General features: G+C 63.7%; 53 protein-coding genes, 1 tRNA gene and 1 pseudogene (2 of these 55 cut by a window edge). 28 read left to right on the forward strand and 27 right to left on the reverse strand.

Annotated elements, in window-relative coordinates:
* On the forward strand, positions 1 to 358 hold the 3' portion of the coding sequence (locus tag IVA93_RS04190; RefSeq protein ID WP_247299312.1) for a DUF1007 family protein. The gene continues 281 nt to the left of window position 1, outside the view; only the last 358 of its 639 coding nucleotides appear in the window; its start codon lies off the left edge, out of view; the stop codon is at positions 356 to 358.
* On the forward strand, positions 355 to 1455 hold the full coding sequence (locus tag IVA93_RS04195) for a nickel/cobalt transporter (RefSeq protein ID WP_018453325.1): 1101 nt from the start codon (positions 355 to 357) through the stop codon (positions 1453 to 1455). Before IVA93_RS04190 ends, IVA93_RS04195 begins: the two co-directional genes overlap by 4 nt.
* A 153-nt stretch (positions 1456 to 1608) precedes the next feature.
* On the opposite strand, the gene IVA93_RS04200 is transcribed toward IVA93_RS04195, so the two are convergent.
* Positions 1609 to 2007, reverse strand: a complete 399-nt coding sequence (locus IVA93_RS04200; protein ID WP_018453326.1) for an MAPEG family protein — start codon at positions 2005 to 2007, stop codon at positions 1609 to 1611.
* Positions 2008 to 2088: 81 nt separating this feature from the next.
* On the opposite strand from IVA93_RS04200, the gene hemH reads away from it, so the two are divergent.
* From hemH to IVA93_RS04220, 4 genes are all read left to right on the forward strand, one after another.
* Positions 2089 to 3126, forward strand: a complete 1038-nt coding sequence (gene hemH, locus IVA93_RS04205; protein WP_018453327.1) for a ferrochelatase — start codon at positions 2089 to 2091, stop codon at positions 3124 to 3126.
* 25 nt (positions 3127 to 3151) lie between these two features.
* Entirely contained in the window at positions 3152 to 4126 is a 975-nt protein-coding gene (locus IVA93_RS04210) for an ABC transporter substrate-binding protein (protein WP_018453328.1), read from the forward strand.
* A 274-nt stretch (positions 4127 to 4400) separates the two neighbouring features.
* Positions 4401 to 5402 carry an SPFH domain-containing protein gene (locus tag IVA93_RS04215; RefSeq protein ID WP_007615156.1) on the forward strand — a complete coding sequence of 334 codons (1002 nt, stop codon included), beginning with the start codon at positions 4401 to 4403 and terminating at the stop codon, positions 5400 to 5402.
* Between the two features lie 70 nt (positions 5403 to 5472).
* Positions 5473 to 5919, forward strand: coding sequence for an NfeD family protein (locus IVA93_RS04220; RefSeq protein WP_007597152.1), 447 nt, complete (start codon positions 5473 to 5475; stop codon positions 5917 to 5919).
* Between the two features lie 112 nt (positions 5920 to 6031).
* Here the strand turns inward: IVA93_RS04220 and IVA93_RS04225 are convergent, their stop codons facing one another.
* Positions 6032 to 6370: a winged helix-turn-helix transcriptional regulator gene (locus tag IVA93_RS04225; RefSeq protein WP_026232511.1), complete on the reverse strand. Its 339-nt coding sequence runs from the start codon at positions 6368 to 6370 to the stop codon at positions 6032 to 6034.
* Positions 6371 to 6442: 72 nt separating this feature from the next.
* Here IVA93_RS04225 and IVA93_RS04230 point away from each other — a divergent pair, with 72 nt between their 5' ends.
* Positions 6443 to 7000, forward strand: coding sequence for a carboxymuconolactone decarboxylase family protein (locus IVA93_RS04230; protein WP_018453330.1), 558 nt, complete (start codon positions 6443 to 6445; stop codon positions 6998 to 7000).
* 95 nt (positions 7001 to 7095) lie between these two features.
* Here the strand turns inward: IVA93_RS04230 and IVA93_RS04235 are convergent, their stop codons facing one another.
* Positions 7096 to 8103, reverse strand: coding sequence for a KpsF/GutQ family sugar-phosphate isomerase (locus IVA93_RS04235; protein ID WP_026232512.1), 1008 nt, complete (start codon positions 8101 to 8103; stop codon positions 7096 to 7098).
* A gap of 190 nt (positions 8104 to 8293) precedes the next feature.
* Here IVA93_RS04235 and IVA93_RS04240 point away from each other — a divergent pair, with 190 nt between their 5' ends.
* On the forward strand, positions 8294 to 10063 hold the full coding sequence (locus IVA93_RS04240) for an outer membrane beta-barrel protein (RefSeq protein WP_247299314.1): 1770 nt from the start codon (positions 8294 to 8296) through the stop codon (positions 10061 to 10063).
* A gap of 12 nt (positions 10064 to 10075) precedes the next feature.
* A complete protein-coding gene (locus IVA93_RS04245) occupies positions 10076 to 10342 on the forward strand; it encodes a hypothetical protein (RefSeq protein WP_018453333.1) in 267 nt (88 codons plus the stop codon).
* 161 nt (positions 10343 to 10503) lie between these two features.
* On the opposite strand, the gene gltD is transcribed toward IVA93_RS04245, so the two are convergent.
* Positions 10504 to 11955 (reverse strand): glutamate synthase subunit beta, encoded by a 1452-nt coding sequence (gene gltD, locus IVA93_RS04250; protein WP_018453334.1) that lies wholly within the window; start codon positions 11953 to 11955, stop codon positions 10504 to 10506.
* A 148-nt stretch (positions 11956 to 12103) separates the two neighbouring features.
* Positions 12104 to 16837 (reverse strand): glutamate synthase large subunit, encoded by a 4734-nt coding sequence (gene gltB, locus IVA93_RS04255; RefSeq protein ID WP_026232514.1) that lies wholly within the window; start codon positions 16835 to 16837, stop codon positions 12104 to 12106.
* Between the two features lie 492 nt (positions 16838 to 17329).
* Here gltB and IVA93_RS04260 point away from each other — a divergent pair, with 492 nt between their 5' ends.
* Entirely contained in the window at positions 17330 to 18079 is a 750-nt protein-coding gene (locus IVA93_RS04260; RefSeq protein WP_018453336.1) for a hypothetical protein, read from the forward strand.
* A gap of 241 nt (positions 18080 to 18320) precedes the next feature.
* On the opposite strand, the gene IVA93_RS04265 is transcribed toward IVA93_RS04260, so the two are convergent.
* Complete coding sequence (locus IVA93_RS04265) at positions 18321 to 19091, reverse strand: alpha/beta fold hydrolase (RefSeq protein ID WP_018453337.1); 771 nt, start codon at positions 19089 to 19091, stop codon at positions 18321 to 18323.
* A gap of 315 nt (positions 19092 to 19406) precedes the next feature.
* Positions 19407 to 19868: an Hsp20 family protein gene (locus IVA93_RS04270; RefSeq protein WP_026232515.1), complete on the reverse strand. Its 462-nt coding sequence runs from the start codon at positions 19866 to 19868 to the stop codon at positions 19407 to 19409.
* A 219-nt stretch (positions 19869 to 20087) separates the two neighbouring features.
* On the opposite strand from IVA93_RS04270, the gene IVA93_RS04275 reads away from it, so the two are divergent.
* Entirely contained in the window at positions 20088 to 21035 is a 948-nt protein-coding gene (locus IVA93_RS04275) for an alpha/beta fold hydrolase (RefSeq protein WP_018453339.1), read from the forward strand.
* A gap of 79 nt (positions 21036 to 21114) precedes the next feature.
* Here the strand turns inward: IVA93_RS04275 and IVA93_RS04280 are convergent, their stop codons facing one another.
* On the reverse strand, positions 21115 to 23880 hold the full coding sequence (locus IVA93_RS04280) for a di-heme-cytochrome C peroxidase (RefSeq protein WP_247371519.1): 2766 nt from the start codon (positions 23878 to 23880) through the stop codon (positions 21115 to 21117).
* 174 nt (positions 23881 to 24054) lie between these two features.
* Entirely contained in the window at positions 24055 to 25851 is a 1797-nt protein-coding gene (locus tag IVA93_RS04285) for an adenylate/guanylate cyclase domain-containing protein (RefSeq protein WP_162496403.1), read from the reverse strand.
* Between the two features lie 245 nt (positions 25852 to 26096).
* Here IVA93_RS04285 and IVA93_RS04290 point away from each other — a divergent pair, with 245 nt between their 5' ends.
* Entirely contained in the window at positions 26097 to 26729 is a 633-nt protein-coding gene (locus tag IVA93_RS04290) for a LysE family translocator (RefSeq protein WP_018453342.1), read from the forward strand.
* A 6-nt stretch (positions 26730 to 26735) separates the two neighbouring features.
* Here the strand turns inward: IVA93_RS04290 and IVA93_RS04295 are convergent, their stop codons facing one another.
* The gene (locus tag IVA93_RS04295; RefSeq protein ID WP_018453343.1) at positions 26736 to 27488 is read right to left on the reverse strand and encodes a sulfite exporter TauE/SafE family protein; all 753 of its coding nucleotides are present in this window, start codon (positions 27486 to 27488) and stop codon (positions 26736 to 26738) included.
* Positions 27489 to 27577: 89 nt separating this feature from the next.
* Between IVA93_RS04295 and IVA93_RS04300 the strand changes: the two genes are divergently transcribed.
* Entirely contained in the window at positions 27578 to 28468 is an 891-nt protein-coding gene (locus IVA93_RS04300; RefSeq protein ID WP_018453344.1) for a LysR substrate-binding domain-containing protein, read from the forward strand.
* Positions 28469 to 28510: 42 nt separating this feature from the next.
* Here the strand turns inward: IVA93_RS04300 and IVA93_RS04305 are convergent, their stop codons facing one another.
* The 3 genes from IVA93_RS04305 to IVA93_RS04315 all read right to left on the reverse strand — a co-directional run bounded on the left by IVA93_RS04305 (position 28511) and on the right by IVA93_RS04315 (position 31704).
* Positions 28511 to 29476: a Bug family tripartite tricarboxylate transporter substrate binding protein gene (locus tag IVA93_RS04305; protein ID WP_018453345.1), complete on the reverse strand. Its 966-nt coding sequence runs from the start codon at positions 29474 to 29476 to the stop codon at positions 28511 to 28513.
* 17 nt (positions 29477 to 29493) lie between these two features.
* Positions 29494 to 30276 (reverse strand): histidinol-phosphatase, encoded by a 783-nt coding sequence (gene hisN / locus IVA93_RS04310; protein ID WP_018453346.1) that lies wholly within the window; start codon positions 30274 to 30276, stop codon positions 29494 to 29496.
* Positions 30277 to 30813: 537 nt separating this feature from the next.
* On the reverse strand, positions 30814 to 31704 hold the full coding sequence (locus IVA93_RS04315) for an N-formylglutamate amidohydrolase (protein ID WP_018453348.1): 891 nt from the start codon (positions 31702 to 31704) through the stop codon (positions 30814 to 30816).
* A gap of 363 nt (positions 31705 to 32067) precedes the next feature.
* Here IVA93_RS04315 and cpdR point away from each other — a divergent pair, with 363 nt between their 5' ends.
* A complete protein-coding gene (gene cpdR, locus IVA93_RS04320) occupies positions 32068 to 32427 on the forward strand; it encodes a cell cycle two-component system response regulator CpdR (protein ID WP_007597092.1) in 360 nt (119 codons plus the stop codon).
* 73 nt (positions 32428 to 32500) lie between these two features.
* Positions 32501 to 32575 (forward strand) — tRNA-Val (locus tag IVA93_RS04325).
* A gap of 189 nt (positions 32576 to 32764) precedes the next feature.
* On the opposite strand, the gene IVA93_RS04330 is transcribed toward IVA93_RS04325, so the two are convergent.
* Positions 32765 to 33289 (reverse strand): Cif family virulence factor, encoded by a 525-nt coding sequence (locus IVA93_RS04330; protein WP_026232516.1) that lies wholly within the window; start codon positions 33287 to 33289, stop codon positions 32765 to 32767.
* A 216-nt stretch (positions 33290 to 33505) separates the two neighbouring features.
* On the opposite strand from IVA93_RS04330, the gene IVA93_RS04335 reads away from it, so the two are divergent.
* Both IVA93_RS04335 and IVA93_RS04340 read left to right on the forward strand, forming a co-directional pair.
* Positions 33506 to 33991, forward strand: a complete 486-nt coding sequence (locus IVA93_RS04335) for an L-2-amino-thiazoline-4-carboxylic acid hydrolase (RefSeq protein WP_018453351.1) — start codon at positions 33506 to 33508, stop codon at positions 33989 to 33991.
* Complete coding sequence (locus tag IVA93_RS04340) at positions 33988 to 34248, forward strand: hypothetical protein (RefSeq protein WP_018453352.1); 261 nt, start codon at positions 33988 to 33990, stop codon at positions 34246 to 34248. The genes IVA93_RS04335 and IVA93_RS04340 overlap by 4 nt, the downstream gene beginning before the upstream one ends.
* A 135-nt stretch (positions 34249 to 34383) precedes the next feature.
* Here IVA93_RS04340 and IVA93_RS04345 read toward each other — a convergent pair whose 3' ends face one another.
* On the reverse strand, positions 34384 to 34521 hold the full coding sequence (locus IVA93_RS04345) for an NUDIX hydrolase (protein WP_018453353.1): 138 nt from the start codon (positions 34519 to 34521) through the stop codon (positions 34384 to 34386).
* Between the two features lie 119 nt (positions 34522 to 34640).
* Here IVA93_RS04345 and IVA93_RS04350 point away from each other — a divergent pair, with 119 nt between their 5' ends.
* Complete coding sequence (locus IVA93_RS04350) at positions 34641 to 35063, forward strand: RidA family protein (RefSeq protein ID WP_018453354.1); 423 nt, start codon at positions 34641 to 34643, stop codon at positions 35061 to 35063.
* 68 nt (positions 35064 to 35131) lie between these two features.
* Here the strand turns inward: IVA93_RS04350 and IVA93_RS04355 are convergent, their stop codons facing one another.
* The gene (locus IVA93_RS04355; protein ID WP_026232518.1) at positions 35132 to 36223 is read right to left on the reverse strand and encodes an enolase C-terminal domain-like protein; all 1092 of its coding nucleotides are present in this window, start codon (positions 36221 to 36223) and stop codon (positions 35132 to 35134) included.
* A gap of 178 nt (positions 36224 to 36401) precedes the next feature.
* On the opposite strand from IVA93_RS04355, the gene IVA93_RS04360 reads away from it, so the two are divergent.
* A complete protein-coding gene (locus IVA93_RS04360) occupies positions 36402 to 37964 on the forward strand; it encodes an adenylate/guanylate cyclase domain-containing protein (RefSeq protein ID WP_018453356.1) in 1563 nt (520 codons plus the stop codon).
* A gap of 234 nt (positions 37965 to 38198) precedes the next feature.
* Here the strand turns inward: IVA93_RS04360 and IVA93_RS04365 are convergent, their stop codons facing one another.
* The 4 genes from IVA93_RS04365 to IVA93_RS04380 form a co-directional block, all read right to left on the reverse strand.
* Complete coding sequence (locus IVA93_RS04365; protein WP_018453357.1) at positions 38199 to 39422, reverse strand: ABC transporter substrate-binding protein; 1224 nt, start codon at positions 39420 to 39422, stop codon at positions 38199 to 38201.
* A gap of 777 nt (positions 39423 to 40199) precedes the next feature.
* Positions 40200 to 42143, reverse strand: coding sequence for a glycosyltransferase (locus tag IVA93_RS04370; protein ID WP_247299319.1), 1944 nt, complete (start codon positions 42141 to 42143; stop codon positions 40200 to 40202).
* A complete protein-coding gene (locus IVA93_RS04375) occupies positions 42140 to 43522 on the reverse strand; it encodes an HlyD family secretion protein (protein WP_143273909.1) in 1383 nt (460 codons plus the stop codon). The genes IVA93_RS04370 and IVA93_RS04375 overlap by 4 nt, the downstream gene beginning before the upstream one ends.
* Before the next feature lie 157 nt (positions 43523 to 43679).
* Complete coding sequence (locus IVA93_RS04380) at positions 43680 to 45176, reverse strand: putative bifunctional diguanylate cyclase/phosphodiesterase (RefSeq protein ID WP_256469929.1); 1497 nt, start codon at positions 45174 to 45176, stop codon at positions 43680 to 43682.
* Between IVA93_RS04380 and IVA93_RS04385 the strand changes: the two genes are divergently transcribed.
* A complete protein-coding gene (locus IVA93_RS04385) occupies positions 45144 to 45305 on the forward strand; it encodes a hypothetical protein (protein ID WP_240543322.1) in 162 nt (53 codons plus the stop codon). The two genes, IVA93_RS04380 and IVA93_RS04385, sit on opposite strands and share 33 nt — an antisense overlap.
* A gap of 99 nt (positions 45306 to 45404) precedes the next feature.
* Positions 45405 to 45665: a hypothetical protein gene (locus tag IVA93_RS04390; protein ID WP_240543323.1), complete on the forward strand. Its 261-nt coding sequence runs from the start codon at positions 45405 to 45407 to the stop codon at positions 45663 to 45665.
* Positions 45666 to 45676: 11 nt separating this feature from the next.
* Here IVA93_RS04390 and dctP read toward each other — a convergent pair whose 3' ends face one another.
* The gene (gene dctP, locus IVA93_RS04395; protein ID WP_247299323.1) at positions 45677 to 46654 is read right to left on the reverse strand and encodes a TRAP transporter substrate-binding protein DctP; all 978 of its coding nucleotides are present in this window, start codon (positions 46652 to 46654) and stop codon (positions 45677 to 45679) included.
* Here dctP and IVA93_RS40745 point away from each other — a divergent pair.
* On the forward strand, positions 46602 to 46736 hold the full coding sequence (locus IVA93_RS40745) for a hypothetical protein (protein WP_256467873.1): 135 nt from the start codon (positions 46602 to 46604) through the stop codon (positions 46734 to 46736). The two genes, dctP and IVA93_RS40745, sit on opposite strands and share 53 nt — an antisense overlap.
* 192 nt (positions 46737 to 46928) lie before the next feature.
* Here IVA93_RS40745 and IVA93_RS04400 read toward each other — a convergent pair whose 3' ends face one another.
* The 3 genes from IVA93_RS04400 to IVA93_RS04410 all read right to left on the reverse strand — a co-directional run bounded on the left by IVA93_RS04400 (position 46929) and on the right by IVA93_RS04410 (position 49287).
* Positions 46929 to 47858 (reverse strand): alpha/beta hydrolase, encoded by a 930-nt coding sequence (locus tag IVA93_RS04400; RefSeq protein WP_018453363.1) that lies wholly within the window; start codon positions 47856 to 47858, stop codon positions 46929 to 46931.
* Positions 47859 to 47992: 134 nt separating this feature from the next.
* A complete protein-coding gene (locus tag IVA93_RS04405; RefSeq protein WP_018453364.1) occupies positions 47993 to 48487 on the reverse strand; it encodes a hypothetical protein in 495 nt (164 codons plus the stop codon).
* 230 nt (positions 48488 to 48717) lie between these two features.
* On the reverse strand, positions 48718 to 49287 hold the full coding sequence (locus tag IVA93_RS04410) for an alpha-ketoglutarate-dependent dioxygenase AlkB (protein WP_018453365.1): 570 nt from the start codon (positions 49285 to 49287) through the stop codon (positions 48718 to 48720).
* Between the two features lie 79 nt (positions 49288 to 49366).
* On the opposite strand from IVA93_RS04410, the gene IVA93_RS04415 reads away from it, so the two are divergent.
* Positions 49367 to 49507, forward strand: coding sequence for a hypothetical protein (locus IVA93_RS04415; protein ID WP_007597071.1), 141 nt, complete (start codon positions 49367 to 49369; stop codon positions 49505 to 49507).
* Here the strand turns inward: IVA93_RS04415 and IVA93_RS04420 are convergent.
* The 3 genes and pseudogenes from IVA93_RS04420 to IVA93_RS04430 all read right to left on the reverse strand — a co-directional run.
* Positions 49464 to 50138 (reverse strand): annotated as a pseudogene (locus IVA93_RS04420) (sensor histidine kinase); the annotation flags it as partial. The gene IVA93_RS04415 and the pseudogene IVA93_RS04420 overlap by 44 nt on opposite strands.
* Before the next feature lie 10 nt (positions 50139 to 50148).
* On the reverse strand, positions 50149 to 51603 hold the full coding sequence (hydA, locus tag IVA93_RS04425) for a dihydropyrimidinase (protein ID WP_018453367.1): 1455 nt from the start codon (positions 51601 to 51603) through the stop codon (positions 50149 to 50151).
* 112 nt (positions 51604 to 51715) lie between these two features.
* Positions 51716 to 52324 carry a TetR/AcrR family transcriptional regulator gene (locus IVA93_RS04430; RefSeq protein WP_026232519.1) on the reverse strand — a complete coding sequence of 203 codons (609 nt, stop codon included), beginning with the start codon at positions 52322 to 52324 and terminating at the stop codon, positions 51716 to 51718.
* Between the two features lie 103 nt (positions 52325 to 52427).
* Here IVA93_RS04430 and IVA93_RS04435 point away from each other — a divergent pair, with 103 nt between their 5' ends.
* The 5 genes from IVA93_RS04435 to IVA93_RS04455 all read left to right on the forward strand — a co-directional run.
* Positions 52428 to 53123: a PspA/IM30 family protein gene (locus tag IVA93_RS04435; RefSeq protein ID WP_018453369.1), complete on the forward strand. Its 696-nt coding sequence runs from the start codon at positions 52428 to 52430 to the stop codon at positions 53121 to 53123.
* Positions 53124 to 53162: 39 nt separating this feature from the next.
* Positions 53163 to 53438: a YiaA/YiaB family inner membrane protein gene (locus IVA93_RS04440; RefSeq protein WP_007615098.1), complete on the forward strand. Its 276-nt coding sequence runs from the start codon at positions 53163 to 53165 to the stop codon at positions 53436 to 53438.
* A gap of 224 nt (positions 53439 to 53662) precedes the next feature.
* On the forward strand, positions 53663 to 54727 hold the full coding sequence (locus IVA93_RS04445) for an amidohydrolase family protein (protein WP_247789705.1): 1065 nt from the start codon (positions 53663 to 53665) through the stop codon (positions 54725 to 54727).
* A 13-nt stretch (positions 54728 to 54740) separates the two neighbouring features.
* Positions 54741 to 55853, forward strand: coding sequence for an amidohydrolase family protein (locus IVA93_RS04450; RefSeq protein WP_018453371.1), 1113 nt, complete (start codon positions 54741 to 54743; stop codon positions 55851 to 55853).
* A gap of 14 nt (positions 55854 to 55867) precedes the next feature.
* A protein-coding gene (locus IVA93_RS04455) for a Rieske (2Fe-2S) protein (protein WP_018453372.1) crosses the window boundary here: on the forward strand, positions 55868 to 56280 show its 5' portion. It continues 1 nt past the right edge of the window; only the first 413 of its 414 coding nucleotides appear in the window; it begins with the start codon at positions 55868 to 55870; only part of the stop codon is in view: it crosses the right edge, with 2 bases visible at positions 56279 to 56280.

The following is a 56280-nucleotide window of genomic DNA, read 5'->3' on the forward strand; positions in this document are numbered from 1 at the left end:
CTTCACCTTCGCGCGAGCCGACGGCAAGAAGGAGCGATTCCAGGAGCCGGTCGACTACTTCCTCGACTACAAGGATACGGTCCTGACCCTGCACTTCACGCTGCCGCTGAAGAATCCGGTCAGGTCCAAGCAATTGATGCTCGAAGTGTTCGACCGCTCCTTCTTCATTGACTTCCAGATGGCCAAGGACAACCCGATCAAGCTGGTCGGCGCGCCCGCCGGCTGCCAGATGAAACTTGAGCGGCCGAGCGACGGCACCGCGAGTGCGCAGAAGCTCAACGAGCAGACCTTCATGAACGGCGAGAACTCCAATTTCGGCATGATGTTCGCCAACAAGATCACGGTGGATTGCCCTTGAAGTCGAAACTCTCCCCGCTCGCACGTGGGCTGCTCACCTGTGCCGCCGTTCTGCTGGTTGCGGGCGTGGCCGACGCGGCCCTCCACGAACTCGTCGCGCAGAACCCGTTTGGCGCACCAAGACCCGCGCGGGCGGCTGAGCCTGAGGCCAGTGGCCTCATCGGCTGGCTCTTGGCAAAACAATCGGAATTTTATCGCCAGATGTCGGCGACCATTCGCGCCGCCAAGTCCGACGGCTCGGCGGTGTGGACGCTGCTCGTCATCTCCTTTGCCTACGGCATCTTCCACGCCGCAGGGCCCGGCCACGGCAAGGCGGTGATCGCCTCCTATCTCGTCGCCAATCGCGAGACTGTCAGGCGCGGCATCGTGCTGTCGTTTGCATCCGCGTTGATGCAGTCGCTGGTGGCGATCCTGATCGTCGGTATCTCGGCCTGGGTGCTGAATGCGACCGCCAGGACCATGTGCAAGGCGGAAGGCGCGATCGAGATCGCAAGCTACGCCCTGATCGCGCTTTTCGGCCTGCGCCTGGTCTGGGTCAAGGGCCGCACCTTCATCCGTGCGCTGCAGGCGGTTCAGCCGGTGTCGGCGATCGCGGGCGTGCCGCATGACCATCATGATCACGGTCACCACCATCATGATGCGCATGATCATCATCGTCACGATCATGCGCACGCCCATCATCACCACGCGCATCACCACGTCCATGACGAGCATTGCGGCCATTCCCACGGCCCCATGCCGAGCGAGCTCGCCGGCCTCGGAGGCTGGGGACGCGGCTTTACCGCGATCCTGACCGTCGGCATCCGTCCCTGTTCGGGCGCGATCCTGGTGCTGGTGTTCGCGTTGGCCCAAGGCCTGTTCTGGGCCGGCATCGCCGCAACTCTGCTGATGGGGCTCGGCACCGCGATCACCGTCGCGGTCATTGCCGTGGTCGCCGTCTCCGCCAAGGACATCGCCGCCCGCCTGAGCGCCGGACGCGACGGCAACGGCGCGCTGTTCATGCGCGGCATCGAATTCGCCGCCGCCGGCCTCGTGCTGCTGTTCGGTGCAGGCCTGTTGTTGGGTTACATCGCGGCCGAACGGACGACGTGTTTCTGAGTTTTTCCCTCTCCCCTTGTGGGCGAGGGTGGCTCGCCGCGTAGCGGCGAGACGGGTGAGGGGTTGTCTCCGCGAGCGATCCTCTTGCAGCTGCGTTCGCCGATAGAACCCCTCATCCGGCGCTTCGCGCCACCTTCTCCCACAAAGGGAGAGTCACACCGGCAAGAACTGCTTCAACGCCGGCATGAAGAAGATCCCGAGATTGATCGCAAAGCCGATGCTCCAGAGGATGGAGCGCAGCGTCGGGCGGTTCCCGAGATAGGTCAGCACATAGGCGATCCGTACGATCAGGAACAGCACCGCGAGCTCGTCGATCATCCGCTGCGGCGAGTCCCGGAATTCGGCCAGCAGCACCGCGAAGGCGAAGAACGGAAAGGTCTCGATACCATTCTGGTGGGCGCCGAGCGCGCGCTGCGCGATGGCCTCTTCGTAGAAGGCGGGATCGCGCGGGCGTGAATTGTCGAACCCGCGAAACCTGATCCATTTGACCGAGACGATCGTCACCAAATAGAGCAGCAACGCTCCGGAGACGCACCATTCCGCGAGTGTCATCTTTCCTCCCCCGCCTCGGTGCGACCCTAGCGAAACCGGCCTGATCTTGACAAGCTCGGGGCAACGCGCGACCCAACGAGCATGACAACCCTAGCCCCTCTCAAGACCACGAAGCCGCTGCCTCAGTCCGGCCAGCCGCGCGTCGGCGTACTCCTGGTCAATCTCGGCACGCCCGATACCGCCGACGCGCGCGGCGTGCGGGTCTATCTGAAGGAGTTCCTCTCGGACGCCCGCGTCATCGAGGATCAGGGCTTGATCTGGAAGCTGGTGCTGAACGGCATCATCCTGCGCACCCGCCCCCGCGCCAAGGCGCGCGATTATCTCAAGATCTGGAACACCGAGAAGAACGAGTCGCCGCTCAAGACCATCACGCGCTCGCAGAGCGACAAGCTCGGAGCCATGCTGTCGGACCGCGACCAGGTCACGGTGGAATGGGCTATGCGCTACGGCAATCCCTCGATCAAGTCGGGCGTCGATGCGCTGATTGCGAAGGGCTGCGATCGCATTCTTGCCGTCCCCCTCTATCCGCAATATTCCGCCGCGACGTCGGCCACCGTCTGCGATGAGGTGTTTCGCGTGCTTGCGCGGCTGCGCGCGCAGCCGACGCTGCGGGTGACGCCGTCTTACTACGAGGACGAAGCCTATATCGAGGCGCTCGCCACCTCGATCGAGACGCATCTGGTGAGCCTGTCGTTCAAGCCAGAGCTGATCGTCGCCTCCTTCCACGGCATGCCGAAGGCCTATGTCGACAAGGGCGACCCCTATCAGGACCAATGTGTGGCGACCACCGAGGCGCTGCGGCGCCGGCTCGGCATGGACGAGACAAAGCTGCTGCTGACCTTCCAGTCGCGCTTCGGATTCGACGAGTGGCTGCAGCCCTACACTGACAAGACCATGGAGCGTCTGGCGAAAGAGGGCGTGCGCCGTATCGCGGTGATCACGCCGGGTTTTTCCGCCGACTGCCTGGAGACGCTGGAGGAGATCGCGCAGGAGAATGCCGAGATCTTCAAGCACAATGGCGGGGAGCAGTTTTCCGCGATCCCCTGCCTCAACGACAGCGACCCCGGCATGGATGTGATCCGAACGCTGGTGCTGCGCGAGCTCCAGGGCTGGATATAGTGAGCCTGGATCCGAGGAGCGCCCCATGAACCGCCGCGAGGTTCTGGCGCTTCTTGGGGTGACCACGATGCTGCCGGCCTCGGTGCTGGCGCAAGCGAATGCGACGCGCCGGCTCGGCGTGCTCTCGGTCACTGCGGCGGACGATGCGATCGGGCAGACGCGTAGCGCGGTCCTGGTCGAGGCGCTTGCCGGCCATGGCTGGAAGGAGGACGGCAGCCTTGAGATCGATTGGCGCAACGGCGGCGGCGACCGCGCGCGGATCGCGCAACTCGCCGACGAACTCGTGGCGCTCAAGCCCGACATCCTGCTTGCGGTCGGCACGCCCTCAGTGGAGGAGCTGCGCCAGCGCACGACGACGATCCCGATCGTTTTCGCCGTCGTCACCGATCCTGTCAGCCAGGGCTTTGTCCAGAATCTCGCCCATCCCGGCGGCAATATCACCGGCTTCACCGATTACGACGGCCCGCTGGCCGGCAAATGGCTGGAGATGCTTACGCAGGTCGTGCCAAAGCCGTCACGCGTTTCCGTCGTCTACAATCCCGCCACCGCGCCGTTCGCGCCGCTGATGCTGCGGACGATCGAAGACGCCGGCCGCGCGCTCGATGTGACGGTGGTGCCCGCGCCGGTCCATGACACGGCCTCGATCGCCGCCCTGGCCTTGCGGAAAGACGGCGGCCTGCTGGTGCTGCCGGATTTCTTCACCATGTCCAACCGTGCGCTTCTCCTGGCAGCCATCAATGAAGCGCGCGTGCCGGCGGTGTTCTGGAGCCGGACCTTCGTCGACGAGGGTGGCTTGATGTCCTACAGCACCGACAGCGCCGAGCAGCTCCGCCGCGCCGCCACCTATATCGATCGCATCCTGAAGGGTGCGCGAGCGGCCGACTTGCCGGTCCAGAATCCGACCACGTTCGAGCTGGCGATCAACTTGAAGACGGCCAAGGCGATCGGCGTCACGCTTCCGCCAAGCCTGCTCGCAACCGCGAACGAGGTCATCGAGTAGGATTTGGCTGCGACCGCCGGATTCGTTAACGTCGTCGCTAGGTGTGCGCCAGCACGCTTTCAAGAGCGCCTCGCAAATACATAATCGCGACCATTCCCTCTCCCGGTGTCTTGTGTAGAATCCTACCGATGCCGAAATCAGGCACGACCGCTGAGCCTTGAATCCTTCTGAACTCTTTACTGAATACTTTACTGAACCCTTGGGGTCGTGATCCCGACCAATGACAGCGCGGAAAAGGCCTTTTCCCGCCAATCTTTTCCGCCTTGGAGGAAATATGAGCGGTTTCGACATTTTCGCGATTGTTCTGGTCTTGCTCGTCATCGTCACGCTGGTGGCCGGCGTGAAGACGGTGCCGCAGGGCTATGACTGGACCATCGAGCGGTTCGGCAAATACACCCAGACGCTGAGCCCCGGGCTCAATCTGATCGTGCCCTATTTCGATCGCGTCGGACGCAAGATCAACATGATGGAGCAGGTGATCGACATTCCCGAGCAGGAGGTGATCACCAAGGACAACGCCACCGTGACGGTCGACGGCGTCGCCTTCTTTCAGGTGTTCGATGCCGCCAAGGCGAGCTACGAGGTCTCTAACCTGACCCAAGCCGTCACCGTGCTGACCATGACCAACATCCGTTCGGTGATGGGCTCGATGGATCTCGACCAGGTGTTGTCGCACCGCGACGAAATCAACGAGCGCCTGCTGCGTGTAGTCGATGCCGCCGTCTCGCCCTGGGGCCTCAAGGTCAATCGTATCGAGATCAAGGACATTGTGCCGCCGGCGGACCTCGTCGAAGCCATGGGCCGACAGATGAAGGCCGAGCGCGTCAAACGCGCCGACATCCTTCAGGCCGAAGGTGCACGCCAGTCCGAGATCCTGCGCGCAGAGGGTGCCAAGCAGGGCCAGATCCTCCAGGCGGAAGGTCGCCGCGAGGCCGCCTTCCGCGACGCCGAAGCACGCGAGCGGTCGGCGGAAGCTGAGGCCAAGGCGACGCAGATGGTCAGTGAAGCCATTGCCAAGGGCGACGTCGCGGCGCTGAACTACTTTATCGCCGACAAATATATCAAGGCGTTCGGGCAGTTTGCGGACTCGCCGAACCAGAAGATCATCATGCTGCCGATCGAGGCCACCAGCATGCTCGGCTCGCTCGCCGGCATCGGCGAGATCGCCAAGGCGACGTTCGGCGAGAGTGCTGCATCCGCCGCTGCCGCCGCTCGTCGCGGTTCGGTGCCGACGACTGGGAGCACGCCCCCGGCGGTGCCGCCGCGGCAGGGGTAAAGCGCATGCCCCGGAAAAGTGGACACCGGTTTTCCGACAAGGGCATGCGCCATTTCAAAGAGGTCGTGTCATGACCGACATGTTCGTATCGCTCGGCACCTGGAACTGGCTGATCTTCGGCTTCATCCTGATGGCGCTGGAGGTGCTGGCGCCGGGAGTCTTCCTGTTCTGGCTCGGGCTCGCCGCGCTGCTGGTCGGGCTGATCTCGTTCGGAGTGGCGATATCCTGGCAGATCCAGCTCGTGATGTTCGCGATCTTCGCCGCCGCCGCCGTGCCGGTTTGGCGTCGGCTCGCCCGGCCGAAGCCGGATGCAATTGCCGCCAGCCCCTTCCTCAACAAGCGCGCGGATGCGCTGCTCGGCCGCGAGTTCACGCTGGAGAAGCCGATCGTCGACGGCAACGGCACCATGCGCATCGGCGACACCGTCTGGCGCGTCGCAGGTCCCGATACGCCGGCGGGCACGCGTGTGAAGGTGGTGCAAGTGGACGGCGCGAATCTGACGGTGGCGGCGGCTTAGTCCACCGTCATTGCGAGCGCAGCGAAGCAATCCAGACTGCTGCCGGTGGAAAGATTCTGGATTGCTTCGCTTCGCTCGCAATGACGAGCTAGTCGGGACGGCATCGCCAGACTTACGCGCCGCTCTTGCTGCGCCACCGCTCCGCAAACCTATGCAGCGGCATGAACGTCTCGCACAAGTCCCGCCCGAGCGCCGTCAGCGCGTAACCGCCGGCTTCGCCGAGCTCCACGAACCCGGCCTCGCGCAAATCGTCCAGCCGCGCCTGCAGCACCGTCGGCGAGGCCTCGTCGCAGGCGGTGCGCAATGCGCGCGAGGTGAGGGGGGCGTCGCGCAGCTCCCACAGGATTCGCAGGCTCCAGCGTCGTCCGAGGAGGTCGAGCAGCACCATGATCGGCCGCCCGCTGCGCGGGCAACGGACGCCGCGCGATCTCGAAGTGGTCTGTTTCGCCATCGTCGCCCCCTTGCGCGGTGCTACAAATAGTGTAGCTTCATGCTACGTTAAATGTAGCAAGAGAGGCGGCCAATGTCCCCGGTCACAGCGCGCATTGCCCCGCTCACCCCGCCTTATCCCCCGGAGATCCAGGCCCAGTTCGACCGCATCATGCGCGGCGCGCCGCCACTGCTGCTGTTCCGGGTCATGGCGGGCCACACCCGCGCCTGGGACAAGTTTCGCGCCGGCGGCTTGCTCGATCCCGGACCGCTGTCGCTGCGCCAGCGCGAGATCGTGATCGACCGCACCTGCGCGCTGAACAAATGCGAATATGAATGGGGCGTGCATGTCGCGGTCTTTGCCGGGCCGGCGAAACTCACCGAGGAGGAAGTGCGCGCCACCGTGCAGGGTGATGCGGCGTCGTCGTGCTGGTCCCCGGCCGAGCAGACGCTGATCGCCGCCGTCGACGCGCTGCATCACAGCGCGACGTTTGACGACGCTGAGTTCGCTGCGCTGTCGGCGCATTACGACGAGGCGCAGATCCTGGAGATCATGCTGCTGTGCGGCTTCTACCGCACGGTCTCGTATCTGGCGAACGGACTGCGGTTGCCGCTGGAGGAGACGGCGGCAAGATTTCCTGCGCCGCTCTAGCCGCCGTCGTTGCGAGCGTAGCGAAGCAATCCAGTGTCTTTCCGCGGTGGCACTCTGGATGTTTCGCTGCGCTCGCAATGACGGTGAGTGGCTCCCTACGCCACGCCTGCCCGCAGCAGATCGTGCAGGTGCACGATGCCCACCACCTTGTCCGCCTCGGTCACGACCAGCGTCGTGATCTTGCGGGTGTTGAGCACCTCGATCATCTCGGTGGCCAGCATCGAGGGCGGTACGGTTTTCGGCCGCCTGGTCATGACGTCGTCGACCGACGCCGTCAGCAGGTCGGGCCGCATGTGGCGGCGCAGATCGCCGTCGGTGATGATGCCGAGAGCCTCGTTCGCCTCGTTGACGATGCAGACGCACCCCAAACCCTTGGCGGACATCTCCATCACCGCGTCCGACATCTTGGTGCCGAGCGGCTTGACCGGGATTTCCGCACCGGTGCGCATGTAGTCGCGGACGAATTTCAGCATCGCCCCTAACTTGCCGCCGGGGTGGAAATGCGCGAACTCCAGCGCGGTGAAGCCGCGGCCTTCGAGCAGCGCGATCGCAAGCGCATCGCCTATCGCGGCCTGCATCAGGGTCGAGGTGGTCGGCGCCAGATTGTGCGGGCAGGCCTCGCGCGCCTTCGGCAGCTCGATCACGACGTCGGCCGCTTGTCCCAGCGAGGATGCCGCGTTCGACGTCACCGCGATCATCGGGATTGCGAATCTTGCGGAATAGTTCACGAGAGTCTTCATCTCCGGCTGCTCGCCGGACCAGGACAGCGCCATGATGACGTCGTCGGTGGTAATCATGCCGAGGTCGCCATGGGCGGCTTCGGCGGTGTGCACGAAGAAGGCGGGCGTGCCGGTCGAGGCCAACGTTGCCGCGATCTTGCGGCCCATATGGCCCGACTTGCCGAGCCCGGTGACGATGACGCGGCCCTTCGCGTTGCGGATCAGATCGACCGCCTGGGCGAAGCTCGCGCCAAGCGGGCCGCGCAGGGCGGCGGCGAGCGCGTTGATACCGCCGCTCTCCGTTTCCAGCGTGCGGAGTGCGGATTCGACGCTGTCGGGAATGGGGCCGGATGATTGGGTCATCAGCGGTTTCGAACTCGGCATGTTCTGGTCCAGGAGGAGGGGCCTTCGCCCGTTGGCGCCTGCTTAACACGCCGCGGCCTTCGAGGCGACGAGCCCGACCCGACCCTCAACCGGTCGTTAACCATAATTGTTTTAACTCCATTAACGATAGTTCCCGCCGATCGGTGGGGACAATCGCGAAAGTGTTTGATTTCGTTGGAGTTCTTCCATCGTGGGGTCGTCTCCAGGCACGAGCCGGAGCAAACGCGCGCATTTCCTGCGCGCGGCTTTGCCGTGCTTTGCGCTGACGGTCCTCGGAAGCGCCCCCGTGGCCGCCCAGAGCCTCACCCCCGACCTGTTCAGTCCCAACCGCGGTGGCTTCGCTTCGCCCGACACGCTGCCGACGCGCCGCACCGCGGGCGTTCCGCAGGCACCGTCGGATGCGCTGCCGGCGCTGCCCGATCCCAACTCCGACTTTCGCAAGCGCCAGCAGACGCCGGCGCGCCCATGGCAGAACCCGACGAACCAAAACGCGACCAGCCAGGTCCCGACCTATGGCCTGCCGGCCGCCAACGGTGCGAGCAGCTCCGGCTACGACTCGCTGAACCGCAAGCGGCAGCAGCCGAAGTTCTATCCGGGTCAGCCCAAGCCGAAGCGCCCTGCTGGTCCCGGCTCGCGGGCGCCGACCACTACGCCGCCGCCATCCACGCTCGGTTCGCCGAAGATCGCGCCGCCCCCGTCCGCCTCCGCCAACAAGGCGCCCGTGCCGGCGGCGATGGCGGGCACCGTGCCCGGCCAGCCGCTACGCCGCCGCCTCAAGGCCGATGACGATGCGTTCGGCGCGGTCGGCGACTATGCCGGCAGTTTCCTGATCAAGGGCGGGCTCGAGCTCTCCACCGGTTACGACACCAATCCGGCGCGTCTGAACAAGCCGGTCGGCTCGCCGGCCTATGTGGTTGCACCCGATCTCCTCGTGGCGTCCGATTGGGAGCGCCACGCGCTGGTCGCGGATCTGCGCGGCTCGTTCTCGGGCTACACCAACAACATGCCGGCGACGATCGACGGCTTTGCCTCGCCTTCGCCGGTCGAGGTCGACCGCCCCGACTTCAACGGCCATGTCGACGGCCGCCTCGACGTCAATCGCGATCTCAAGCTGACCACGCAGCTGCGCCTGCGGCTCGCCACCGACAATCCCGGCAGCCCGAACGTGCAGGCCGGCCTGCAAAAATATCCTGTTTATGCCGCCTATGGCACGACCGTCGGCTTCGACCAGAGCTTCAACCGCTTCCAGATCGCGGCCGGCGCCACTGTCGATCGCACCGCCTACACCAACTCAAAACTGACCGACGGCTCGACCTTCAGCAACGACGATCGCGACTTCAACCAGTATGGCGGCGTCGGACGCTTCTCCTACGATCTCAAGCCGGGGCTGAAGCCATTCGTCGAGATCCAGGGCGACACCCGCGTCCATGACCTGGCCGCCGACCGCAACGGCTATTTCCGCGATTCGAACGGCGGCTACGCCAAGGTCGGCACGTCCTTCGAGTTCTCGCGGATCCTCATCGGCGAGGTCTCGGTCGGCTATTCCGCGCGCAACTATGTCGACCCGCGCCTGAGCCAGCTCGCGGGCTTCCTGACCTCGGGCTCGCTGATCTGGAGTGCAAGCGGCCTCACCACGGTGAAATTCGCCACCGACACCCAGATCGCCGAGACCACCGTCCCCGGCTCCTCCGGCGTGCTGGTGCACACCTACGGGGTCGAAGTCGATCACGATTTCCGCCGCTGGCTTACGGCAGTGGGCAAATTCACCTACGGCACCTACGACTATCAGGGCCAGAATCGTAACGACAAGACCTACTCGTTCGAAAGCAATCTGATCTACAAGCTCAACCGCAACATCTGGATCAAGGGCACGCTCCGCCACGACATCCTGGATTCGAACCAGCCGGGGTCAAGCTCGCAGGCGACGGTGGTGATGGTCGGGGTGAGGTTGCAGAATTAGAGGGGAGGCCCCGTGGCGGCTCGGATTACTTTGGACATCAACTCGGCTGGAGTATTCGAGCTATGGCTCAATCCCGAAGGCCGAGACCTTCTCGTCAAGGAACTGCTCGCCCTGAGCGAGACCAACGACCACTTTCACCTGATGCCCAGTGAAGTAGCCTCGGACGTCGAAGTTTCGGCGCGTCCCTATCGGCCGAACGACAAGCTTCTCGAATACGGTAAGGTGCTGTTCCGGCTTGACGAGTGGGACGCACAGCACTTTCCGCACGTCTTGGGCTAAGGCCCCGTCGCTCTCGCCATCTACTCCGCCGTCATGCCCCGCGAAGGCGGGGCATCCAGTACGCCGCGGCTTCTCGGTAAATCACAACTGTTTCGGAATACTGGATCGCCCGCTTTCGCGGGCGATGACACCGTTTGTAAATCTGACAGCGAGCCAAGCAACTACCGCGGCAGATCCGTCTTCCCCATCAGGAACGTATCGATCGACCGGGCACACAGCCGGCCCTCGCGGATGGCCCAGACCACCAGCGACTGGCCGCGGCGCATGTCGCCGGCGGTGAACACGTTGGGGCGTGAGGTCTGATAGTCCAGCGTGTTGGCCTTGACGTTGCCGCGGGGGTCGAGCTCGACCGAGAGCATCTTGAGCAGGCCCTCGTGCACGGGATGGACGAAGCCCATCGCGAGCAGGACGAGGTCGGCGTCGAGTTCGAACTCGGTGCCGGCGATCGGCTTGAACTTGTCGTCGACGCGCACGCAGTGCAGCTTCTTGACCTTGCCGTTCTCGCCGGTGAACTTCTGCGTCAGCACGGCGAATTCGCGGATCGCGCCTTCGGCCTGGCTGGAGGACGTCCGCATCTTCAGCGGCCAGTTCGGCCAGGTGAGGCCCTTGTTCTCGTGCTCCGGCGGGGCGGGCATGATCTCGAGCTGGGTCACGGAGAGCGCGCCCTGGCGCAGCGAGGTGCCGATGCAATCGGATCCGGTGTCGCCGCCGCCGATGACGACGACATGCTTGCCACCGGCCAAAATCTCCTGGACGCCGTTCAACGGTTCCTCCGACACGCGGCGGTTCTGTTGCGGCAGAAAGTCCATGGCATAGTGGATGCCGGCAAGGTCGCGGCCGGGAATCGGGAGGTCGCGCGGGGCTTCGGCGCCGCCGGTCAGCGCCACGGCATCGTACTCGTTGAGCATCTCGCGTGGGTCGACATTGCCGTCGGCGCCGACATGGCTGTTGTAATGGAAGGTGACGCCTTCGCCTTCCATCTGCGCGACGCGGCGGTCGATGATGCCCTTCTCCATCTTGAAGTCGGGGATGCCGTAGCGCAGCAGGCCGCCGGCCTTGGCGAACTTCTCGAACAGATGCACGTCGTGGCCGGCGCGCGCGAGCTGCTGCGCGCAGGCCATGCCGGCCGGACCGGAGCCGATCACCGCGACCTTCTTGCCGGTCTTATGGGCGGCGATTTCGGGCTTCAGCCAGCCATTGTCCCAGGCGCGATCGACGATCGCGCATTCGATGGTCTTGATGGTGACGGGGTTGTCGTCGATGTTGAGCGTGCAGGACGCCTCACACGGCGCCGGGCAGATGCGCCCCGTGAACTCCGGGAAATTGTTGGTCGAGTGCAGATTGCGCGAGGCTTCTTCCCAGTTGCCCTGATAGACGAGGTCGTTCCAGTCCGGGATCTGGTTGTTGACCGGGCAGCCGGGCGTGCCGGGCGAGACCGAGCCGGTGCCGTGGCAATAGGGAATGCCGCAATTCATGCAGCGCGCGGCCTGGTCGCGCGTTTCCTTCTCGGAGAGGGGAACGACGAACTCGTGGAAATGCTTCACGCGCTCGGCGACCGGGGTGTACTTGCGGTCATGCCGTTCGATTTCGAGAAAACCCGTGATCTTGCCCATTAAACCCGAAGTCCCTGCCGCTTAAATTCGTTGTGTTTCTCTCTCGTCGTCATTGCGAGGAGCGTGAGCTTCGAAGCAATCCAGTCTGCATCCGAGGAGAAAGTCTGGATTGCTTCGCTACGCTCGCAATGACGGGCGCTGATATTTCTTACGCCCCGATCGCGATTTTCGGCTCGGCGTCCGCGTTGGCGGCCATCTCGCGCAGCGCGCGCCGGTATTCGACCGGCATCACCTTGCGGAATTTTGGCAGCCAGTCCTTCCAGTTGGCCAGGATGTCGGCGGCGCGCCTGGAGCCTGTCGCCTTCGCATGGCGCGTGATCAGGACGTGCAGCCGCTCGACGTCGGAGGCGAGCAGGTCCTTGAACACGTCGACCCGGCCGTGCGCTTCGAGGTCACCGGAGTGGTGATAGGTGCCGGCGTTGATCAGCTCTTCCGACAGCACCGGCTCGAGCTCGACCATCGCCATGTTGCACAGCCTGTCGAAGTCGCCGGTCTCGTCCAGCACATAGGCGATGCCGCCGGACATGCCGGCCGCGAAGTTGCGTCCGGTCTTGCCGAGCACGACCACGATGCCGCCGGTCATGTATTCGCAGCAATGGTCGCCGGCGCCCTCGACCACCGCCACGGCGCCGGAATTGCGCACGGCAAAACGCTCGCCGGCGATGCCTCGGAAGTAGCACTCGCCTTGAATGGCGCCGTACATCACGGTGTTGCCGACGATGATGCTCTCTTCCGGCACGATGCCGCTGTTGGCCGGCGGCTTGACGATGATCTTGCCGCCCGAGAGGCCCTTGCCGACATAGTCGTTGGCTTCGCCTTCGAGCTCGAAGGTGACGCCTTGCGCCAGCCAGGCGCCGAAGGCCTGGCCGGCGGTGCCCTTGAGGCTGACATGGATGGTCTCATGCGGCAGGCCGGCATGGCCGTAGATCTTGGCGACCGCACCCGACAGCATCGCGCCCGCGGAGCGGTTGGTGCTGTTGATCTTGGCCTCGATCTTCACCGGCGCACCGCGGTCGAGCGCAGGCGTCGCCTGCTCGATCAGCGTGCGGTCGAGCACCGCTTCCAGATGATGGTTCTGGCGCTCGGAGTGATAGATCTTCTGGCCCTTCTCTTCCTTCTGCTTGACGAAGAGCTTGGAGAAATCGAGCCCCTTGGCCTTCCAGTGCGCGACCAGCTTGGTCTGGTCGAGCAGCTGCACCTGGCCGATCATCTCGTTGAAGCTGCGGAAGCCGAGCGAGGCCATGATCTCGCGGACCTCCTCGGCGACGAAGAAGAAGTAGTTGATCACATGCTCGGGCTGGCCGGTGAAGCGCTTGCGCAGGACGGGGTCCTGGGTCGCGACGCCGACCGGGCAGGTGTTGAGATGGCACTTGCGCATCATGATGCAGCCGGCCGCGATCAGGGGCGCGGTGGCGAAGCCGAACTCGTCGGCGCCGAGCAGCGCGCCGATCACGACGTCGCGGCCGGTGCGGAAACCGCCGTCGACCTGGACCACGATGCGGCTGCGCAGCCGCTCGCGCACCAGCGTCTGGTGGGTTTCGGCGAGGCCGATCTCCCACGGCGAGCCGGCGTGCTTGATCGAGGTCAGCGGCGAAGCGCCGGTGCCGCCCTCGAAGCCCGCGATGGTGACATGGTCGGCGCGCGCCTTGGCGACGCCCGCGGCTACGGTTCCGACGCCGATCTCCGAGACGAGCTTGACCGAGACCGCGCCGTCCGGGTTGACGTTCTTGAGGTCGTAGATGAGCTGCGCCAGATCCTCGATCGAGTAGATGTCGTGGTGCGGTGGCGGCGAGATCAGGCCGACGCCCGGCGTCGAATGCCGGACCTTTGCGATGGTGGCATCGACCTTGTGGCCGGGCAACTGGCCGCCTTCGCCGGGTTTTGCACCCTGCGCCATCTTGATCTGCATCATGTCGGAGTTGACGAGATACTCCGTGGTGACGCCGAAGCGGCCCGAGGCGACCTGCTTGATTGCCGAGCGCATGCTGTCACCGTTCGGCATCGGCTTGAAGCGGTCGGCTTCCTCGCCGCCTTCGCCGGTGTTCGACTTGCCGCCGATCCGGTTCATGGCGATCGCGAGCGTGGTGTGCGCCTCGCGCGAGATCGAGCCGAAGCTCATCGCGCCGGTGGCGAAACGCTTGACGATGTCCTTGGCCGGCTCGACCTGGTCGAGCGGTACCGGCTTGCGCTTCTCTTCGTCCGCATTCTTGATCCGGAACAGGCCGCGCAGCGTCAGGAGACGCTCCGACTGCTCGTTGAGGATCTTCGCGAAGGCGCGGTAGCGTTCCAGCGAATTGCCGCGCGCGGCGTGCTGGAGCAGCCCCACCGACTCGGCGGTCCATGCATGGTCCTCGCCGCGGCTGCGATAGGCATATTCGCCGCCGACATCGAGCGAGGTCTTGTACACGAGCGCGTCGCCGAACGCGTCGGCATGACGGCGCACCGCCTCTTCGGCGATCTCGCCAAGACCGACGCCCTCGACGCGGGTGTGCGTGCCCGCGAAGAATTTTCCGACGAATTCCGCCTTCAGGCCAATGGCGTCAAAGATCTGCGCGCCGCAATAGGACTGGTAGGTCGAGATGCCCATCTTGGACATCACCTTGAGCAGGCCCTTGCCGATCGACTTGATGTAGCGCTTGACGATCTCGTAGTCGTCGAGCGAGCCGGGCAGGCGGTCCTTCATCGCGATGATGGTCTCGAACGCCAGATACGGATTGATCGCTTCCGCGCCGTAGCCGGCGAGACAGGCGAAGTGATGCACTTCGCGCGGCTCGCCGGATTCGACGACGAGGCCGACCGAAGTGCGCAATCCGGTGCGGATCAGATGATGATGCACGGCGGCGCAGGCCAGCAGCGACGGGATCGGAACCCGGTCGGTGCCGACCATGCGGTCGGACAGGATGATGATGTTGACGCCCTCGCGCACCGCGCTCTCGGCGCGCGCGCAGAGCTCGTCCAGCACCTGGTCCATGCCGGCCGCGCCGAGGCCGGCGTGGAAGGTGGTGTCCAGCGTGCGCGACTTGAAGTGCGACTCGGCGACCTCGGAGATTGAGCGGATCTTTTCGAGGTCCGCGTCGGTCAGGATCGGCTGGCGCGCTTCGAGGCGCTTGGTAGTGGCTAGGCCTTGCAGGTCGAACAGGTTCGGCCGCGGTCCGATGATGGAGACGAGGCTCATCACCAGCTCCTCGCGGATCGGATCGATCGGCGGATTGGTGACCTGCGCAAAGTTCTGCTTGAAGTAGGTGAACAGCGGCTTGGCCTTGGCCGACAGCGCCGAGATCGGCGTGTCGTTGCCCATCGAGCCTGCGGCTTCCTCGCCGGTGGAGGCCATCGGCGTCATCAGGATGGTGATGTCTTCCTGGCTGTAGCCGAACGCCTGCTGGCGATCGAGCAGCGACAGGTTGGAGCGCACGCCGGTGGTCGGCACCTTCGGCAGCTCTTCCAGCACGATCTGGGTCCGCTCCAGCCACTCCGTGTAGGGATGGCTCCTTGCGAGCTCGGCCTTGATCTCGTCGTCGGGGATGAGGCGGCCCTGCTCGAGGTCGACCAGCAGCATCTTGCCGGGCTGCAAGCGCCACTTGGTGATGATCTGGTCCTCGGGAATCGTCAGCACGCCCATCTCGGACGCCATCACGATGCGGTCGTCCTTGGTGACGAGATAGCGCGCCGGCCGAAGGCCGTTGCGGTCCAGCGTGGCACCGATCTGGCGGCCGTCGGTGAAGGCGATCGCGGCGGGGCCGTCCCACGGCTCCATCAGGGCTGCATGATATTCGTAGAAGGCGCGGCGCTTCTCATCCATCAAGGGATTGCCGGCCCACGCCTCCGGAATCATCATCATGACGGCGTGCGGCAGCGAGTAGCCGCCCTGCACCAGGAATTCGAGTGCGTTGTCGAAGCAGGCGGTGTCCGACTGGCCTTCGTAGGAGATCGGCCAGAGCCGGTTGATGTCCTTGCCGTACAGCTCGGAGCTCACCGAGGCCTGGCGCGCCGCCATCCAGTTGACGTTGCCGCGCAGCGTGTTGATCTCGCCATTATGCGCGATCATGCGGTAGGGATGCGCCAGCGACCACGCCGGGAAGGTGTTGGTCGAGAAACGCTGGTGCACGAGCGCCAGCGCGCTCTCGAAATCCTTCTCGTGCAAATCGGGATAGTACTTGCCGAGCTGGTCGGCGAGGAACATGCCCTTGTAGATCACGGTGCGGCAGGACATCGAGCACGGATAGTAGCCGGCGAGGCCGCGGTCGCGGCGCTGATAGATCGCTTGCGAGATCGACTTGCGCAGGATGTAAAGCCGGCGCTCGAAATCGTCCTCGGTCTTGGCGGTGCCGTTGCGGCCAATGAACACCTGCATGCAGGCGGGCTCGGTCGGCTTTACGGTGACGCCGAGCGAGGAATTGTCGGTTGGCACGTCGCGCCAGCCGAGCAGCGTCAGGCCCTCTTCCTTGATCTGGTCGGCGATGATGCTCTTGATGACGTTGCGCCAGGCAGTGTCGCGCGGCATGAACAACGCGCCGATGGCGTATTCGCCCGGATTGGGCAGCACGAAGCCGAGCTCCTTCGCCTTGCGGCTGAAGAAAGCATGCGGGATCTGCACCAGAATGCCGGCGCCGTCACCGGCGCGCGGGTCGGCGCCGACGGCGCCGCGGTGCTCGAGGTTACAGAGGATGCTGAGCGCGTCCGCGACGATCTCGTGCGACTTCTGGCCCTTGATGTTGGCGATGAAGCCGACGCCGCAGGAATCTTTTTCCAGGCTCGGATCGTACAGGCCTACGGCCGGCGGCCGTGAATTGTGTTCCTGAATCGGATCGGTCGTTTTCGAGGCGACCGTCGCCGACAGTTGTTCTGCCACGATGTTTCCGCGCTCGACTTGCGACCCGTTCATGTTCTCGTCCTCTCCATGCGGCAAGCTGCCTCACCGCCATCTTCGGCGCACCTTGGGCGTCCCGCGGCACCCGCTTCTGGGTCACCGCTCGTCCGCTCGCGAGCCGCATTTTCTTAAATTCAGGCCAAGGCGTTCTTCGTCCCCGAGAACGGCTTTGCCTGTTGCCTTCTTGGCGCTCGAAAGCACCGACTTTCGTTGCAATCCCTATGCCGGAACCGCAAGCAAAATTGAGACAGTCTTCCTGTCCTAACCATCACCTTGCCAAATTTTTGTCTATCACACAAGCGCGCGCAAGTCCCGATTCCCCATATGTCAATCAATCGCTTTCCAAAAGTTGCGCGGCCCCGGTTTTGAAGCAAACGCGCCCTGATCCGGCCCTGCCGACGCCGGAATCCCCAATGAAGCTTCGGATCAACCCTTTGGAAGACCCGCCACGCCGCAAGAAGCAAAAGAGCGCGATCCATCCGGGGGCCTGACAGGAGCGTCTCGACCATGAAGTTTTTCACAGGATGTGTGGCCGCCGCCACGCTGGCGCTGGCCGCGACCGCGGCTCAAGCGCAGGTTCCAGCGCGAGGGGCGATGATCGCGGTCTCGGATTTCGACGCCCCCTATGCGCCGTCGGAGGCCGCGCCGCCGCCGCGCTACGGCTATGGCTACGAAGAACGCGGGCCGGCCCCGGTGCTGCTGCCATCGACCGAGGTCTACGCGGTGCTGCGCGAGAACGGCTTCTCTCCACTGGGCATCCCGCGCCTGCGCGGCGGCGTCTACACCATCGCGGTGATTGACCGCCGGGGGGAGGACGGCCGGCTCGTGATCGATGCCCGCGACGGAAGGATTTTGCGCTTCATGCCGGCTGCCGACGCCTACGGCATGGCACCCGGCTACGAGCAGCCTGCGGTTGCACCTTACCGCCCGCAAAGCGCGCTGCCGCCGCCGACCATGGTCCGCAGTGGTCCGCCCCGCCCTCCGGCCCCGATCCCGCATGTCGCCAGCCGTTCCGTGCCGCTGCCCAAGGCGGCTCCGCCGCGCGAGGCCCCGGGCGTCCCCGCCAAGCCGGCCGAGCCTGCGACGCCGCAGGCCCAGGTGCCGCAGGCACAACCTGTGACGCAGACCGCGGCCGCCGTGCCGTCCAAGCCCGCTGAGGTCGCACCGCAAGCCGCCGCGCCAACCGTAGGTCAGGTCAAGCCTGCCGCGACTATCCTGCCTACGCAGGAGATGCCGGCGGCACAGGGGCTGGACTAAGCGCGGGCGTTTGAGGCGATGGCCCGCATCACCCCAACGGTGTCGTCCTGGCGAAGGCCAGGACCCATACCGCGAGGTGCATCATATGAGTGACGCGGGAGTACCGAACTCCGAATCTTCGCCAAACTCCTCCCTGTGGTGATGGGTCCTGGCCTTCGCCAGGACGAGGTTGGGGAGAGAGTTAGCGCAAACAGAAGGCGTCTCAGCACTCAGGCGCCTTCTGAACCATGACGAGCGCGGCTCAGCTCCGGCCATACCCCGCCGCTTCCAGGATCAAATTCGCCACCTCCTTCGGATGCGACACCAGCGACAGATGGCCGGCGTCGAGCTCGATCGTGGTTGCGTTCATGCGCTTGGCGAGGAAGCGTTCGAGATCGGGATTGATGGTGTAGTCGTTCTTCGACACCGCGTACCAGCTCGGCTTGGAATGCCATGCCGCCTCCGTGGTGCGACCGGCGAAGATCGAGGCGGCCGTCGGCCATTGCACGGCGTAGAGCTCCTTGGCCTGCTCCGGCTTAACGCCATTGGCGAAGTACTTCAGGAAGGCGTCTTCTGACAGCTTGGTGTAGCCGTCGCGCTCGACGACGCCGGCGCGTGCCGGTCCCGCCGGAAACTGCTTCGACAGCGCGACAAAATCCTCGTTGGCATCGGGCGCACGGGCGGCGACATAGACGAGGCCGGTGACCTTCGGGTCGGTGCCGACCTGGCTGATCACGGTGCCGCCCCAGGAATGCGCGACCAGCACGGTCGGACCATCCTGTTCGGCCAGCACGCGCTTGGTCGCCTCGACGGAATCCGCAAGCGACGACAACGGATTTTGCACGGCAGTTACGTTGAGCCCTGCGGCCTGGAGGATCGGGATCACTTCCGACCAGCTTGAGCCGTCGGCCCAGGCGCCGTGCACCAGCACAACGTTCTTGGCCTTTACGGTCTGCGGCGTCTGCGCGTGAGCGAGGCTGAGAGGGGCCGCCAGCAGGCTCGCGGCGACGAAAAGGCTGCGCCAGAAAGTCATGATTGTTCTCCGTCTTGTTTTTGGGTTCGATATCCAAAAGACGATGCGCGGGGCGGCGGTGTTACGCCATTTCACCGCTCTGTGATGCGGCGCAACAGTCCAGCACGGCCGTTCAGCAATCGGTGACGTCCCGGCGACGACCGAGACCATCCTCTCTGGTAAGGTATGGCAGATCCGTCGTTCGGTATTTCTTCCGTGCACGATTGATCGATCTCGCGGCAGGATTCCCCGGCTCTCGCCGGGACGAGGAGAGCCCAACAAAAAACGCCCCGGGGCACCGGGGCGTTTTCGCAACCTGGAAGCGGCCGACGTGATTTACGCGGCTACCGAGTTCTCGATCACCTGTGCGCCTTGCGCACCGGTGTTGATCGCGATGTGGCGGGGCTTCTTCGCTTCGGGAATCTCACGGACGAGGTCGACGTGAAGCAGCCCGTTCTCGAGCGAGGCGTTCTTCACCTGCACGAAGTCGGCAAGCTGGAAGGCGCGCTCGAAGGCACGCGCGGCGATGCCACGGTACAGCACTTCGGCCTTCGAGTTCTCGTTGGCGACTTTCTCGCCCTTAATCGTCAACGTGTTTTCCTTCGCGACGATGGAGAGCTCATCCTTGGCAAAGCCCGAAACCGCAACGGTGATGCGGTAGTCGTTCTCACCGGTACGCTCGATATTGTAGGGGGGATAACCGGGGCTGCCGTCCGAACCGGCCTGGTCGAGCAGGTTGAAGAGACGGTCGAAGCCGACGGTGGAACGGTAGAAGGGGGTCAGGTCGTAGGTACGCATGGTCAAGTCCTCCATTGAGCGACTGTTGAGTAACCCGCCCGCCAATCGGGCCGGGCTTTCGTCTGTGTGCAGCCTGATGTTCCGGTTCCGAAACACTGGTAGCGGCCTGCACCAAGGTGATATGGGTTCAGGGGAACGGCGTTCAAGAGGGCGGATACTCAGCCTTTTCGGCGCTCCCGCCCCTGATTTGCAGCTCTTCGTGCCCAAGCCCTCCCCATCATGACGCTGGTCTCGATACCGTCCAATCCCGTTCCCGAAGACGTCGTCAGCGGCACCATCAAGACCCCTGATGGCGTCGAGCTGCGCTTTGCGCGCTGGGCACCGCCGGCGAACCGCAAGGGCACGGTCTGCGTCTTCACCGGACGCAGCGAGCAGATCGAGAAGTATTTCGAGACCGTGCGCGACCTGCGCGACCGCGGTTTTGCGGTGGCGATGATCGACTGGCGCGGGCAGGGCCACTCCTCGCGCCGCCTGCGCGATCCGCGCAAGGGCTATGTCCGCGACTTCGCTGATTTCGAGATCGACGTCGAGACCTTCGTGCAGCAGGTGGTGCTGCCGGATTGCCCGCCGCCCTTCTTCGCGCTCGCCCACTCCATGGGCGGCACCGTGATGCTGCGGGTGGCGCATGCGGGCAAGCGCTGGTTCGACCGCATGGTGCTGTCTGCGCCGATGATCGACCTCCCCGGCCGCGCCACCTCGTTTCCGGCGCGGGCTCTGCTGAAGACGATGCGCGTGCTGGGGATGGGCGGCCGTTATGTCCCCGGCGGCAGCGACCAGATCACCGGGCTCAATCCCTTCATCAACAATCCGCTGACCAGCGACCCCGTGCGCTATGCGCGCAATGCCGCAATCCTGGAGGAGGATCCGACCCTCGGGCTCGCGTCACCGACGGTCGCCTGGGCCGATACCGCCTTCCGCGCGATGAACACCTTCAAGGGCAAAAACTACCCGTCCGAGATCCGTCAGCCGATCCTGATGCTGGCGGCCTCCAGCGACACCGTGGTCTCGATCGCGGCGATCGAGGAGTTCGCCTATCATTTGCGCGCAGGCTCCCATCTCGTGATCGCCGGTGCCAAGCACGAGATTCTCCAGGAGCAGGACCGCTACCGTTCCCAATTCTGGGCAGCCTTCGACGCCTTCGTGCCAGGCACGCCGCTGTTCAAGTGAGGGGAGGCGATGCTGCCCTGCGACCACACGCCGGCATGCCGGGACAAGCCCGGCCATGACGAGGAAGTAGCATCACCCACTACAGCGTCTTCAGATACTCGATCAGATCGTAGCGCTCGTTGTCGTCCTTGAACACGCGGCCGATGACACCGGGACGTTTTTCCTCGCCCGGCTTGCGCTCGAAGGAATGGCCGAGCACGCTGTTGCCCTGGATCGGATCCTTGTCCGACCCGGCCGAGAACTCGGTTTCACCCGTCTTGCACTTCTCGTTGGCGGTGACCGCAAAGCCGACGGTCACGGGATCATAGTCGCGGCGGCCCATGCAGAATTTTTGCGGGCGCTCGCTTGCAGGCTTCAGCAACCAGTAGAGAGAGGGCACCGAACCGTTGTGCAGATAGGGTGCCGTGGCCCAGACGCCGTTCAGCGGCCGTGCCCGATAGCGTGCTCCCCCCACCGGATTGAGGCAGTTCTTGCGCGCGAGATTCCACAATTTCGACCGCTCGGCGTCCGGAGTCTTCTCGTCGTCCATCCATTTGCGGGCGACGAGATCCACCACCGTCATCAACCCGAGCGCATAAACCATCTCGGTCGGCGAGCTTGCGGTCGAGACGTCGCATTGCCACCGTTTCTGGAGGTCGGCCGTATTCACCTTCAGGAAGCCGGGCAGATCGACGATCCTGTTGCTGAGCACGAGCGACTGTTCGGGATCCGTCTTGATCTCGTCGAGGGGGATCGTCACCGCGTTCAGCACCTTGCTGTCGCCGCTCGGCTCCCAATGTCCCGACGACCAGAAAGCCGGGGTGTCGATCGCCGGCAGATGGCATCCGGAGCACATCTCGGCGTAGATCTTGCGGCCATTGTCGACCTTCTTTTGATCGAGCCTCCAATTGTCGCCAAGGATCTGCGAGGGCCATTTCGGCGCCAGCAGGCCGCCGAACTTCGGGCCGGTGGAGGGATCTGCCGTCTTGAACGGGTCTGGCCCCCTGAGCATGTCCTCGATCCAGCCGAGCGTGTTGATATGAACCGAGGAGCGCCACAGCCTGTCCTCCGGGTAGGCGTCGGACAGGTTGAGCAGCGCCGTCACGCCGAGGGCTTCGCCGGCGTTGCGGATCAGCGGCTGCTCGATCGAGGCGTCGTACTGGGCGAACTTGAACCAGGGCACGGTCCAGATCGGGGGATAGCTGACCGGCGCGTCCTGGGCGTGCAGGTTCTTCTCGAATCCCTTGATCCCGCTCAGCGCGAGATCCTGCGAAAAAACTTGATTGCCGATGCGATTGAGAGCGTCGAGGCGACCGAACCCTTCCTCGGTGTCCTGCTGCTGCCTGCCGTTCCAGGTCTTCTTGCCTTCAATCGTCTTTTGCTGGGTTTGCGCCCAGTCGATCAGGAAGTTGCCGATCGCGCTGAGCTTCTGCTTGAGCGCGGCGCGGTCAGCCTTGCTGGCATCGGGGCCGAGCACGCGATCGGCGAAGCGCTGGAAGCGGAACGGCACGTAAAGCGTGTAGGCGATCGACAGGCCGGTGGAGACCTCGAGCTTCTTCAGGTCGGTCATGGCCGGGCCGCCGTCGAAACGCACGTCCACGCCCTGGTAGTGGATCTGGCCGGTATGGCAGGCCGCGCAGGTCAGCCCGATCTTGTCCTCTTCGCGACGGCCGGTCGCGGGATCGACGACACCGGTCATCCGTGCGAAGCCGACCGGCAGGCCGTCGACGTTCTCCGCCGGCGTCCACCTGGTCGACCAGTCCGGCACCTGTGTCGTCTCGTAGACATTGGCATAGCCGAAGCGGCGCAGTGACGTCGCGTCAGTCTGGATCGACTGCGGGCTCGGGATGAACCCGAAGCGCTCGAGATAGGTGCCGTCCGTCATCATGCCCGGCGCCGAGAACAGATGCAGGCGCGGCTGCTCCAGGGCCATGAACCATTCATAGGGCACCGGGAAGGTCGCTGTGCCCTGGCTGGCATGGTGAAACCAGTGCCTGTCCTTCAGCGACCAATTCTGTTCGAGCCAAAAGGCCGCCTTCGTCTCCGGGACCGTGGGCAAGGGTGGCGGCAGGAGATTCACGAGAATTCCCTTTTGCGGCAGCATGGCGCGCACCTGGTCGGGAAATTCGGCGACCGCAACGAGCAAGGCGAGACCGAGGGCGAGCAGCAGGGCCGCAACCTTGAGGGCGCCCCGCACCACACGCTGGCAGGTGGACAGCACCGGCTGCGATACCAGCCGCTGGTTGATGCGAGCAGGGAATTGCCGCTCGTTGAACAGAGTGCGCACGTCGGCCACGCTGAGATAGCGGTCCTCACCCGCGCCCTTGCCCATGATCTTCAGGAGGATCGGCCACTCGAACTTCATCAGCAGGGGGTAGTACCAGCGCGCGGCGCTGCCGGCGCGCTTGAGGTTGTCGCGCATGAAGACGCCGATTTCCGAGGCGTTGAGACCGGGCTCAGAGCCGCCGCCGTTCGGATCCCGGTAGTCCCGGCCGAAGCTCGCAAACCGCGCAAGCTCGTCCTCATCGACCTTGCCGTCGACGCCGAGGACGCGCGAGCCGGCACCGCGCTTGTCGAGAGGGCCGCCACGCAACGCGTCGAGCTGTGCGCCCGAAAATATGCTCTTCAGGATGTGACCGAGCCCGTTGGCGATAAGCGCAACGCCGCGGACCTGGATGCGGGCCGAGACCTTCTTCAGCCCGGTCTCGCCGCTCGCATTCGCGATCGTTTGCGACAGCGTGCCGAGCGGAACGGTTCTGCCGTCAACAAACCCCTCGCCGACGAGGCCGCGGAGGAATGGACAGGGATTGTTCGGGGAGACCTGGATCGAAGGGTCTAAGGAGGGCTTCGGAGCGGAGTCATGCATGGCCCAAATCCTGAAAACGGCGAATCGTGAAATACAGACGCGGCGATAGAGCGCGGAAAGTCCTGACAAACCGACAACACGTTATACTACTTCAGCGTGTAGCCGAGTGTGGCTGAATTCACTGTCGTGTCAATAAAGGCGGAGGGGACATTGCCGCGTGGCCGCGGCTGGCTCTCAGGATTCGGCGACGCGTTTGACGTCGCTCGAAACCAGGGTCAGTTTGCCGAGCGGCACGCCCGCATTCAAGAGTCCGGCGCGGTAATGGGCGAGGTCCTCGGGCCGCTTCCAGTGGAAATTGCGCAAATGGCGGTCGACATTGAGAGTCGGGTAGTTAGCCATGAGCACGCGGGTCGCCTCGACCGCCTCGTCGCCGCGTCCCAATTGCGCCAGCGCCGCGGCGCGGATTGCCAGCGCCTGCAAATGGTTCGGGTTGATGTAGAGCTGTTCTCGAGCCCATGACAGAGTCGCGTCATATTGGCCCAGCAGATAATGGCTGAAGGCGTTCAGTGCGGCCCATTGGTAGCGCGGATCGCTGTTGTCGCGCTGTGCGGCCATCGAGAACAGCTCGATCGCCTCGCGGTGCTCGCCGATGACGAAATGGCAGATGCCGAGCACGCCGCGCGCGCCGTTGTCGTAGGGGTTGAGCGCGACGGCGCGCTTGGCGGCGTCCATCGCGGCCTCGTAATGCCCCTCCAGCGCGTGGGTCCAGGACAGGATCGAGAACGCAAATGACGAGCGCGGATCGAGCCGAACGCTGGTTTCGGCAAGCTTCATCGCCTCGGCCCACATCTCGCGCGTGCCCTTGACCCAGCCGAACTGGATGCTCTGGATCTGAATCGTGGCGAGATAGGCGTGCGCAATCGACAGCTTGGGCTCGAGCCTGATGGCCTCCCGGAACAGGTCGACGGCGATGGCCAGGTCTTCCTTGGTTTGCCGATAATAGTGCGACAGTCCTTTGAGGAAGCGGTCCCAGGCGGTGACGTCGGTCGAGAGCCGCGCCGGCGCCGAGGCTTCGGCCCGGACGATCTCGGTGGCGATGGCGGCGGACAGGTTGGTGGTGATCTCGTCCTGCATCGCGAAGAGATCGCCGATGTCGCGGTCGTAGCGGCCAGTCCAGAGCTGCTCGCCGGTCTCCGGCGCGATCAGCTCTGCGGTCACGCGGATCTTGGCTCCGGCACGCCGCACCGAACCCTGGATCAGATAGGTGGCGTCGATCTCCCGCGCGATCAGGCGGGTGCTGGCGTTGTTGCCCTTGAACACGAACGTCGAGTTGCGGCTCAGCACGCGATAGAAGGATTGCAGCGACAGCGCGTGGATCAGATCCTCGGTCAGGCCGTCGGAGAAATACTCGTCCTGTGCGTCGCTGAGATTGGCGAAAGGGAGCACGCCGACGATCGCGGTGCGATACTGCTGCGAGAGGGCGGATGCCTCCCTCAGCGCGGGCGCAAGCGCCGGTGCACCTTCAGGCGTCCAGGTCCAGACCCCGATCGGATCCTTGATGTTCTTGAAGCGGTGGTTGCCGGCATCGACCAGCGGCACGGTGAGATGCTTGCTGGCCTCCTTGTAGGCCTTGGCCGAGATGGCGAAGCCGCCGGGGCTCGCCACGGCTTCGAGGCGGACGGCAATGTTGACATCGTCACCGAAGACCTCGTCCTCGTCGGCGATGACGTCACCCATATGGATCCCGAGGCGGAACTGCATGGCGCGATCGGCGGGCAGATGGTGATTGCGCTCCGCCATCAGGGTCTGCATCGCGATCGCGGCCTCGGTGGCGCCGACGATCGAGGGGAATTCCAGCAGGAAGCCGTCGCCGGTGTTTTTGACGACGCGGCCGCCGTGATTGAGGATGATGGGATGGATCGCGCTGCGATGGGCCTTGAAGGCGGCATGGGTGCCGGCCTCATCGGTGCCCATCATGCGCGAATAGCCGGCGACATCGGCGCAGACAATGGCAGCCAGACGTCTTTCCATATTCCGGAGCTCCAAGAGACTTGCAAGAGACTTGGAAGAGATCGAGGACCGGCCACGGCGTGGCAGTCGCCTCGAATCCCGCATTCAAAGAACCCGTTCCTTATAGAGCAGATGAGGCCGAGCGAAAGTATGATCCGCATTGCAAATTCGAGGTAAATCCTCGGCAATCCGGCAGTGGACGGGGACGAGCGAACGCACTAAGCCGACCTCTTGGGCTACGGTTGGGCGGCGGAGGCACGTCACACATGCTGGGCATTCACGAAATCTGGCTCTTCGTCCTGTCGGGCGTGCTGCTCAACATCACGCCGGGGCCTGATACGGTCTATGTGATCGGCCGCAGCATGCAGCTGGGCTGGCGAGGTGGCGCCGCGGCCGCGCTGGGCATCAGTTGCGGCTGCTTTTTCCATGTCGCGGGCGCGGCAATCGGCCTTTCGGCCCTGCTGATGGCCTCATCGACCGCGTTCTCGATCCTGAAGCTGGTCGGAGCGGCCTATCTCGTCGTGACCGGGCTTCAGATGCTGTGGTCGCGCCCGGTGCTGGCCTCGGCCATCGACGAGCCTGTGCAGAGCTCGCTGCGGCGGGTTTTCCTCCAGGGCGTCTTCACCAACGCGCTCAATCCCAAGGTCGCGCTGTTCTTCCTTGCCTTCCTGCCGCAATTCGTCGCAGCGGACTCGGCGCACAAGCCGCTCGCCTTCCTGATGCTGGGCCTGATCTTCATCTGCACGGGAACGCTGTGGTGCCTGGTGCTGGCGGCGTTCGCGGCAAGGGCCGCCCACCGCTTGCGGAGCTCCGAAGGCGCGGTCGCCTGGGTCAACCGTACCCTCGGCGGCCTCTTCATCTATCTCGGCATCCGCGTCGCCATGCTGGAGACGCGGTAACGTCCTTTACGCGAATTCCTTCAGCAGCGCGCTGCCGGCGAGATAGAGGCCGAGCAGGATCATCGCGATCAGGAACCAGCGGCGAAACGCTTCCGCCGGCATCCGCGCCCGCACCGTTTGGCCGATATACATGCCGGCAAACGCGCAGGCCATGCCCACGGCGCCCGGCACCGCGTTGGCCGGCGTCAGCAATCCCCCCGCGGTGAGATTGAAGGCGAGCGCCAGTGTCGCTGTCGTGAAAAACACGCCGAGCGCCTGCACCAGCTCGTCCTTCTCCATGCCGATCGCCTGCATGAACGGCATCGAGGGGATCACCTGCACGCCGGTCGAGGCCGAGATCACGCCGGTGACCACGCCGACCACGCCGCCGACCCATTTCTCGTTCTTTGGCGCAACATGAAACTGGAATTTGTTCAGCCCGATGATCGCGTAGATGACCAGGAGCACGCCGAGCACGATCGTGCCGTAGCGCGCATGCGGGCCGGTGAGCGCGCCGGCATTGAGCCAGCACCCGATCACGGTGCCGATCATCAGCGGCCACAGCCGCCTCAGGATATCGCGCAAATGGGGGCCGACGAAGGTCTGCCAGATGTTGGTGACGATGGCGGGGACGATCACGATGGCGATCGCGCGGCTCGGCGCCATGCTCACCGCGAGCAGGCCCATGGAGACAGTCGGCAGGCCGAGCCCGACCACGCCCTTGACGAATCCGGCGATCAGGAAAACGGCGGCGATGAGAATGAGGAGCGGGTCGATCATATCTGCACATTGACCGATGCAGCGCGCCGGCACAATCTGTAGCTTACGGAGAAAGCCTTCGTTTGGAACGAAGGCTGAAGGGACCCCCGATGCGCTTCGACCTCGTCGACCTCCAGCTGTTCATCGCGGTCGCCGACCAGCGCAGCATCACCCGCGGCGCGGAGCGGTCGCATCTGGCGCTGGCCTCAGCCAGCGCGCGCATCAAGGGGCTGGAGGATGCGCTCGGCGTCGCGCTGCTCAAGCGCGGGCGCCGCGGCGTTGAGTTGACCTCGGCCGGCGAGAGCCTGCTCGATCACGCCCGTCTCGTCATTCACCAGATCGACGCCATGCGCGGCGATCTCGCCGGCTTTGCCAGCGGCGTGCGCGCCAGCGTGCACTTCCTCGCCAATACCTCGGGGCTTTCGGAGCATCTGCCGAAGGCGCTCGCCGGCTTCCTGCGCGAGCATCGCGACGTTGCCATCGACATCGAGGAGCGCGAGAGCACCGACATCGCGGCCGCGATCACTGCGGGCGCGGCCGATCTCGGCTTCGCCGCCGAGCACGCGCTGCCCGATCATATCGAGCGATTCGCCTTCAGCGAGGATCGCCTGACGCTGGTGACGTCTAGGCGCGGCCCGTTCGCCGGCCGCCGCGCGATCGATTTCCAGGAGGCGGGCGCTTGCGACTTCGTCGGGCTGACCAGCGCCACCGCGCTTCAGGTGCATATTTCGAAGCACGCCGCCCGGCTCGGCATGCGGCCGCATTACCGCGCACGCTTGCGCGACTTCGATGCGATCTGCCAGATGGTCGCCGCCGATGTCGGCGTCGCGCTGGTGCCCGAAGCCGCGGCCCGCCGCTGCGCAAAACTGATGCCGCTCGCCATGGTCCGCCTGCGCGATAGCTGGGCCAACCGCAAACTCGTGATCTGCGCGCGAAGCTTCAAGACACTACCGCGCCCGGCGAAGATGCTGGTGGAGCATTTGCGGTCTGCGGCGGTGTGAGTTCTGGGATTTCCCCTCCCTTTAGAAGAGGTTAAGACGCAGCTACTTCGCCGTCTCCACGCCAGCGTCCTTGATCACCTTCGCCCATTTCTTCGTCTCGTCCGCGATGAATGTGCGAAAATGCTCCGGCTCATCGCCGACCAGCGTCGCGCCCTGGGCAGCGAGCTTTTCCTTCACCGCCGGATCCGCCATCGCCTTCGTGGCCAGATCATGTAGCGCGGTGACGATCTCCTTCGGCGTGCCCTTCGGCGCGACCATGCCGTACCAGTTCTCGATGCGCAGATCCGCAAAGCCCGCTTCCGCGGTGGTCGGCACGTCAGGCGCCGTCGGCGAACGCTCGGCGGAGCCGACCGCGATCGGTCGCAGGGCGCCCGCCTTGACCTGCGGCAGCAGCACGGGGAGGTCCAGGAACGTCATCTGCACCTGCTGGCCCAGCAGATCGTTCACGGCGGGCGCCGCGCCGCGATAGGGCACGTGCACGATGTCGATCTTGGCCGTCAGCTTGAACAATTCACCGGCGAGATGCGGCAGGCTGCCGGGTCCGGAGGAGGCGAAGTTGAGTTTTCCCGGCTGCGCCTTGGCGAGCGCGATCAATTCCGCGATGTCCTTTGCGGGGACGTTGGTGGCGACCACCAACATTTCCGGCACGGTTGCGACCAACGTCACGGGCGTGAGGTCGTTGAGCGTATCGTAGGCGACCCTTTCCATGCTCGGGCTGATCGCCAGCGCGCCGGCGCTGGAGATCGCGATGGTGTAGCCGTCAGGTGCAGCCTTGGAGACGGCATCGGTGCCGAGCACGCCACCCTGGCCGCCGCGATTGTCGATCAGCACCGGCTGCCCTGACAGTTCCGACATGCGCTGGCCGATCACCCGCGCGATGATATCGTTGGGGCCGCCGGCCGGAAACGGCACGATCAGCTTGATCGGCTTGGCCGGGAAATTCTGGGCGGAGGCGAGCGTCGGAAAAAGAAGCAAGGCCGCGAGAAGGAGCGTACGCCGGTTGGTCATGCAGGCTCCTAGATCGCCTAGCCGTTGAGCAGTTTCAGTGCTTCTTCGTGAACCCTGGCGTCGCCGGCCGCGACGATGCGGCCGCCGCCCTGGGCCGGCTTGCCTTCCCAGGTGGTGACGACGCCGCCGGCACCGGTCACGATCGGGATCAGGGCTGCGATGTCGTAAGGCTTCAGCTCGGTCTCGACCACGAGATCGACGTGACCTGCCGCCAGCATGCAATAGGAGTAGCAGTCGCCGCCATAGCGCGACAGCCGCGCGCCCGTTTCGATGCGGCCGAAGATGGCGCGGTCGCGCTCGCTCATCAGCAGCGGGCTGGTGGTGTAGGTCGTCGCCTCCGACAGCAAGGCGCAGCGCCGGACCTGGAGCCGGCGCTCGCCGGACGGGCCTTTATAATGAGCCGAGCCGCTGTCGCCGGAAAAGCGTTCGCCGATGAAGGGCTGGTGCATCATGCCGTAGACCGGCGTGCCCTTGTGCAGGAGCGCGATCAGCGTGCCCCAGATCGGAAAGCCGCCGATGAAGGATTTGGTGCCGTCGATGGGGTCGAGCACCCAGACATAATCCGAATCCTCGCGCTCGTTGCCGAATTCCTCGCCGACGATGCCGTGCTGGGGAAAGTTGGCCTTGATCAGACGCCGCATCACCGCCTCCGCGGCGCGATCGGCCTCGGTCACGGGGTCGAAATCCTTGGTCTTGCTCTTGTCCTCGATCGACAGCGAGGTGCGGAAGAACGGTAGGATGGTTTCGCCGGAGGCGGTGGCGAGCCGTCCGATGAAGGCGGAGAAATCGATCACCGTCACGGCGTATCCTCAAAAAAGCGAAAGTCGGGTGAAGCTCACTCCTGCCTAGCTCAAATCGGAAGAATCGTGCAGCGCTGTCTTGCTTTTGCACCCTGGTATTTTGGATGCCGGATGCGTCCCTCCTTCAAAGAACTTGGCTGGCCAAAAATCGATCATTGAGTTGAAACCTTAGTTCCGGATCTGCCTCGTTCGTATGCAAATGACTATCAACCCATTGAATTTCCTTATCAAAGGAACTGAATCTGGGTTTCTCTAGAAGCAACCGAGCTATGTCCTCATTGCATGGGAAACCGGTCGAAAGCCCTTGCACTTTGTGCGTCGCGGCCGCATATTGTTGCGGTGCGGTAGCGCTTCTCGCGTTACTGCTGCCCTCCTTGGGCGTTTCCTCCCTAGACTTGGGCCGCTTCTTCATTAGAAGCGGCCCTTTTTTCTTTCAGCCTCTGCTTTCTCTCGGCATCGGCTTTCATTTCGATGCTCGCCGCGAAACGCATTCGCGCTGATCGCACCCAACACAATTGTTCGAAGAAAACGTCGCGCCTATTCAGCCGCGGCCTGGAACGGGCCGAGATCGCCGAACGGGACCGTGGTCGCCAGCACGTCTGCGAGCACGCCGAAGTCCGACGCCACTTGTGCAAAGCGCGGACTGCGCTCGCGCCGCCGCTCGTCCATGTAGATTGCGCGGTTGAGCTCGAGCTGCACGGCATGCAGGCCACTGGCCGGGTTACCGTAATGCTCGGTGATGAAGCCGCCGGCGTAGGGCTTGTTGCGGCCGATCGAATAGCCGAGGCCGGCCATGGTCTCCTCGACCCGGTCGGGCAATAGCGGCGTGCAGCTCGTGCCGTAGCGGTCGCCGATGACGATGTCGGGCCGGCGCGGCTCGTCGCGGGAGACGCCGACCGAGGGCATCGAATGGCAGTCGACCAGCACGACGGTGCCGAACATCTGGTGCACCTTGTTGATCAGCCGGCGCAGCGCGCGATGATACGGCTTGTACAGCGTCTCGATCCGCCCCAGCGCGTCGTCGACCAGGATGCGCTCGCGATAGATCTCCTGGCCGTCGCCGACCACGCGCGGAATGGTGCCAAGTCCGCCGGCAACCCGCATCGAGCGGGTGTTGGCAAAGCTCGGCAGGCGCCCGGTGAACATCCGGGGATCGAGCTCATAGGGCTCGCGGTTGACGTCGACATAGGAGCGCGGAAAGTTGACCCGCACGGTCGGAAAGCCGCGCTCGCTGAGATGGCCGATCAGCTCGTCCATGAAGGAATCTTCGGAACGCCGCAGCGTCGGCAGGTCGATCCTGGAGGCGCTGAGGAATTCGTCCGGATAGGTCGAGCCGGAATGGGGCGAGTTGAAGATAACCGGCGCGCGCCATTGCGCGGGCTCAACGATCTCGAAGGCTGGCGACTTGTCGCCGTCAAACCGGGTCATCTTCTCAGGCTTCGTCCCTTGGTGTCAGGCTTCGCCCTTGGCAATCAGGCTCCGCCTCTCGGTATCAGGCTTCGCCCTTGGCGCATTGATTCGGCCGATCGGGCGGCTCTTATGTGTCGTCATTGTCCGGAATCGCAACCATCCTGCCAAGCGAAAAGATGAGATCTGCGCTGGAACATGTCTTAACCCTGCGGGCAGCGAGGTGGGGACCGGCAGGTACGGCTCGATTGCTTCGTGCCGTATTCCGGTTCACAAGAGTCCGGCAGCGCGAGCTGCGGAGGGTAAAGATTTTCACCCCAAATTTACCCTCCGTCGGGCTTAGTGACCTCCGCTGATATCCTCTGGGGATTCGACATTTCCGCCATGCCAAAGATCCTGCTCGCCGAAGACGACAACGACATGCGCCGTTTCCTGGTCAAGGCGCTGGAAAACGCCGGTTTTCAGGTCTCGTCCCACGATAACGGCATGGCCGCCTATCAGCGGCTACGGGAAGAGCCGTTCGAGATGCTGCTCACCGACATCGTGATGCCGGAGATGGACGGCATCGAGCTCGCCCGCCGGGCCTCGGAACTCGACCCCGACATCAAGATCATGTTCATCACGGGCTTCGCCGCGGTCGCCCTGAACTCCGATTCGGATGCCCCCAAGAACGCCAAGGTGCTGTCCAAGCCCGTGCATTTGCGCGAATTGGTCAGCGAAGTGAACAAGATGCTGGCGGCCTAAATCGGCCCCCTTCCGTCCTTGCACCGGCTCCCGTGAGCCGTTATAGGGACCCGACCCGATCTAGAGACATCTAGGGCGCGTAGCTCAGCGGGAGAGCACTACCTTGACATGGTAGGGGTCACAGGTTCGATCCCTGTCGCGCCCACCATCCTTCGCTCGCGATAGCCGAGTGAAGGATGCCACGCCGAAGCCCAACGGGCGCAGGCGGGCTGCCGCCGCGAGGTTCGGCTCGGCAAGCCACCAATCTCATTTCGGCGAAGCGTGTCCGGTGTAGCTCGAAGAGCGTAGACGGACTGGAGCGGCAGCCTCCTTCGCCGACACACCGCCGCTAAATCCCCTATTTCAGTTCCGTGTTTGCGACCGGAAGGATGGAGGCGACGTGCCAGCCGTCCGCATCCTGAACGTAGGTCTGGCTGATCAGAAACGTATTTTGTTGTGGCGGCTTGCCCGGAAGGCCGCGCGTAAAGACGATCGGCACGAGGATCTGCATGATCTCGTTCGAGATCACGGCGACGCGGAATTTCGACATGTCGGGTTCGAGGTGCCAGGTGCCCTCGTAATAGGTCTTGAACCGCGCGGCGACCTCATCGCGACCGCGCGTCTCGATGTTTCTGGCAAACAACAGCGTTCCGGCTGAATTCAGGAGCATGGCCTTCATGGCGTCCGCATCATGCGCATTCTGCGCCGCGATGAATTTCTCGAAGATGGTTCGTGCTTCGGCATCATTTGCGGCAGCCTGCGCGCCTCCGGCCGGCCAGAACGTTGCGGCGAGAAACAGCGCTGCGGCAAACGCCGCAACTTGAGGGCGCCGTGAAAACACTCGTGGCGTGAAATTGCCTGAAGGCATTTTAGGTCGGATCATGGTCACCTCTGGTCATTTGCCGGCGGAATTTGAATGGTGAGCGTCATACCATTGTGGCCAGGTCGATGTTTTCAGGATTGCACGATCGGCGATGACCCCGACATCACGGAAACGTAGGCTTCCGGATGCCACGGGACCAGGCAAGCAAACCCTCGCCGCGAGCAGCGAGTTGAGTTATCGTCTTGTGGTGTGAAGTAACCCGGATGAAGGTTGCCCATGAGCGTGTCCGTCATCGAGCAGGCAAAGATCCAGGCGCAGGTGCTGGTGCCCCTGGTTAAGGCGTTGCAGGCCGAACTCGGCGAGGCGCGCGCCAATGCATTGGTGCGCAAGGCGCTTGGCGACCTCTATCGCGGCTTCGGCGAGGAATTCTGGAAGGCAAAGAACAGCACGAACAACGAAGCCGATCTCGGCAAGGCCGTCGCGTCGGCGTTCAAGACCTATGCCCGAGACGACGCGCTCGCCTATGACATCATCGAGCAGACCCAGGACGCCTTTGCGTTCGACGTGACGCGATGCGCCTATGCCGAGTTCTACAAGGCGCTGGGCGAGCCGGAGCTCGGTTTCCTGCTGGTCTGCACCGCCGACTTCGCGACCGCTGATGGATTTGGCGCCGACGTCAGGCTCACGCGCACGCAAACCATCATGCAAGGCGCGTCCCATTGCGATTTCCGCTACTGGCGCGACGAGCGCGGATCAAAATGAAGGGAATGCGGGTGATGCGGGCGAGCTATGTTGCCCTGATGGTGCTGGCGCTGATGTCGTCGCGCGCCGCTGCTGCGGTCATCGACTGGCAGGCCGAACTGCAGCGCTGCCGCGCATTGCGCGAAAGCGTGGCGCCGCTGCTTCAGGCCGGCGAGGGCATCTCGGCCGTCGGCCGCTCCAACAGATCCATCCGCCGCTGCATCTGGATCCAGCGCATCGCGGTGCGCAGGAAGATTCCCGGCGCGGAGGTTTGGTAGCGTAGCTGGTCATGCAGCGCTGCTGTCTCACACTCCGTCATCGCGAGCGCAACGAAGCAATCCAGACTGTTTCCGCGGAGGGGTTCTGGATTGCTTGGCCGCGCTCGCAATGACGATGTGGAAGCAGCAACGTGTTCAGCTCATCGCCTTCACGATGGAGATTCCGATACCGAGCTCCTCGTGGAACTTACGCACCAGCGCGGCCTGCCAGCTCTCGCCGAACTCGATCTCGCCGCCGATCGCGACGACGCGATGTGCGAATGAAGGCGCCATGTGGTCATGGGGGATCGTTATCGTGCACCACCTCGGTGCAATGCGCAGCTTGATCCGCGACTCCCCGCCTGCCATTGTCCGCCCACCACGCCAGCGAGAAATGAAGGCAGGTTATCGATATGAGCAGCGTGAACAAACCAGGTGGCAACTACTTGCCGGTGATCATCCATGGTGGAATTGCGTATGTCAGTGGTCAGCTGCCGCGTCGCGGCGAAGCCCTGCTGTGCTCCGGTAAAGTCGGCGCAGGTGTCGATGTCGCCGCCGCACAGGGGGCGGCGGCCCTCTGCGCAGATCTCTGCATTTCGGCCATCAATCACGCAACAGGTGGAGAGGACAAGATCGTCCAGGTCTTGCAGCTCGTTGGATACATCGCCTCGGCCCCTGGATTCACTCAGCAATCGCAAGTCATGAACGGCGCTTCCGACCGGTTGATCGAGCGCCTAGGCGATCGCGGTCGTCACACGCGTACATCTGTCGGCGTCGCCGAGTTGCCGCGGGGTGCACCGGTCGAGCTGAGTATGATTGCCGCTGTTCAGTCGTAGGAAGGCATGCCGTTCGCTGATCGTCAGCTTCGACGTTCGCACTTCGATACGTCGCGACGACACGCGGTCTATTCGACCAGATACTTCTTCACCGCAGCCTCGTCCCACGCGATCCCGTTGCCGGGCTCCTCGTTCGGCAGGGCAAAGCCGTCCTTGATGATCAGCCGCGTTGAAAGCACTGCGTCGGCCCAGTCGACATATTCGAGCCAATGCGCGGTCGGCGTCACGCACAAAAGATGCGCGCTGACTTCCGAGAACAGATGCGTCGACATCTCGATCCCGGCGGCATGCGCCAGCGCGGCGGCGCGCAGCCAGCCGGTGACGCCGCCGATGCGCTGCACGTCGGGCATCACGTAGTCGCAGGCTTCGGCTGAGAGCGCGGTCTGCATCGCGAAGGCGCTGTCGAAATTCTCGCCGATCTGGACCGGCGTGCGCAGCGCATCCGCGATGCGGGCGTTACCCTCATAATCGTCGTGACGGATCGGCTCCTCGATCCAGGTCAGGCCCTCATCGTCGAGCATCTCGCCACGGCGGATCGCCTCGGTGGCCGTCAGCGCCTGGTTATAGTCGCACATCAAGGTCACGTCGTCGCCGACGGCCTTGCGCACCGCGCGCACCACCTTCAGGTCTTCCCGTGCATCGGGACGGCCGACGCGGATCTTTGCGGCCTGAAAGCCCTCGGCCAGCAGCTTGTGGGCTTCCTCCACCGCGGCACCCGCCGGCATGATGCCGAGCCCCTTCGAATTGTAGGCCCTGACCGGTCTTGGCGCGCCGCCGAGCAGCCGCGCTAGCGGCAGGCCGCGTGCGCGCGCCAGTGCGTCCCATGCCGCCATGTCGATGCCGGATTGTGCCAGCCGCTGCAGGCCGGCGAGCCCCAGCAGGGTGAAGCGCTGGGTCAGCTTGCGCTCGATCTCGAACGGTAGCAGCTCGTCGCCCGCAAGCAGCTCCGACATTTCCGCGACCATCGCCGTCAGCGGCTTCAAGGCCGATGGCGTGATCGAGAACAGATAGGCGTGCCCCTGGACGCCCTGGTCGGTCTCGCAGTCGATCAGCACCAGCGGTGCCTTTGCGACAGCCCCGGTCGAGGTCTGGAGCGGGAGGTTCATCGGCACGATGACGGAGCGCGCATTGAAGCGCTTGATGCGGATGGTCTCGGCCATTTGGTGGATCTCCTGGCGGAGTGAATGCAGATAAATGCCGATCTTAAACATTCGCCATGAAACGAAAAGCCGCTTGGCGCGACCACCATAAAATGGGGTTGCGCGGGAGCGCGTTTATTGGCTCTGTTCCGCAAATCGCCCCGAGTTCGAGACAGGAACGCAATCACGGAGCCAAAGAGTGAAGCAAGAGATCTCCGAAGAACAGCGCAAGAGCGGCATCCTGACCGGTGCCGCGATCGCCTTCCTGCTGCTCGCCTTGCCGCTCGCGGTGTGGCTGGACCTGACCGAACTCAGCAAGACCGCGCTGCGCCGGCAGGCGATCGACCTGAATTCGGTGATCACGAGCGTGCGCAGCTACTACGCGACCAACGTGGTCGGGCGCATCATCGCCAATCCGAACGGTACGACCAGGGTGATTCACAACTACGAATCCATCCCCGGCGCGATCCCGATCCCGGCGACATTGTCGCTGGAGCTAGGGCGGGTGATCGGGGCGCAGCAGGAAAACATCACCTACCGTTTCGTCTCGGACTTCCCGTTCCAGAACCGCGCCCCGCACCAGCTCGACAAGTTCGAGAAGGACGCGCTCGAATCGCTTCGCAACGATCCCGAGCAGAAGATCGTCGACACCGAGACCTCGCTGTTCAACGACAAGGTCCGGCTGATTGCTCCGGTGACGATGGGCCCGGCCTGCGTCAGCTGCCACAACAGCCACCCCGAGAGCCCGAAGAAGGACTGGAAGGTTGGTGACGTCAGAGGCATCCAGGAGGTGATCATCGCCCAGCCGATCGCCGCCAACATCTTCTCGTTCAAGTTCCTGCTGGCCTATTTCCTGATCGCCGCCGGCAGCGGCCTGTCGTTTCTCTCGCTGCAGCGCCGCCAGGCGAGCCGTATCAAGGGCATGAACAAGGAGCTCGAATCCGCCAACGACTTCCTGGCTTCGCTGTCGATGAAGATCTCGCGCTACATCCCGCCGCAGGTCTACAAGAGCATCTTCTCCGGCCAGAAGGACGTCACCATCCACACCGAGCGCAAGAAGCTCACCATCTTCTTCTCCGACATCCAGAATTTCACCGCGACGGCGGAGCGGCTCCAGCCGGAGTTGCTGACCCAGCTCCTCAACGAATATTTCACCGAGATGTCGGCGGTCGCCCACGAATTTGGCGGCACCATCGACAAGTTCATCGGCGATGCCATGCTGATCTTCTTCGGCGACCCCGAGACCAAAGGCGACCGCGCCGACGCGCAGGCCTGCCTTCAGATGGCCTGGCGCATGCAGCACCGGCTCACCGAGCTCAATGCGAAATGGCGCGCCTCCGGCATCGAGCTGCCGTTCAAGGCCCGCATGGGCGTCAATTCCGGCTATTGCAATGTCGGCAATTTCGGCAGCAGCGATCGCATGGACTACACCATCATCGGTGCGGAGGCGAACCTCGCCGCGCGCCTGCAATCGATCGCCGAGCCCGGCGGCATCGTGCTGAGCTACGAGACGTTCGCGCTGGTCAGCGACATCGTCCGCGCCCACGCGCTGCCCGCGATCACGATGAAGGGCATCAGCCGCGAAATCATTCCCTATTCGGTCGACGCGCTGAACGACGCGGCCGCCGAAAGGAGCGGGATCATCACCGAGCGAGCGCCGGGGCTGGAGCTCTATCTCGACCCCGCCGTGGTCAAATCCGGCGACGCGGCGCGGGTGCGCTCGCTGCTGGAGAATGCGCTGGCCTCGCTGAACCCGGCGTGAGGAGCACGCGCGTTGCCGTCTCCCATCGAGAGAGTGTGCCGTGTGGCACCCCCTCCCTAGCCCTCCCCCACAAGGAGGGAGGGAAACACATCTTTAACGTGGCGACGTTGTCCAACTTCGCGGAAAGTCGATCATGGTGCGACGCTGCTCCGTTCTCCGCTCGGCTCCCTCCCCCCCCTTGTGGGAGAGGGCGGGGGAGAGGGGTAGCCCAGCAATAGGTGGGCCCGAGTCAACTCACCGCGCCGCGCCTTCCGTGAAGGCGGTGTCGATCACGTCGCCGAAGGGTTGCCAGGAGCGGCCGTCGAACTGGACCAGCCGCATCTGCCGGATCGGCAGGTAGCTGTTCGGCGAGGTGTTCATCCTGATGTTGGGCAGGGCGACCGAAGGCTGATAATTCCTCAGCGAAGCCGCCTGACGCATGATGTTCTCGCGCGAGAGGTCGTCGCCGCATTGCTTCAGCACCTGCGTCAGCGCCTCTGCCGCGGCGTAGCCATAGAGCGCGGCGCTGCTGTTGGTGCTTTCGTCGTGATGGTATTTGTCCATGAAAGTGAACCAGTCCTTCATGGCGGGATCGTCCTTCCATGCGGGATCGCTCGGGTCCTTCAGAAAGGCCGCCGAGATCACGCCGGAGGAATTCTCCAGGCCTGCGGGCGCCATCGCATTGGCGATTGAGGCGGAGGCGTCGTTGACGATGAAGACCGGGCGCCACTTGAGCGACGCCGCCAGCTTGATCACCTTGGACGCCGTCGACGGTACACCGAGAAAGACGAAGATATCGGCGCCGGCGCGCTTGAGGATCGAGACGTGTCCGTCGAGATGCTCATCGGCAATGTCGAAGGCGATGTCGACGAGGACGAGACGGTTCAGATCGCCAAGACCTTCCTCCAGGCCCTTGAGAAGCGCACGCCCGAACTGGTCGTTCTGCCAGAGCACCACGATCTTCTTCCTGGGATAATAGGCCTGGAGATAGTTGGCGTAGATGCGCCCCTCCGACCGGAACGACGGCTGCCAGCCCATGGTCCAGGGAAACGCCTTGGCCTGGCTCAGCTCCTCGTCGCCGGAGGCGACGAACAGTTGTGGGATCTTCTTCGCGTTCAGATACCAGCGCGTGGCGAGATTACCGGGCGTGCCGAACGATCCGAACATCAAATGCACGTCGTCCGTCTCGACCAGATTGCGCGTCAGCTCCAGCGCGGTCGTCGGATCGGAATTGTCATCGCGCGTGATGAAGCGGATCTTGCGGCCGTTGATGCCGCCGCGCGCGTTGACCATGTCGAAATAGGCCGCTTCCGCCTGGCCGATGGCGCCGAATTCGGACAGCGGTCCCGAATACGGCATGACATTGCCGATACGGATTTCGTTGTCGGCGGTGGGTTGATCGGCGCGCTCCTGCGACATCGCCCCGAGCGATGCCAGGGCAACCATCAACACGAACAGCATCCTGCCGGAGACGCGCATGCCCGATACCTTGACGTTGGCCCCTCATCGAGGTCGGCTCAATCCGCACCAAGGCTGCTTGATCTAGGTCAAGCGTTTGTCAAAGCTGTGGCGCGGTGCGCAGCTGGAGGGCCGGACGAAACGGCAGGCGTGCTGACGCGCCGACTGGGGCGCGCCGCTAGGGCAGCCCGCGGACTTTGAACTCCATCTCGACCCGGCGGTCGTGAAATCGGGCGATATAGCCCGGGTGCGCTCGCTGTTCCGCACTCGTCCGATGAAAAATGAATCGATCTGTGAAAGATCATGTTTGGGATAGCGGGCCGTAATTTGGATGGTGGTCTATATTGACCGGTGGCGGCAGAGCTCTCGGTTCCATGATGGTCCATCACCGCCCGCATCGGCGCCCATCGGTGACTGAGAGTATCGCGCTCCCGCCGGATTCAGGCGAGCCTCATGGCCATTCAGCGACCACCTTGTCCTACATGCCGGATAACAACGACGCTGGCGCGCATCACGCCAAGCTCCGCCGGGTCTGAGATTTGGACCTTCGAATGTCCCGCTTGCGATTTCGTCGACCAGATCGCGGTCGTGCTGGTCGACCCAATGAGATCGTCTGATACCTTGGCTTGGTTTCAGGGCGAATTGCGGGCGCCTACATAGGGCGCGCGCTACCTGGAACGATCGAGCGCCGAAGGCCTGGACGTAGGCATTGGTCGAGAAGAACCGGTTGCAGCGCTCGGCTTGGCAACGACGGTGACGTTCAGCGAGCTTGGTGCTGCGCTTCATCAGCAGAGGTAGTCACCCGAAAATCCGCATCATTAATGCTTTGCCGATCGGGGCGGCGTGGATGCCGCTGAATGCGCTGACGTAGTCACCGGAATAGAAAGCGCGAATGAGAGCGATGCGGGTGTTGAGGGTTTCATCAAACCGGATTGCAAAGCCATTCCCCGTGCGTCGCACGACCAGGGCCGCGACGTTTCTCTCCTGGAGGGTGCAGCGAACCGCGGTCCCGACAGGTGGTGGATTGTCGCTCACGAAGCGAGCGCCCGTGATCGACATGTCTGCCAAACGGTAGATGCACTGCCGGGAACCGATATTGAAAAGGACAGGCTCATCTCGCTCGAACCGCTCGGCCTTCCGTCGCCGCGGCTGCTCGATGGACACCAGGCAGACGATCAACAGAATGATGGCGTTGTACAAACTCCAGGCGAGCGCCAGACCGCCATAGGCGATCATGTCACCTTGCACATGAAGCACGAAGGCATAGACGATACCCGCGAGCGTAATCGCCAATGCGGTGCCGTATATCCTGAGCAGTGGCCATTCGACGAAGCGTTGGTCGCGATCCCCGCCCTTCGCCGTGACCTTGAATGTGTGTCCCTGCGTCTGGAGCAGTCCCGCCGCCACGGCCTTGAGAACCGCCGGCAGTGCAATGTATTGAGCGACATCCGACATCACCGCCATGGAGCGTCCGCGGGAAATCCAGGCCATGGTGAGCGAATACCAGACATAAAAAGGCAGGAAATATCCGAGGAGTTCGAAAAGATCGGCCTGGACCGCTTTGATGCCGAAGAGAAGATAAAGGCTTGGAACGACGAGACCGAAGACCTTGACGACATAGGTCGAGGTCCAACTCATGAATGCTTCGATGAGAGAAAGCCTGTCGACAACGTCCAGCTGCGATCTTCGGGAAAAGGGACCACTGCGCCCCCGAAAGATTTGCATGAAGCCAAGACACCATCGGCTGCGCTGAGTGATGTACTCCTTGAGTCCCTCCGGGGCCAGCCCCAAGGTCAGACGCTCGTTCAGGTACACCGTGCGTGATCCAATTTCCGTCAGCCGCAGCGTCAGCAAGTAGTCCTCCGTCACGGAATCGGTCGGAAAGCCGCCGATCTTCACGAGGGACGAGAATCGGATGACCGACGACGTGCCGCAACAAAACGCCACGCCCCAAGCGTCCTTCGATGGCATCAGGATATCGAAGAAAAAGCGCTGCTCGTCCGGCCAGACCTTGGTCGCGGCCAAATTGGTTTGGATCGGATCCGCATTGATGAAATGCTGAGGTGTCTGTACCACGCCTACGCCCTGGTCGCGGAACAGGCACGTCGCGCGGCTGAGAAATTCGGGCATAGGCACGAAATCGGCGTCGAGAATCGAAATGAAATCTGGGGGATCGGCGAGCTCCGCCACATGCCACAGGGCGTGATTGATGTTGCCGGCCTTGGCGTCCTTGTTGTCCGGGCGCGCCAGATACCGGCAGCCGAGCTGGCCGGCAAGCTTTTCGAGCCAGTCACGCCGTCCGTCGTCCAGAACCCAGACGCGGTAGTTGGGATAGTTCATTCCCGTGGCGCCGATGATTGTGCGCTCCAGAATCGACGTTTCCTCGTTGTAGGTGCAAATGAATACGTCGATCAGCGGAGCTTGCCGTCCGGCAAGCCACCGCCTGTTGACTTCGACTTGCGGCGTTCGATTGGTCGAGCGGCTGAGAAACACCAGTGTCAGTGCACCCGCCGCAAGCGATACAGCCTCGACGAAGAGGAACACGGATCCCACGGCGAAGTCGGCGGTCCAGCCGACGGGCGGCACCGTGGCTGTCATGCGCCATCCAAAATAGCGGATCATGAGCAGCAATGCGATTGAGATCATCAGCGAGCGCGCCGTGGAGTTCTCGTGCCGCAACCAGGGAAGGACGGCAACGCAGAACCCGAGCGCAATAAGGCCCGGTGTCAGCGCGGCGATCATGGCTTTCTCGCAGTGTCTGGCGAGAAGATGACGCGTCCGGTTCGCCCGACTGGACAATCGTTGGAGCCATCGTTGAGGTCGGGGACCGAAATCGTCGCACGATACGGTTCCTTGCTCAGCGCATCGGGATTAATGGCGAGGTTCGCTGCGACCCCTGCGGAGCCGGTGAGATTGACGACGGTGCCAGTCAATTCGGGGCCGCCGGCGCTCGGCCGGAAATGTGCGAGAGATCCCAGTTGCAGCCCGTTATACACGCTCTCAGTGACGTTCGCCGTCACTACGGCGCCGGAACAATCGAGTAGACGAATGAGCGGTTGTCCGGCCCGGACGTCCTCTCCAGGTGCCGTCATGACCTCCCATATTCGGCCGGCGACGGGGAACTTGATGTCCGCCTCGGAGCGGCCGATGTAACGAGATCGCTCTGATTCTATCTCGCCGACGAGCCACGAGATTTGCGCATCGGCGTGCGCTACGTCCGCGGTGAGGCCTTCAGCCCGCTGCCGCATTTCCTCCTCACGCTGCACCGAGCTCGGACGATCGTTGTAGCTGTCGCCGAGGAAAGTGCCCTCGCGCGCGGCGGTGAGCTCGACCTGGGTTGCATCCAGACGGCGTCGCGCGCCGATTTCGGTCTGCTGAGCAATGGTTTGATCCCGCGTCAGGCGCCCAAGCTCGACAGACGAAACGCTGCCCGATTTGATGAGCGATGATGCTCGTTCCACCGCGGCTGCCGCCTCTTCACGACGCGCTGCGGCCGCTTCGATTGATGTTTGGATTTCTGCGATGCGCGCCTCGAGCTGACGAATGCGCCCCGCTGTGAACAGGGCCGCCTGACGCGCCAGATCCTTCTGCCCCGCCTGGGCTGAAGCTATCTTCGAAACGAGGCTCGGCCTTTCGTTTTCGAGGCGAGACATCTGACTGCGCAGGTCATCGAGCCGCACGCGGTCGCCGCGCGGATTGACGACACGGAGGATGAAAGTGCCCTCACCGACGGTGCCTAAATCGCCTGACAGACTGGCCCCGGCTGAAATCTTCCCGTCAATCGGCGACCTCAACGTCACGAGCCTCGAATTGACGACGGCTTCGACGCTTGACGTCTGGAAAAGCGCTCTGAGCGGCAGCCAGCCGAATACTGCGACGATGGCGATGCCCGCCGCGGCCTTCACAAATCGGAGAAGCGTCCGGCTCGGCTTGGATTGCGCTACATCCGCGGCGGCATCGCCGCCGGTTGCGGGGGCATCGGCATTGCCGGGACTGAGACGCGCATCCAACGCGCGTTGCAAACCGTGCGCGTCATGGTTTCCGTCCACCGCGAGAGGTTTTGCGATATCTGGACCGCCGCCGCCTTCGAATGTCGAATCGAAACGCGTTTTGTTTTGCATCATACACCTGAGAGTCAACGCGCAACCTCCGCGCGAGATACGGCCGGCCGAATCCAAATGCGATGTTGGTGTTGCAAAGGCTAACTGAAACATGAGAATTGTCTGCGATAGCGGATCGCCAAGAGTCGCATTGGGCCGATAGAGGCACGGGTCCGTGCTACCGTTCAGCCGATGTGTTGACGAGGTGCAGCTTGGTCGCGGGCGAAGCCCGCGGCATTGCTTTCTCAAACTCCGCGAGAATGCTGGCGCCGAGCTCTGAGGCGGGGATCGGCCGGCCGAAGAAGAAGCCCTGGACCTGATCACCGTTGGCCGCGTCGAGGAAAGCTGCCTGGTTGGCGGTCTCGACGCCTTCGACCGTCACCCGCATGCGCAGTTCCCGTCCGAGCGCGATGATCGCTTTTACTACTGTCCCGACCTGACAATGAGGGCCGTCGAGGCTCTGCATGAAGGCTCGATCGATCTTGATCTTGTCGAACGGAAAGCGCCACAGATAGCTGAGGCTCGAATAGCCAGCCCCGAAATCGTCCATCACGATGGCAACGCCCATCGTCTTGAGCGTCCGGAGCTGAGCCATGATCGTTTCGGTGTTGCCGAGCAGCAGGCTTTCGGTGATCTCCAGTTCGAGTCGGTGCGCCGCGAGTCCGGCGTCTTTTAGTGCGGCGGCGACGATGTCACCGATGTTGCCCGCCACGAACTGCACGGGTGACAGGTTCACTGCAACGGTCAGGTGCGCCGGCCAGGTCGCGGCCGTGCGGCATGCCTCCCGCAACACCCACGCCCCGATCTTGTCGATAAGCCGCAAGTCCTCGGCGACCGGAATGAAGGTCAATGGCGGAATGAGGGTTCCGTCCGCCGCGGGCATCCGGATCAGCGCTTCGAAGCCGGCAAGGCGGCGCTGGGATATTTCGAAGAGCGGCTGATAATGCAATTCGAAGCGATCATTCAGTACCGCGTCGCGAATCGCCCTCTCGAGCTCGATGCGCGCTTGTAGCTCAGTGTCCATTTCAGGCAGGAAAAACCGGATGCAGTTGCGGCCGGCTGCCTTGGCCGCGTAGAGCGCGAGGTCGGCACTCTTGAGCAACCGCTCGGCGGTGGTGTCTTCCCCCGTCGCCAGCGCCACGCCGATGCTAGCGGTGGTGAGGATCTCGTGCTGCTTGAATTTCACGGTCGCATTTACCGCGGCGGCGAGATGGCTCGCAAACGACTCGGCCTGAGCTTTGCCGGCGATCCCGCTCTGCACGACCACGAATTCGTCGCCGCCGAGCCGCGCCACCACGTCGTCGATCCTGGCCGCGGCGCGAAGACGCTTGGCGATGGACTTGAGCAGAAAATCGCCACTGTCGTGACCAAGCGAATCGTTGACCTCCTTGAAACGGTCGATGTCGATGAAGTGTACGGCAAGGCTGCCGCCCCGCATCGGCAGGCGAGCGATGGCGCTCTCCAGTTTTTCGATCAGCTGCGGGCGATTGGTCAGCCCGGTCAACGCGTCATGATGGGCGAGAAACCGGATGCGCCGGTCAGCGTGCTTCACCTTTGTTTCCCGATACCAGGCAATTGCGGGAATGGAGAAGGCGAGACCTGACAGCAGGCAAAGGAACACGGCCGCGGTCAGGAACGTATTGTGGACATTCTTGCGTTGCTCGGTTTCATCCACGTAGGCCGCAACGACAGCGGTGAGGCGACCGTCGGTCTGGACCGGGACATAGGCGCGGGCGAAGAATGCCGGTCGGTCGGGCGAATTTCCCTCCCTGACGTCGACGATCGGGAGACCGTCAACCGCTGATCGCGCCGCATCGGGGCTATATTCAGACAAGTCGACGAGCGCGATCTTTTCGCGGGTCGAAACGAACTGGGAGTAGCCATTACGGTTGAATATTTCGTAGTGAAAGACCTCGCCGGAATTTCGCGCCGACAGGAAGAACGCCATGCTCGCGGCGGAAGGCTGCTCGCCGCCGGCGATCTGCTCGAGATCGGTGACACTGGCCGCCAGGAACCTCGCCCAGCTACGAGCGGTCGACGTCGCATCTTGACGGAGAAGATGATCGGTCGTGATCTTCAGGGTCGTCCCGGCGCCCAGCAACAGAATGGCAAGCGCGGCGACGATGGTGACGATGTTTCGCTGAGGCCAGATACTGGCGAGTGACGGCATCAGTGCTACCGGGTCGATCGCATTTTCGTGAGCTCGGCCCGAACCGTTTTTAGCAGTTCGGCATTGCGCTCACTTTTCGAAGCCCAATCGTCGGCAACGGCCGCGAACACGGCATTGGCCGCATCGAGGTCCGACGGCGTGGGTATGGTCACCTGGCGTTTGGGATCGGACTTCAGCTCCCCCATAATGCTGTTTTCAACGGCTTCGTAGGTATCCATGAAACGTCCGGCAGACCACGCACCGCTGTATTTGAGGATGGTCGCCTGTGCAGGTTTCGGCAGCCGGTTGAATATTTTCCGGTTCATCAAAACCATCAGCGGTGCGCCGCTGATGCCAAGAAGGTAATGATAGGTCGCAACGCGTTTGATGCCGTAATCGACCAATGGAGATGGTGGTACCAGGGCGCCATCGATGCTGCCGCTGCCAATGGCTTCGGAGATCTTGGTGACCGGCAGAAATACGGGCCGCGCTCCGAGCTTTTCGAGCGCTGCGGCTTCGCCCGGATTGTTGACGCGAATTCTCTTGTCCTTCAGATCATTCAGCGACGTGATCGGAATGTTGCTGTGGATCGTCTCGGGCTCGGTGACATAGGCGCCGATCACCACGTAGTCGTCGTATCCTTGCAGCGCGCCGGCGGCCATAAGCCGGTTGAACACCGCAACGGACTCCCGCATGTTCGTAAACAGGCCGGGCATCTCGATGATTGCATTGTCTGCGAACCGGTTGCGAGTCAGTCCCGTCACGACGTAGGCGATGTCGGCCGTACCATCGAGCACGAGCTGGGGTTGCTCAGCCGGATCCTTTCCAAGCACGCCGCTGAAATAGGTCTCGATTTCGATCTGGCCTCTTGCCTCGGCGTTGACCGCGTCGACGAATGGCTTGACCGCAGCGAGATAACTCGTCGAGCGGTCGGAACTGGGGAAGGCCAATTTGAGCTTGACCGGTTCGGCGGCGGAGGCCGAAATCAACGCAAAAGAGATCACCGCGCATCGTGCAAGCAAACTAAGCATCGGTTTTCCGATCGTGGCGGCGGCGCGTCGAAACGCCGATTTGCTCGGTCCCTAACGAACCCCCATAGATAGAAATGCTTCAGAGAACTCTCCTAGATAGCACGCGGCGATCCGGGCGGCGACCAGATCGCGAATCGTAGTTTGAAGCGTGCTAACGCCGGCGAGACAATTGTCTGAGAGCGCGCGGCCGCGAGAGGGCAACCCAGCTAAAGGTGGACGTTATCAGCGCGCTGCCGGCAACACGCCGCTACGGCAGACCGCGCGCCTCGAGCTGATGCACCAGCAGCAGTGTCGGCTCGGCGAGGCTGTCGCCGGAGCCGTCGAGGCCGAAGGCGCTCGCGATGCCGTCGCGGCTGCGCAGCAGCGCGCTACGCGGACAATGGCCGGCGCCGCAGAGCGTCTTCTTCAGGGTTTCGCCCTGCGCCGTGATGCCGGCGGAATCATCCGCGGCCCAGGCCAGCACGATCGGGACGTCCACATTGAGGATGCCGGGGAAGACCGAGCGCTTGTTGTACTGGCTGGCGTCCCTGCCGAGATAGGCCTTCTCGCTGTCGCTGGCGTCCTTGCCGGCGCGGTAGATCCCGGACACCAGCACGACCGCCGCGACATCGGCGCGGTCGGTCTGGAGTTCGGGATGGGCCAGCAGGGTGGCGACGTGGAAGGCGCCGGCGCCGTAGCCGACTGCGACGATCTCGCGGGCATCGCCGTTGAATAGGTCGATATTGCCGTAGACCCAGGACAGCGCCGCCGCCACGTCGCTCGCACCCGCCGGCCACGTCGCCGAGGGCGCCAGCCGGTAGTTGACGCGCACGCCGATCATGTCGTTGCGCGCGGCAAAGCACATGGCCTGGTCCTGGATCTGGCGCGACAGCTCCGGCGCGGCGCGGTCGCCAGTGAAGGTGTCGCCGGTCACGAACAGCAGCACCGGCCGCGGCGTATCCGCCTTGGTCGTGGCGGTGGCGACATCGAGCACATTGGCTTCGCTCTCGCCGTAGCGCAGGCCGCGCGAGAAGGTGACCTGCTCGCATAGCCGCGCGGTGCCGCCTGCGGTGGTGTCGCTATCTGTGAGGCCGACCTGGACAAGATCGGACGGCGCAGCCGGCCGCGGCGGCAAGGGGCCGTGCGCGGAGGCTGCCGTCAGGCCCAGAATCAGAAAAAATGCGAGAAAATTCTTCATGTCGGTGGTGGCCCTGCGTGCCCGATATGGGCTCGCGCGTTTGGCCCGTCTTTTCAATTCGCCTTATTAGTTAGTTGGTCATGAGGCGATTTCGCGGCACCCATGGTTCTCTCGGCTCGTCCTCCACGCGTGGTTCAATTCCCCGGCTGGAACGTGCAATCCGCCCCGCTGCCGTCCTTCCGGCGGATGGCATTGGGGTCGATCGTGCAGCTCAGCTTGGTCAGGCTCTCGAAATTCGATCCTGCGGCGCCGTCGGCCGGAATGCCGGCCAGAGCTTCGGTGGCGAAGATCTCGTTGGCCGTGGAGCCATTCACCGTCCGGGTCTTCTTGCCGAAGGTGACCTCGCAGTTCCGGACGGTGATGTCGACATTGCCGGCGCGACAGACGATTCGATCGGCGGTCACCATGATCGGCTTCTTGTAGGGAATGTCGCTGTTGGCGGCGAACAGCATCGCCATTGCCTTCTTCTCGGCGCCAGACAGGACCGACGACAGCGGCGCGATCACCCCCGCGAGCGCCAGCGCCGTCGCGCCCGAGACTTTTGCGGGCGTCGCGTCGGAGGCTCCCGCGACGCCGGAGGCGGCTGCGAGGACGAGGGTGCAGGCGAAGATCAATCGACCGGCTTTCATCTTCCCTCCCTGGACCTGCAATCGCGGCTTCCCTCCGAGAAGCGCGCGGAACCAGATTAGCATGTAAATCCGAATTGGAAGGCAAGTTCGCCTCGCCTCGCGCCTTCGCGCGCTACGGCTGTTTTGCTCCGAGGTGTCAAACGGTTACGCCGCGGGGCCGAGCCCCGCGCCGAGACGGCCGTTCTACTGTGCATGGGGTTGTTTTCGCGTTTTTTTGTTTGGCCGACCTGTCAGGCCTGCTTCATCGTCCGGAAGGTGATGGAATAGCGGCGCGCCTCGACCGGCGGGATGCTGTGCTCCCATTGCGACCGCGCCTCGCCGTCCATCATGTAAAGCGAGCGCGGCCGGGCTTCGAGCGTGTGGCGCTCCCATTTGTCGCCGCTACGGCGGCGGAAACGGAATTTGCAGGACGAGCCCAGCGACATGCCGAGGATTTTGTCGAAATGCGGCTTGTCGCGATGCCAGCCGATGCCGACGCCGGCCTCGTATTCGGTGCAGAGCACCTGCCGCACGCTGCCGCCGGCAAGCCCAGCCCATGCCTCGACCTGCCGCGCGACGGGCAGGACCCAGTCCGGGATCGGCTCGGCCTCGGCCAGCCGCTGCAGCGAATAGTCATAGCGATAGCCGAAGGACGCCACCCGGCGGTTGCCCTCGAAGGCGCCGAACTGGAAGCGCTGGAGCGGCAATGCTGCGATGCGGCCGATGAGCGCCTGCTCGACGGCGGTCTCGACGAAGTCATCGGCATAGCGAAGGCCGGCGGGCCCTGCGTGCGGATCGTCGAACAAGCCAAGCTGCGTCATTCCTCGCATTTCCGTGATGGAACCTAATGGTGGCTGATGCGACTTACATATGACGCGGAAAGCAACATGCGAGGCTGTCATGGCAGAGAAGCATACCGCCGATCCGGCAGAGATCATGCGGGCGACCGGTCATCCTGAGCTGGAATACGCAGCCGGCTGGACCATCGCCGGTCTGGTCACCATCGGCACCATCGTCGCCGCCTGGGTGTTCGCGATCTAGCCATTGGAAACTGCAGCTCGAACGCCGCGCCCTGATCGGTCGGCGTGAGCCTGATCGAGCCGCCATGGCTCGCCATCACCGCGCGCGCGATCGCCAGCCCCATCCCGGTGCCGCCCTGGTCGCGGCGCGTGGTGAAGAACGCGTCGAAGATCCTGTCGCGGTTCGGCGTCGAGATCGGCTCGCCGTCATTGCTTACCGTCACACGCAGGGTCGTACGCTCGTCGATCGCTTTCAGCCTGATTGTCCCAGCCTTGTGTCGCATCGCATTATCGGCGAGATGCGACAGCACGATGAGCGCCTTCTCGGCCGACATGCCGATCATCAGGTCGAGGCTGCCGCTGGCCTCTATCGAGCTCGCCGGAAATCGGCTCCTGAGGTCGGCAATCACCGGCGCCAATTCCGTGCGCTCGTTTTGCGGCAGGCTTTCGGCACGCGCGAGTTCGCGCAGCCGCTGCGCCATCGCTTCCAGCCGCTTTGTGTCGGACAGGATGTTGGCGATGAACGTCTCCTGCTCGGCCGGCGTCAGGCTGCCCGCTTTGCCCTGAAGCGTCCGCGTCGTGTAGATCACCCCCGCGACGTGGTTGTTGACGATGACAGGCATTGCCGAAAACACGTGGACGCCGAGGCCGCGGCCATCAATTCTACGGCGTCACCGCTCCGCGGGGCACGGCGCGTGGGGCGGTCAGCTCCTTCCACGTCGAATTGGCGACATGCACGGGCGAGAACGCCGGGCGCTCGACATAACGGCCGTCGCCGGCCTCGGCGCGCAGATCGCCGTCTTTCCAGACGATTCGGCCGCGCGACAGCGTCGCCGCCGGTCCGCCGGTGCAGGAAAACCCCTCGAACACGTTGTAATCGATCCGGCTCATCTGCCGCTTCGCGCTGATGGTCTTGCTCGCCTTGGGATCCCAAACCACGATATCTGCATCCGAGCCGACGGCGACCGCGCCCTTGCGCGGATAGATGTTGAGGATGCGGGCGATATTCGCCGAGGTGACTGCGACGAATTCTTCCTTCGTCAACCGTCCCGTGGCGACGCCCGCGGTCCACAGCAGGGCGAGGCGATCTTCGAGGCCGCCGGTGCCGTTCGGGATCTTTCTGAAATCGCCGAACCCGAACCGCTTCTGCTCGGTGGTGAAGGCGCAGTGGTCGGTCGCGACCACCTGCAGCGAGCCGGCTTGCAGACCGGCCCAAAGACTATCCTGATGCGACCTGTCGCGGAACGGCGGCGACATCACGCGCTGCGCGGCATGATCCCAGTCCTTGTTCTGATATTCACCGGCGTCCAGCAACAAGTGCTGGATCAACGGCTCGCCATAGACGCGCTTGCCCGCCGCACGTGCGCGCGCGATCGCCTCATGCGCTTCGCGGCAGCTCGTGTGCACGATATAGACCGGCGTCCCCGTCATGTCGGCGATCATGATGGCGCGGTTGGTGGCTTCGCCCTCGACCTCCGGCGGCCGTGAATAAGCGTGTCCCTCGGGCCCGGTGACGCCGCCCGCGATCAGCGCCTCCTGCATCAGGGCGACGACGTCGCCGTTCTCCGCATGCACGACAGGCATGGCGCCGAGATGGGCGCAGCGGGCGAACGAGTTGTAGAGCTCGTCGTCGTTCACCATGAGCGCGCCCTTGTAGGCCATGAAGTGCTTGAAGGTGTTGATGCCGTAGGTTTTGACCACGGTCTCCATCTCGTCATGGATCTGCTTCGACCACGACGTTACCGCCATGTGGAAGCCGTAGTCGGAGGCCGCCTTCTCGGATTTGTGTCGCCACTCCTGATAGGCCGCGAGCATCGGCTGGCCTGGATCGGGCAGGCAGAAATCCACCACCATGGTGGTGCCGCCGGCCAGCGCCGCCTTGGTCCCCGATTCGAAATCGTCGGCGGTGACAGTGCCCATGAACGGCATTTCGAGATGAGTGTGCGGATCGATGCCGCCCGGGATGACGTAGGCGCCGCCGGCATCGATGACCTCGCACCCCGTCGGCGCATCGAGCGATTGCCCGACCGCGACGATGGTCTCGCCGTCGATCAGCACGTCCGCGCGGCGCGAATGATCATGATTGACGACGGTGCCGCCGCGGATGAGGAGGGGCATTGGATGCTCCGGAGAGGAAAGTGGACCTCGCGAAGCTAAGCGCGCGGCACACGACGCGACAGGTGAAATTTTAGTCAGGCACGCCGACAGTTGAGCCGTGCTCTCTCGGCCCCTACGCCGCCCGCGCGATCAGCCCGTCAATCATCGCGCGCACCAGGCCCGCGATTTCCTTCCGGAGCGCCGGCAGCGGCACCGCGACCAGTTTCTGCTCCAGTCCCAGCGCCACCATGCCATGCACCGCCGAGAACAGGCTGCGCGCGGTGATGCCGAGCTCCTCCCGACTGCGTTTTGGAAATAGCGCGGCCAGCGGCTGGTAGACGTGGCGAAACAGCTGCAGCTGGTCGTCGATGGACCAGTCGGGGAGGGGCTTGTCGGCTGCCATGCGGTGCTCGAACAGAGCGCGCCACAGTTCGAGATTCTCCGCGGCGAAATCGCAATAGGCGAGAGCAATGCGGACCAGGGTCTCCTGCGGCGACGGCTCGCGCGCGCTTTCCGCCGCGCTCAGGGCCCGGTCGAGCCGAAGCAAAGTGCGCGAGCCCACGCGCAGGATCAGTTCATCGACATCGGCGACGAGATTGTAGACCGCGCCGTTGGCGCAGCCGATCTCGCGGGCGAGATCGCGGGTCTTTAAACCCGCCAATCCCCTGTCGGCGATCATTCGTTCCGCCGCCAGGATCAAATCGGATCGAAGTTTCTCTCGGCGTTCCAATGGCTTAGTCATCTGCAAACCAAATTCTTGAGCGTCGCTCAAATATTCCTTGAACGATGTTCAAGTTTCTTGCTACAAACCATCCGTGAGCAACGCTCATAACAGGGAGCTTCAGATGTTCAAGACCGTAGTGACACTTTTCCGCGGCAGCGTGGCCGCCGCCAGCGAGGAGCTGGAAGACCGGACGGCCCTTCTGATCCTCGATCAACAGATGCGCGACGCGGCCGCGGCCGTCGAGCGCGGCAAACGGACCCTTGCGCTGGCGATTGCGCAGGACCAGCAGGAAGCTCGCAAGCTCGAGGCGACCGTCGCCCGCATCGCTGATCTCGAGATGCGCGCGGTCGCGGCGCTCGACGGGGACCGCGAGGATCTCGCCAACGATGCTGCCGAAGCCATCGCGGGCCTGGAGGCCGATCGCGATGCGGCGCTGACGGCCCGCGCACTGTTCGCAACCGAAATCGCGCGGCTGAAGCGGCACGTCGCAAGCGCGCAGGCCCGCATCACCGAGCTCGACCGCGGCCGCCGCGTCGCCCGTGCCTCGGAAGCGGTGCGCTCGCTTCGCCGCAGCGGCATCGAGGCGGCACGCCCCTACGAATCCACGCTGCCGGAGGCGGAGAGCACTTTGAGGCGTCTTCGTGAGCGGCAGATGGAAGCCCAGGCCGCCGACGACGCGCTGGTCGAGCTCGATGCGGCCACCGGTCCGCTCGCCACCGCCGAAAAACTCGCCGAGCAGGGTTTTGGCCCCAGGCTCAAGACGACCGCGGACGACGTGCTGGCACGGTTGAAGTCCAAGCGCACGCCGACGGTCTGATCCCAAACCCATCATCATTCGAACCAACAGGAGACCATCATGAACCAGAATGGCCAGCCCCACAGCGGCGCCTGGGTGACTTTCACTTACGTGTCCTTCGCAGCCTCCGCCTTCCTCATCGCCATCGGCATCTTCTTCCTGCCGATCGACCTCTGGATGAAGGGTTATCTCACCATGGGCATCGTCATGTTGATCCAGACTTGCATCACCCTGACCAAGACGGTCCGGGACAACCATGAAAGTAGCCGGATGGTGAACCGCATCGAGGATGCCAAGGCGGAACGTCTGCTGATGGAAGTCTCCAAGGCGGCCTGAGAGGCATGACAATACGCAAGGAAGCAGCGGAGCAATTTGTTCCGCTGCTTCGCGCCGGATGCATTCCGTCAAACCTTATCGCGCCAGCGAAATGCAACCGAGCCATGACGGATCGCGCGGGCGTGCGCTCTTGCGCACCGGCAGCGGCCGGAGCACTCTGCACGAGCGGCACACAAAGAATGCCGCCAAAAAGATGTGCTTACAAGATCTCGGCGAGGAACTTCATGGCGGTGACGCGGATCGACTGCGACATCCACCCGGCGGTTGGTGGCACGCGCACGACGCTGCTGCCGTATCTCAGCGATCACTGGAAAGAGCAGGTCGTGAGCCGCGCCATCGACGGGCTCGATCTCACCTCCTATCCGCCCAGCATGCCGCTGGCGGGCCGCGCCGACTGGCGTCCGGCGAACGGCGCAAAGCCTGGTTCCGATCTTGCGATGGTACAGAAGGGCGCATTCGAGCAGTTGGGTGCCAGCCACGCGATTCTCAACGTGCTCTACGGCGCTCAGGCCGTGTTCGATCCCTACATGGCGGCCGACTTCTGCAGGGCGATCAACGACTGGATCGCGACTGAGTGGCTGTCGCGCGATGCGCGCTTGCGTGCCTCGATCGTGGTGCCGATGCAGGATCCGGATCTGGCGGTCGAGGAGATCGAGCGCCGCGCCGGCGATCACCGCTTCGTGTCGATCCTCGTGCTGGCGCAGGGCGAGACGCTGCTGGGACGCCGGCATTTCTGGCCGGTCTATCGGCTCGCGGAAAAGTACAAGCTGCCGCTCGCGATCCACGCCGGCACGCAATATCGGCAGGCGCCGAGCTCGGCCGGATGGCCGTCGCACCGCTACGAATATTACTTCGTCGAGGCGCAGGCATTTCAGGCGCAGATCCTGAGCCTGATCTATGAGGACGTGTTCGGCAAGTTTCCGGACCTCAAGGTCGTGCTGATGGAATCCGGCGTGAGCTGGCTCCCGGCTTTCATGTGGCGCGCCAACAAGACCTGGCGCGGCGTGCGCGTCGAGGTGCCCTGGGTCGAGCGCGAGCCGGCAGCGATCATCCGCGACAGTTTTCGTGTCACAATGCAGCCGTTCGACGCGCCGGGCGACGCCAAAAGCGTCGAGGAGATCATCGACCAGATCGGCTCGGACAAGATGTTCCTGTTCGCGTCCGACTATCCGCACTGGCAGTTCGACGGCGACGATCCGATCCCGCCGGACCTGCCGAACAGCATCATCTCGAAGATGTGCGTCGACAACCCGCTGGAGACGTTTCCGCGGCTGTCGCTCGCCAACTAGACCGGAGTTTCGCATGAGTGACGTCATCGACCGCCCACTACGAGAAGACGAAAAGCCTGCCGCTTCGCGGCTGCGCATCGTCGATTGCGACGTTCATCCGAGCCTGCATTCGTTCGACGATCTCAACGAGTTTCTGCCAAAGCGCTGGCAGCAGCATCTGAAGGAATATGGCAGCCATTTGCGCACGCCCTATCTGTTCACCACGCCCTATCCGCGCTCTTCGCCGCTGATCGCGCGGCGCGATGCCTGGCCGCCGACCGGCGGGCCGCCCGGTTCGGATCTCGCCTTCATGCAGAAGCAGCATCTCGATCCGCTCGATGTCGAGTTCGGGATTTTGCAGGTGCTCGATCTCTTCATCTTCTCGCAGCAGAACCTCGAATTCGGCGCCGCGATCCAGCGTGCCATCAACGACTGGCAACTGGCGTTCTGGTCGCATCGCGACCCGCGCCTGAAGGCTTCGATCCTGGTCGGGCAGGACGGCGTCGATCTCGCCATTGCCGAGATCGAACGCTGCGCGAAAATCGGCGAATACGTCCAGATCAACGTCTCGCCGCGCGCCAACGAGCCGTTGGGCCGCCGCCGCTACTCGCCGATCTACGAGCGTGCCCAAGAACTGGACCTGCCGCTCGGCATCCATGTCGGCGGCTATGGCGGGCATGCGCCGACCGGTGGCGGCTGGCCGTCCTATTATGTCGAGGAGCACCAGTCCAACGCGCACACCATTGCGGCGCAGCTTGCCAGCCTCGTGATCGAGGGTGTGCCGGAGCGTTTTCCGAAATTGAAGTTTGTCTTTATCGAGGGCGGCTTCGGCTGGATCCCGTCCGCGGTGTGGCGAATGGACCAGCATTTTGAGCGGTTTCGCAGCGAGGTGCCGCATCTCAAGCGCAAGCCGTCGGAATATGTCCGCGAGCATTTCTGGTTCACGACGCAACCGATCGACGAACCTGACGAAGCCCGGCACCTGCGCTCGTTGATCGAATGGGTCGGCATCGACCGTCTCCTGTTCTCGTCGGACTATCCGCACTGGGATTTCGACGATCCGCGCTTTGCGTTCAAGACGCCACTGACGGAGGCCGAGCGAAGGAAGATCTTCAGCACCAATGCCCGCGCGGTCTACAAGTTCTGAGAAGGTCTGCACGGATGGCCCGTCACATCGTCGCGTCCACCTCGGAGATCCCACCCGGTGGCAACAAGGTCGTCGATGTCGCCGGCCGCGACATTGTCGTGTTCCACGTCAATGGCGAGTTCTTCGCTTTGCTGAACCGCTGCCCGCACGAAGGCGCGCCGCTGGAGAAAGCGGCCTGTGTCGCGCGACTGACCTCGCCCGAGCCCGGCATCTATCAGCGCTCGCGCGTCGGCGAGATGCTGCGCTGTCCCTGGCATGGCTGGGAGTTCGACATGCGCAACGGCCAATCCTGGTTCGACCCGAAGCGCGTCAAGATTAAGTCATATCCGGTCGCGGTGGAGCGAGGCGAGGAACTCCAGAAAGGCCCGTATGTTGCCGAGACCTTTCCGGTGCATGTCGAGGACAGCTACGTGATTGTCGAGGTCTG

Source organism: Bradyrhizobium sp. 155 (assembly GCF_023101105.1).
In the GTDB taxonomy this organism is placed as follows: domain Bacteria; phylum Pseudomonadota; class Alphaproteobacteria; order Rhizobiales; family Xanthobacteraceae; genus Bradyrhizobium; species Bradyrhizobium canariense_D.

Coding starts and splice junctions, on each gene's coding strand:
- hydA (WP_018453367.1), bottom strand. CDS start 51,603: ATGCCCCTCCTCATCCGCGGCGGCACCGTCGTCAATCATGATCATTCG.
- IVA93_RS04275 (WP_018453339.1), top strand. CDS start 20,088: ATGACGCTGGTCTCGATACCGTCCAATCCCGTTCCCGAAGACGTCGTC.
- cpdR (WP_007597092.1), top strand. CDS start 32,068: ATGCCAAAGATCCTGCTCGCCGAAGACGACAACGACATGCGCCGTTTC.
- hemH (WP_018453327.1), top strand. CDS start 2,089: ATGACAACCCTAGCCCCTCTCAAGACCACGAAGCCGCTGCCTCAGTCC.
- IVA93_RS04290 (WP_018453342.1), top strand. CDS start 26,097: ATGCTGGGCATTCACGAAATCTGGCTCTTCGTCCTGTCGGGCGTGCTG.
- IVA93_RS04415 (WP_007597071.1), top strand. CDS start 49,367: ATGGCAGAGAAGCATACCGCCGATCCGGCAGAGATCATGCGGGCGACC.
- IVA93_RS04260 (WP_018453336.1), top strand. CDS start 17,330: ATGAAGTTTTTCACAGGATGTGTGGCCGCCGCCACGCTGGCGCTGGCC.
- IVA93_RS04430 (WP_026232519.1), bottom strand. CDS start 52,324: ATGACTAAGCCATTGGAACGCCGAGAGAAACTTCGATCCGATTTGATC.
- IVA93_RS04340 (WP_018453352.1), top strand. CDS start 33,988: ATGAAGGGAATGCGGGTGATGCGGGCGAGCTATGTTGCCCTGATGGTG.
- IVA93_RS04450 (WP_018453371.1), top strand. CDS start 54,741: ATGAGTGACGTCATCGACCGCCCACTACGAGAAGACGAAAAGCCTGCC.
- IVA93_RS04355 (WP_026232518.1), bottom strand. CDS start 36,223: ATGGCCGAGACCATCCGCATCAAGCGCTTCAATGCGCGCTCCGTCATC.
- IVA93_RS04345 (WP_018453353.1), bottom strand. CDS start 34,521: ATGGCGCCTTCATTCGCACATCGCGTCGTCGCGATCGGCGGCGAGATC.
- IVA93_RS04305 (WP_018453345.1), bottom strand. CDS start 29,476: ATGACCAACCGGCGTACGCTCCTTCTCGCGGCCTTGCTTCTTTTTCCG.
- gltD (WP_018453334.1), bottom strand. CDS start 11,955: ATGGGCAAGATCACGGGTTTTCTCGAAATCGAACGGCATGACCGCAAG.
- IVA93_RS04350 (WP_018453354.1), top strand. CDS start 34,641: ATGAGCAGCGTGAACAAACCAGGTGGCAACTACTTGCCGGTGATCATC.
- IVA93_RS04410 (WP_018453365.1), bottom strand. CDS start 49,287: ATGACGCAGCTTGGCTTGTTCGACGATCCGCACGCAGGGCCCGCCGGC.
- IVA93_RS04225 (WP_026232511.1), bottom strand. CDS start 6,370: ATGGCGAAACAGACCACTTCGAGATCGCGCGGCGTCCGTTGCCCGCGC.
- IVA93_RS04315 (WP_018453348.1), bottom strand. CDS start 31,704: ATGACCCGGTTTGACGGCGACAAGTCGCCAGCCTTCGAGATCGTTGAG.
- IVA93_RS04335 (WP_018453351.1), top strand. CDS start 33,506: ATGAGCGTGTCCGTCATCGAGCAGGCAAAGATCCAGGCGCAGGTGCTG.
- IVA93_RS04365 (WP_018453357.1), bottom strand. CDS start 39,422: ATGCGCGTCTCCGGCAGGATGCTGTTCGTGTTGATGGTTGCCCTGGCA.
- IVA93_RS04215 (WP_007615156.1), top strand. CDS start 4,401: ATGAGCGGTTTCGACATTTTCGCGATTGTTCTGGTCTTGCTCGTCATC.
- IVA93_RS04400 (WP_018453363.1), bottom strand. CDS start 47,858: ATGAAGAATTTTCTCGCATTTTTTCTGATTCTGGGCCTGACGGCAGCC.
- IVA93_RS04210 (WP_018453328.1), top strand. CDS start 3,152: ATGAACCGCCGCGAGGTTCTGGCGCTTCTTGGGGTGACCACGATGCTG.
- IVA93_RS04280 (WP_247371519.1), bottom strand. CDS start 23,880: ATGCATGACTCCGCTCCGAAGCCCTCCTTAGACCCTTCGATCCAGGTC.
- IVA93_RS04220 (WP_007597152.1), top strand. CDS start 5,473: ATGACCGACATGTTCGTATCGCTCGGCACCTGGAACTGGCTGATCTTC.
- gltB (WP_026232514.1), bottom strand. CDS start 16,837: ATGAACGGGTCGCAAGTCGAGCGCGGAAACATCGTGGCAGAACAACTG.
- IVA93_RS04300 (WP_018453344.1), top strand. CDS start 27,578: ATGCGCTTCGACCTCGTCGACCTCCAGCTGTTCATCGCGGTCGCCGAC.
- IVA93_RS04405 (WP_018453364.1), bottom strand. CDS start 48,487: ATGAAAGCCGGTCGATTGATCTTCGCCTGCACCCTCGTCCTCGCAGCC.
- IVA93_RS04330 (WP_026232516.1), bottom strand. CDS start 33,289: ATGATCCGACCTAAAATGCCTTCAGGCAATTTCACGCCACGAGTGTTT.
- IVA93_RS04200 (WP_018453326.1), bottom strand. CDS start 2,007: ATGACACTCGCGGAATGGTGCGTCTCCGGAGCGTTGCTGCTCTATTTG.
- IVA93_RS04285 (WP_162496403.1), bottom strand. CDS start 25,851: ATGGAAAGACGTCTGGCTGCCATTGTCTGCGCCGATGTCGCCGGCTAT.
- IVA93_RS04435 (WP_018453369.1), top strand. CDS start 52,428: ATGTTCAAGACCGTAGTGACACTTTTCCGCGGCAGCGTGGCCGCCGCC.
- IVA93_RS04235 (WP_026232512.1), bottom strand. CDS start 8,103: ATGCCGAGTTCGAAACCGCTGATGACCCAATCATCCGGCCCCATTCCC.
- IVA93_RS04440 (WP_007615098.1), top strand. CDS start 53,163: ATGAACCAGAATGGCCAGCCCCACAGCGGCGCCTGGGTGACTTTCACT.
- IVA93_RS04265 (WP_018453337.1), bottom strand. CDS start 19,091: ATGACTTTCTGGCGCAGCCTTTTCGTCGCCGCGAGCCTGCTGGCGGCC.
- IVA93_RS04270 (WP_026232515.1), bottom strand. CDS start 19,868: ATGCGTACCTACGACCTGACCCCCTTCTACCGTTCCACCGTCGGCTTC.
- IVA93_RS04445 (WP_247789705.1), top strand. CDS start 53,663: ATGGCGGTGACGCGGATCGACTGCGACATCCACCCGGCGGTTGGTGGC.
- IVA93_RS04370 (WP_247299319.1), bottom strand. CDS start 42,143: ATGATCGCCGCGCTGACACCGGGCCTTATTGCGCTCGGGTTCTGCGTT.
- IVA93_RS04295 (WP_018453343.1), bottom strand. CDS start 27,488: ATGATCGACCCGCTCCTCATTCTCATCGCCGCCGTTTTCCTGATCGCC.
- IVA93_RS04375 (WP_143273909.1), bottom strand. CDS start 43,522: ATGCAAAACAAAACGCGTTTCGATTCGACATTCGAAGGCGGCGGCGGT.
- IVA93_RS04230 (WP_018453330.1), top strand. CDS start 6,443: ATGTCCCCGGTCACAGCGCGCATTGCCCCGCTCACCCCGCCTTATCCC.